This is a genomic window from Paenibacillus sp. FSL E2-0177, assembly GCF_037992975.1.
Classification (GTDB): domain Bacteria; phylum Bacillota; class Bacilli; order Paenibacillales; family Paenibacillaceae; genus Paenibacillus_AQ; species Paenibacillus_AQ odorifer.
In genome coordinates this window covers 2,364,533-2,422,203 of record NZ_CP150307.1, presented here as the reverse complement: position 1 = coordinate 2,422,203, position 57,671 = coordinate 2,364,533, and the positions used below count along the sequence as shown (strand labels likewise).

At 45.1% G+C, this 57,671-nt stretch carries 46 protein-coding genes, 1 pseudogene and 1 other annotated feature (1 of these 48 cut by a window edge); of the genes and pseudogenes, 6 read left to right on the top strand and 41 right to left on the bottom strand.

The window, feature by feature from the left end; translation table 11 throughout:
* Window positions 1-115 precede the first annotated feature (115 nt).
* Entirely contained in the window at window positions 116-1,561 is a 1,446-nt protein-coding gene (locus MHI25_RS10640) for a DEAD/DEAH box helicase (protein WP_076184329.1), read from the bottom strand.
* 86 nt (window positions 1,562-1,647) lie between these two features.
* Window positions 1,648-2,301: an HD domain-containing protein gene (locus tag MHI25_RS10635; protein WP_076276371.1), complete on the bottom strand. Its 654-nt coding sequence runs from the start codon at window positions 2,299-2,301 to the stop codon at window positions 1,648-1,650.
* Window positions 2,302-2,655: 354 nt separating this feature from the next.
* Here MHI25_RS10635 and MHI25_RS10630 point away from each other — a divergent pair, with 354 nt between their 5' ends.
* Window positions 2,656-3,933 (top strand): histidine--tRNA ligase, encoded by a 1,278-nt coding sequence (locus MHI25_RS10630; RefSeq protein ID WP_076278619.1) that lies wholly within the window; start codon window positions 2,656-2,658, stop codon window positions 3,931-3,933.
* A gap of 165 nt (window positions 3,934-4,098) precedes the next feature.
* On the opposite strand, the gene MHI25_RS10625 is transcribed toward MHI25_RS10630, so the two are convergent.
* The 35 genes from MHI25_RS10625 to MHI25_RS10455 all read right to left on the bottom strand — a co-directional run bounded on the left by MHI25_RS10625 (window position 4,099) and on the right by MHI25_RS10455 (window position 45,914).
* On the bottom strand, window positions 4,099-6,132 hold the full coding sequence (locus MHI25_RS10625) for a methyl-accepting chemotaxis protein (protein ID WP_076125037.1): 2,034 nt from the start codon (window positions 6,130-6,132) through the stop codon (window positions 4,099-4,101).
* Between the two features lie 196 nt (window positions 6,133-6,328).
* Window positions 6,329-7,375 carry a bile acid:sodium symporter family protein gene (locus MHI25_RS10620; RefSeq protein WP_076125035.1) on the bottom strand — a complete coding sequence of 349 codons (1,047 nt, stop codon included), beginning with the start codon at window positions 7,373-7,375 and terminating at the stop codon, window positions 6,329-6,331.
* A 121-nt stretch (window positions 7,376-7,496) separates the two neighbouring features.
* Window positions 7,497-8,450 carry a radical SAM protein gene (locus tag MHI25_RS10615; RefSeq protein ID WP_038569765.1) on the bottom strand — a complete coding sequence of 318 codons (954 nt, stop codon included), beginning with the start codon at window positions 8,448-8,450 and terminating at the stop codon, window positions 7,497-7,499.
* A gap of 352 nt (window positions 8,451-8,802) precedes the next feature.
* On the bottom strand, window positions 8,803-9,744 hold the full coding sequence (locus MHI25_RS10610; protein WP_340395389.1) for an AraC family transcriptional regulator: 942 nt from the start codon (window positions 9,742-9,744) through the stop codon (window positions 8,803-8,805).
* 45 nt (window positions 9,745-9,789) lie between these two features.
* The gene (locus MHI25_RS10605) at window positions 9,790-10,596 is read right to left on the bottom strand and encodes a class I SAM-dependent methyltransferase (RefSeq protein WP_340395388.1); all 807 of its coding nucleotides are present in this window, start codon (window positions 10,594-10,596) and stop codon (window positions 9,790-9,792) included.
* A 63-nt stretch (window positions 10,597-10,659) separates the two neighbouring features.
* Window positions 10,660-10,891, bottom strand: a binding site (T-box leader).
* A 62-nt stretch (window positions 10,892-10,953) separates the two neighbouring features.
* Window positions 10,954-12,174, bottom strand: coding sequence for a stalk domain-containing protein (locus MHI25_RS10600; RefSeq protein WP_280752992.1), 1,221 nt, complete (start codon window positions 12,172-12,174; stop codon window positions 10,954-10,956).
* 189 nt (window positions 12,175-12,363) lie between these two features.
* A complete protein-coding gene (locus MHI25_RS10595; protein ID WP_340395387.1) occupies window positions 12,364-13,314 on the bottom strand; it encodes a nucleoside hydrolase in 951 nt (316 codons plus the stop codon).
* 63 nt (window positions 13,315-13,377) lie between these two features.
* Window positions 13,378-13,668, bottom strand: coding sequence for a hypothetical protein (locus tag MHI25_RS10590; RefSeq protein ID WP_036679330.1), 291 nt, complete (start codon window positions 13,666-13,668; stop codon window positions 13,378-13,380).
* Between the two features lie 117 nt (window positions 13,669-13,785).
* Window positions 13,786-14,967, bottom strand: coding sequence for a MalY/PatB family protein (locus MHI25_RS10585; protein ID WP_076125027.1), 1,182 nt, complete (start codon window positions 14,965-14,967; stop codon window positions 13,786-13,788).
* A 130-nt stretch (window positions 14,968-15,097) separates the two neighbouring features.
* Window positions 15,098-16,168, bottom strand: coding sequence for a dihydrodipicolinate synthase family protein (locus MHI25_RS10580; protein ID WP_340395386.1), 1,071 nt, complete (start codon window positions 16,166-16,168; stop codon window positions 15,098-15,100).
* Complete coding sequence (locus tag MHI25_RS10575) at window positions 16,168-17,184, bottom strand: NAD-dependent epimerase/dehydratase family protein (RefSeq protein WP_076301377.1); 1,017 nt, start codon at window positions 17,182-17,184, stop codon at window positions 16,168-16,170. Before MHI25_RS10575 ends, MHI25_RS10580 begins: the two co-directional genes overlap by 1 nt.
* A gap of 318 nt (window positions 17,185-17,502) precedes the next feature.
* Window positions 17,503-19,272 (bottom strand): IlvD/Edd family dehydratase, encoded by a 1,770-nt coding sequence (locus tag MHI25_RS10570; protein ID WP_340395384.1) that lies wholly within the window; start codon window positions 19,270-19,272, stop codon window positions 17,503-17,505.
* 33 nt (window positions 19,273-19,305) lie between these two features.
* Window positions 19,306-20,145, bottom strand: a complete 840-nt coding sequence (locus tag MHI25_RS10565; RefSeq protein ID WP_340395383.1) for an amidohydrolase family protein — start codon at window positions 20,143-20,145, stop codon at window positions 19,306-19,308.
* A 12-nt stretch (window positions 20,146-20,157) separates the two neighbouring features.
* A complete protein-coding gene (locus tag MHI25_RS10560; RefSeq protein ID WP_340395382.1) occupies window positions 20,158-21,063 on the bottom strand; it encodes a fumarylacetoacetate hydrolase family protein in 906 nt (301 codons plus the stop codon).
* A gap of 20 nt (window positions 21,064-21,083) precedes the next feature.
* On the bottom strand, window positions 21,084-21,854 hold the full coding sequence (locus tag MHI25_RS10555; RefSeq protein WP_340395381.1) for a glucose 1-dehydrogenase: 771 nt from the start codon (window positions 21,852-21,854) through the stop codon (window positions 21,084-21,086).
* A gap of 16 nt (window positions 21,855-21,870) precedes the next feature.
* Entirely contained in the window at window positions 21,871-22,761 is an 891-nt protein-coding gene (locus MHI25_RS10550; RefSeq protein WP_340395380.1) for an SMP-30/gluconolactonase/LRE family protein, read from the bottom strand.
* Window positions 22,762-22,782: 21 nt separating this feature from the next.
* The gene (locus MHI25_RS10545; protein ID WP_340395379.1) at window positions 22,783-23,544 is read right to left on the bottom strand and encodes an SDR family oxidoreductase; all 762 of its coding nucleotides are present in this window, start codon (window positions 23,542-23,544) and stop codon (window positions 22,783-22,785) included.
* 23 nt (window positions 23,545-23,567) lie between these two features.
* Window positions 23,568-24,224 carry an RraA family protein gene (locus MHI25_RS10540; protein ID WP_076301253.1) on the bottom strand — a complete coding sequence of 219 codons (657 nt, stop codon included), beginning with the start codon at window positions 24,222-24,224 and terminating at the stop codon, window positions 23,568-23,570.
* A gap of 43 nt (window positions 24,225-24,267) precedes the next feature.
* Window positions 24,268-25,272: a Gfo/Idh/MocA family oxidoreductase gene (locus tag MHI25_RS10535; protein WP_340395378.1), complete on the bottom strand. Its 1,005-nt coding sequence runs from the start codon at window positions 25,270-25,272 to the stop codon at window positions 24,268-24,270.
* Complete coding sequence (locus MHI25_RS10530; RefSeq protein WP_340395377.1) at window positions 25,272-26,270, bottom strand: Gfo/Idh/MocA family oxidoreductase; 999 nt, start codon at window positions 26,268-26,270, stop codon at window positions 25,272-25,274. The genes MHI25_RS10535 and MHI25_RS10530 overlap by 1 nt, the downstream gene beginning before the upstream one ends.
* 32 nt (window positions 26,271-26,302) lie before the next feature.
* The gene (locus MHI25_RS10525) at window positions 26,303-27,208 is read right to left on the bottom strand and encodes a Gfo/Idh/MocA family oxidoreductase (protein WP_340395376.1); all 906 of its coding nucleotides are present in this window, start codon (window positions 27,206-27,208) and stop codon (window positions 26,303-26,305) included.
* 1 nt (window position 27,209) lies between these two features.
* Window positions 27,210-28,280 (bottom strand): glycosyltransferase family 4 protein, encoded by a 1,071-nt coding sequence (locus MHI25_RS10520; protein WP_340395375.1) that lies wholly within the window; start codon window positions 28,278-28,280, stop codon window positions 27,210-27,212.
* Between the two features lie 38 nt (window positions 28,281-28,318).
* Window positions 28,319-30,184 (bottom strand): WD40 repeat domain-containing protein, encoded by a 1,866-nt coding sequence (locus MHI25_RS10515; RefSeq protein ID WP_340395374.1) that lies wholly within the window; start codon window positions 30,182-30,184, stop codon window positions 28,319-28,321.
* Window positions 30,181-31,248: a zinc-binding alcohol dehydrogenase gene (locus MHI25_RS10510; protein WP_076301258.1), complete on the bottom strand. Its 1,068-nt coding sequence runs from the start codon at window positions 31,246-31,248 to the stop codon at window positions 30,181-30,183. The genes MHI25_RS10515 and MHI25_RS10510 overlap by 4 nt, the downstream gene beginning before the upstream one ends.
* 64 nt (window positions 31,249-31,312) lie before the next feature.
* Window positions 31,313-32,191, bottom strand: coding sequence for a carbohydrate ABC transporter permease (locus MHI25_RS10505; protein ID WP_076301259.1), 879 nt, complete (start codon window positions 32,189-32,191; stop codon window positions 31,313-31,315).
* Window positions 32,192-32,258: 67 nt separating this feature from the next.
* Window positions 32,259-33,224, bottom strand: a complete 966-nt coding sequence (locus tag MHI25_RS10500) for an ABC transporter permease subunit (protein WP_081383132.1) — start codon at window positions 33,222-33,224, stop codon at window positions 32,259-32,261.
* Between the two features lie 113 nt (window positions 33,225-33,337).
* Window positions 33,338-34,996, bottom strand: coding sequence for an extracellular solute-binding protein (locus MHI25_RS10495; RefSeq protein ID WP_076301260.1), 1,659 nt, complete (start codon window positions 34,994-34,996; stop codon window positions 33,338-33,340).
* A gap of 460 nt (window positions 34,997-35,456) precedes the next feature.
* Window positions 35,457-36,869, bottom strand: coding sequence for an extracellular solute-binding protein (locus MHI25_RS10490; protein ID WP_340395373.1), 1,413 nt, complete (start codon window positions 36,867-36,869; stop codon window positions 35,457-35,459).
* Between the two features lie 202 nt (window positions 36,870-37,071).
* On the bottom strand, window positions 37,072-38,319 hold the full coding sequence (locus MHI25_RS10485) for a collagen-like protein (protein ID WP_340395674.1): 1,248 nt from the start codon (window positions 38,317-38,319) through the stop codon (window positions 37,072-37,074).
* A 282-nt stretch (window positions 38,320-38,601) separates the two neighbouring features.
* Window positions 38,602-39,255 (bottom strand): deoxynucleoside kinase, encoded by a 654-nt coding sequence (locus tag MHI25_RS10480; protein WP_340395372.1) that lies wholly within the window; start codon window positions 39,253-39,255, stop codon window positions 38,602-38,604.
* Window positions 39,252-39,875 (bottom strand): deoxynucleoside kinase, encoded by a 624-nt coding sequence (locus MHI25_RS10475; RefSeq protein WP_076125021.1) that lies wholly within the window; start codon window positions 39,873-39,875, stop codon window positions 39,252-39,254. The genes MHI25_RS10480 and MHI25_RS10475 overlap by 4 nt, the downstream gene beginning before the upstream one ends.
* Window positions 39,876-40,373: 498 nt before the next feature.
* Window positions 40,374-41,510, bottom strand: a complete 1,137-nt coding sequence (gene nspC, locus MHI25_RS10470) for a carboxynorspermidine decarboxylase (RefSeq protein ID WP_076125019.1) — start codon at window positions 41,508-41,510, stop codon at window positions 40,374-40,376.
* Window positions 41,511-41,520: 10 nt separating this feature from the next.
* Complete coding sequence (locus MHI25_RS10465; protein WP_036679313.1) at window positions 41,521-42,720, bottom strand: saccharopine dehydrogenase family protein; 1,200 nt, start codon at window positions 42,718-42,720, stop codon at window positions 41,521-41,523.
* 629 nt (window positions 42,721-43,349) lie between these two features.
* On the bottom strand, window positions 43,350-44,870 hold the full coding sequence (locus tag MHI25_RS10460) for a stalk domain-containing protein (RefSeq protein WP_340395371.1): 1,521 nt from the start codon (window positions 44,868-44,870) through the stop codon (window positions 43,350-43,352).
* A gap of 42 nt (window positions 44,871-44,912) precedes the next feature.
* Window positions 44,913-45,914 carry a DUF4830 domain-containing protein gene (locus MHI25_RS10455; protein ID WP_076191265.1) on the bottom strand — a complete coding sequence of 334 codons (1,002 nt, stop codon included), beginning with the start codon at window positions 45,912-45,914 and terminating at the stop codon, window positions 44,913-44,915.
* Window positions 45,915-46,218: 304 nt separating this feature from the next.
* Between MHI25_RS10455 and MHI25_RS10450 the strand changes: the two genes are divergently transcribed.
* Entirely contained in the window at window positions 46,219-48,096 is a 1,878-nt protein-coding gene (locus MHI25_RS10450; RefSeq protein ID WP_076191263.1) for an LTA synthase family protein, read from the top strand.
* Between the two features lie 69 nt (window positions 48,097-48,165).
* Here the strand turns inward: MHI25_RS10450 and MHI25_RS10445 are convergent, their stop codons facing one another.
* Both MHI25_RS10445 and MHI25_RS10440 read right to left on the bottom strand, forming a co-directional pair.
* Window positions 48,166-51,768 carry a M14 family metallopeptidase gene (locus MHI25_RS10445; protein ID WP_340395370.1) on the bottom strand — a complete coding sequence of 1,201 codons (3,603 nt, stop codon included), beginning with the start codon at window positions 51,766-51,768 and terminating at the stop codon, window positions 48,166-48,168.
* Window positions 51,769-52,007: 239 nt separating this feature from the next.
* The gene (locus tag MHI25_RS10440; RefSeq protein WP_081383157.1) at window positions 52,008-53,756 is read right to left on the bottom strand and encodes an alpha-glucosidase; all 1,749 of its coding nucleotides are present in this window, start codon (window positions 53,754-53,756) and stop codon (window positions 52,008-52,010) included.
* 274 nt (window positions 53,757-54,030) lie between these two features.
* On the opposite strand from MHI25_RS10440, the gene MHI25_RS10435 reads away from it, so the two are divergent.
* On the top strand, window positions 54,031-55,026 hold the full coding sequence (locus MHI25_RS10435) for a LacI family DNA-binding transcriptional regulator (RefSeq protein WP_340395369.1): 996 nt from the start codon (window positions 54,031-54,033) through the stop codon (window positions 55,024-55,026).
* Window positions 55,027-55,074: 48 nt separating this feature from the next.
* Here the strand turns inward: MHI25_RS10435 and MHI25_RS10430 are convergent, their stop codons facing one another.
* On the bottom strand, window positions 55,075-55,281 hold the full coding sequence (locus MHI25_RS10430) for a hypothetical protein (protein ID WP_076125006.1): 207 nt from the start codon (window positions 55,279-55,281) through the stop codon (window positions 55,075-55,077).
* A gap of 21 nt (window positions 55,282-55,302) precedes the next feature.
* Window positions 55,303-55,884, bottom strand: a complete 582-nt coding sequence (gene clpP, locus MHI25_RS10425) for an ATP-dependent Clp endopeptidase proteolytic subunit ClpP (protein ID WP_036679301.1) — start codon at window positions 55,882-55,884, stop codon at window positions 55,303-55,305.
* Window positions 55,885-56,127: 243 nt separating this feature from the next.
* Here clpP and MHI25_RS10420 point away from each other — a divergent pair.
* From MHI25_RS10420 to MHI25_RS10410, 3 genes and pseudogenes are all read left to right on the top strand, one after another.
* Window positions 56,128-56,229: pseudogene (locus MHI25_RS10420) on the top strand (sigma factor); the annotation flags it as partial.
* Window positions 56,227-57,156 (top strand): RNA polymerase sigma factor, encoded by a 930-nt coding sequence (locus MHI25_RS10415; protein ID WP_340395673.1) that lies wholly within the window; start codon window positions 56,227-56,229, stop codon window positions 57,154-57,156. The pseudogene MHI25_RS10420 and the gene MHI25_RS10415, both read left to right, overlap by 3 nt.
* 472 nt (window positions 57,157-57,628) lie before the next feature.
* Window positions 57,629-57,671, top strand: the start of a protein-coding gene (locus MHI25_RS10410; protein WP_340395368.1) for an NAD-dependent epimerase/dehydratase family protein. Its footprint extends 845 nt past the window's final position; only the first 43 of its 888 coding nucleotides appear in the window; the start codon lies at window positions 57,629-57,631; its stop codon lies off the right edge, out of view.

The following is a 57,671-nucleotide window of genomic DNA, read 5'->3' as shown; positions in this document are numbered from 1 at the left end:
ATACAACAACAAATAAAAAAAAGAGCCGTGTTGTGAACACGACTCCCTCTTCATATAAACCGCATCAGTAGCGGCATATTTGCAAGGAGCTTAGCAATAAGCTGTCATCCTTGATTTATTTTTTCGCAATATGAACCTTCAGCTGCTTACCCTTCACGGTGGTCTCTCTCATCGCTTGCAGCACCATTGCGCCTTTACCGTTCAAAATATCCACGTAGGTCACATTGTCCTGAATCGAGATAATCCCGATATCTTCGGCGGAAATACCTTCAAGTTTTGCTATTGTGCCGACAAAATCGACGGCTCTTAGCTTCTTTTTCTTGCCGCCGTTGAAGTATAGCTTCATAATCTCTTTGTTTAAGCTTTCGCTTTTGTCCTTCTTGCGGACAGGTTGCTTATTGATCTTCTGCTCGAACGCTTCCTTTGCGTAGGCAACTGCGTCGTCCGAAGGAGCTTTCATATGCGGAATGCTGAAGCCAATATAGCTTTCAATTTCAGTTACCCACTTCTGCTCATTCGGAGTGACAAAAGTGATCGCTTTACCCGTCTTGCCTGCACGCGCGGTTCTGCCTGTACGATGCACGTAGCTTTCTTTTTCCAGTGGAATATCGTAATTAATCACATGGGTGATATTCTCGATATCAATCCCTCTAGCCGCTACATCGGTAGCGATTAAATAGCGGAATTGCCCTCTTTTAAAAGCATTCATGACCTCAAAGCGCTCATCCTGCTCCATACCTCCGTGGATCTTATCACAAGGATATTCCAGATCCGCCAATCCTCTGAATACAGCATTTACCTGCTCCTGCGTACGGCAAAAAATAATACAGCTATCCGGATTCTCCACCGTTATGATATCGCTTAGCAAAGAGAATTTGGCAGCTTGTCTCACTTCAATCAACGCATGTTCAATCGTAGCCGTCGTAATTCCACTTGCCTGAATCTCGATATCCGTTGGATCGCTCATATATTTTAGGCACAAATTCTTAATGACTTCGGGTAAGGTAGCTGAGAATAACATCGTTACTCGCTCTTTGGGCAGCTGCTTAATGATCTTCTCGATCTGCTCAATAAAGCCCATGCTCAGCATTTCGTCAGCTTCATCGATGATCAAATATTTGATTCGATTTAGCGGAAGTGTGCCTCTTTCAATATGGTCAAATACGCGTCCAGGCGTACCTACGACAACATGTGTTTTTTGCGTAAGCTCTATCTTTTGAGGGGCAAAGGGCTGCTTGCCGAAAAGAGCAACTGCTTTAATCCGTTTAAAACGTCCGATGTTCGTAATATCCTCTTTCACCTGCATCGCAAGCTCCCGAGTTGGCGTAAGAATCAAAGCCTGCGGCTTATTCTCCACCCAATCCACCAGATCGCAAAGCGGAATACCATAAGCTCCCGTCTTGCCACTGCCTGTTTGCGATTTCACAATCAGATCCTTTTGCTGCAAAGCCACAGGAATTACCTTGCTCTGTACCTCCGTAGGTGTCATAAATTTCAGAACATCCAGTGCTTTAATTATCTCTTCGTCTAACTCATAATCTCTAAATTGCAATTCACTCATCGTTCAACCTCTTCTATGCCGATTGTTCTGGTTAAAGCGGAAACTCCGCGATCCTTCCATCTTGTGCATACTTATCATTATAACAGTTATTGGCGTCCTTGATTCCATTCCTTATAGAACTGGTCCAGAAAATTCAACATGAAATCATGCCGTTCTTCCGCTAACTTGCGTCCATAAGCCGTATTCATTAAGAATTTTAGTTTCAACAGCTTCTCATAAAAATGATTCACAGCCGTCCCTTTGCTATAATCCCTGTATTCCTTCTGCAGCGACTCCTCGCGTGGAGAAACTTCCGGATCATAAGCCGGACGTCCCTTTGCGCCTGAGAAAATAAAGGTTCTGGCAATGCCAATCGCGCCAAGTGCATCTAGTCGATCTGCATCCTGCACCACTTGACCTTCCAGAGTCTGCATAGGTTCTCCTCCACCACCACTAAAAGACATCGTTTCAACGATCAGCATGATATGACGAATTTGCTCCTCCTCTGTAAGGTTTGCCGTAAGCCAAGTGTGGACTTTAAGCAGACCTGCTTCTTTTGACGGATTAAGCTTCTCGTCTGCAACATCATGCAGCAAGGCTGCCATCGTACAGATAAAAACATCCGCACGCTCGATCTCAGCAATTTCACATGCCGTGCTGCGGACCCGATGGGTGTGCCACCAGTCATGCCCCGTAGTATCTTGTCCCAGTTGTTCTTTCACAAATTCTTCCGCCCGGGCTATTATTAAAGGTTGATTCATCGTCAACAAGCTCCCCTCGCCTATGAAATATCGAAGCCCTATTATAGCTGATTGCCTGTCCATTCGCCTACTAAAAATCTTCGTTATAACAAATTCTTACTTGCACGACTCCAAATGATCCGCTATAATCGGCAGTAATCAAAATGTCGAAGGGAATTGATTCTGATGAACACCATAACAATCATGCTGAATCAACTTCATTATTATCACAAACAGCGTTAGCAACCCTGAAATTCTCAGGGAGGCTAACGCTACTCGCGTTGGCCTCCCTGCGGCATAGATCACGCGCAGGACCATGAGGTCCTGCGCGTTTTTTTATTTCTAAACTATGCCAATTCAAAGGAGCTACTAACGATGCAAAACATTAAAGGAACTTATGATTACTTCGGAAAAGAGCAGGCGCTCAGAAAGAACATTCAAAATACGCTGCAGGATTTGTTCGAACTCTATGATTTTGAATCCATGGACACCACATTATTAAATGAACTGGAGTTATTAACCTCGAAATATGCAGGTGGGGATGAAATTCTCAAGGAGATGTACCAACTCACCGATCAAGGCAACCGCAAGCTGGGCTTACGATATGATCTGACCATCCCTTTTGCCAAAGTGATCGCCTTAAATCCTGGAATAGTGTTTCCCTTCAAGCGTTATGAGATCGGAAAAGTATTCCGTGATGGTCCCGTGAAACGTGGGCGCCTGCGTGAATTTCTGCAATGCGATGTTGATGTTGTTGGTATTTCAGGACCTGAGGCGGAAGCTGAATTGATGCAGCTGGCCACAGAAGCTTTTCGTAAGCTGGACATCCCGATCATCCTAAAATGGAACAACAGACGTTTTCTCGGTGAGATCCTGGAATCGATTGGTGTACCTGCCGAGGACCAACTGTCCGTTATGCTAACCTTGGATAAATTAGAAAAAATCAACCTCGTCGGCGTGAAAAATGAATTGATCAGCAAGGAAATCGAATCTGCAACCATCGCTGCTATTCTAGAGCTTATTGAAATGGACAATCCAAGCTTTGAGCAGTTATGCGAAAAATATAGTCTTACCGGACAACCGGGAGCAATGGAGGTTCTTGTCCTGCAAAAGCTGCTCCAAGACATTCAGCTGCAGCAGACTTGCCGTTTCGATCCCTTCTTATCCCGCGGGCTTTCTTTCTACACTGGAACCGTCTACGAGATCTTTGATGCATCCGGTTCCTTTACCTCAAGCTTGGGTGGTGGAGGCAGATATGACGCTATCATCGGACAGCTAGTGGGCAGAGAGGATATTCAATATCCTACGGTTGGCTTATCTTTTGGTATGGAGTCTATCATGGCGCTCCTTGCAGAACGTCCTATCCAAGAGCGCAAGACAGCAGAGGTTATGGTCATTCCGATTGGCGAGACGCTCCCACAGGCTTTAATTGCAGCCGCCGAGCTCCGTGCCTGTTCTATCCGGACCAGTCTGGTATCCGGTAAAAGAAAACTTAAAAAGCAACTCGCCACAGCCTCATCCCAAAATATACGTTACGTTATTCTGATCGGCGAGAGTGAATCCAGTGTGGATAAGGTGCGTCTGAAGGATATGAAGGAACAAACAGAGGTTATAGTTCCATTAGATGAAGCTATCTACCTTATTACTGGCTAAACTGCTGCCTGATATCCTCCTAAAAAGATCTGCATAAAAAAAGACCCCGCCGGCGACCGGCGGGGTAAAGTCTATATATAAGGGAGGTTATACATGTACTATAACCCTGCAAGCTTAATATTTTATGAAAAAGAGATAAGGATTCCCTTAATTCATTTCAAACCCTTAGATCTTAAACTTATCTACTAACCCCTGAAGCTCTTTGGCACTTTGAGTATTTTCATCAGCCATAGTAACCTCTAGGAATGTTTTTTCCACGATATCCGCCGTTTTTACCGCGATATCCTGAATCCCTATAGCTCCCTCGTTTACTGTAGCAGCTACCTCATTAACGGCAATATTAATACTTGATATAGCCATACTCAAATGATCAGCTGCGCTCTCGAATTGTTTTAACAGCGTATTTACGGTGGCAGCATCACTGTTGTATTGCTGACTTACCTCAGTTAATCGTTCATAATCTGCTAGAACATTCTGATCAATAAAAGAAAGTAATGCCTCAGAATTCTCCTTCATGGATTCAACAGAGGAATAAACACCTGTTACCACACCTTGAATTCCGGCCGCAATCTTAGACGACTTCTCAGCCAACTTCCGAATCTCACCAGCTACAACCGCAAAACCTTTACCTGCCTCACCCGCTCTTGCCGCTTCTATAGCTGCATTCAGGGCCAGCAGATTGGTCTGACTGGCAATGGATAGAATCGTATCCGTCAGTACATTAATCTCTGCAATCGCGCTCGACTGCTCAATCGCTTTTTCCATATCCATTCGCACGGATTCATAAATTTGTTTAGCATTCGTCGTAGATTCTGTTGCCTCATCTTGGAGAGTCAGCGCCCGCTCACTAATTTGTCTAGAAACGGCAGCGCCTTCCTTCACATTATTGGTGATCCCGGATACATTGTTATCAATTTCTGTAATTGCTGCTGTCATTTCCTCTGTAGAGGCTGCGGTCTCTTCCATACCTGCCGATAGCTGCTGCGTAGTCGCCGAATTATCGTGGGCATTTTCCCGCACATCTATAGACAGCTTCTCCAGCGTTTCTGCATTTTCAAGCACTTTGGACGAGATCGTAATTAAGCTTCCAGCCATCTCACGAAGTGTAGCCCGAGTGCTGAACATCGCTTTGGCGATCGTCCCTGTCTCATCTTTGTTTTTAGTCAAATACTCATACTCTGAGTCATGCGTCAAATTCAATTCTGCCGTTTTATTAATCATGTCCGTTAGTTTAACAATCGGAGAAGAGATTTTTTTAGCAAAATAAAGAGCAATCAGCAAGGCAATAATCAAACTTCCCACACCAAGAAATAAGTTGAAATTTCTCATATCAGTGACAGGTTTCACGATTTCATCGAGGTCTGCGGTTAATACAAGCAACCAGTGCGTCTCAGGTAAAACTGTATAGGTTGATTTTTTTTCCACACCATTATATGTATTATTGAGCAGGCCATCCGCTACCTTCTCACCAGATTTCACACGCTCCATAACAGCTGCGATCTGCGTATTCTCAATAGGCTGACCAATTTGTGTTTTATCCGGATAATATAATTTATTGCCGTTCTCATCCAGTAAATAAGCGTAGGAGCTCGTCGTGTTTACCACTTTGGTATCGGCCAAATACTTAATCATACTATCTGCGGAAACAGCTGATGCAATAAATCCAATCATCTTTCCATTACTCTTTACTGGCTGTACAAAAGCCACTACATAAGCTCCTGTAGATTTTGATTTCAGCGTTTCACTGATCACAGGTTCAGCCGTCTCCATTACTCTTTTCGTATAATCTCTTTCACTAAAATCTGTCCCTATAAGCTTAGTATCACTGTCAGCCACACTAATACCTTTCATATCACTGACTAGAATGTGCTCAAGGTTTCCTGCTTCCTCCACAATGCTTTGTAGACTGGCGTTCACCTCATTCTGAAGCTTATCTCCTTTGTTAACTCCACCATTCCCAGCTTGCAGCAGTAGATCAACAATTTCCGAACGGCTCGCAATAAGCTCTGTACTTCTCTGCTCTTTTGCTATCATGGCTGATATAGTCTGAGCTTTGTTCGTATTGACCTGCTTCATAGAATTCTCAGTAAGATTCACAATCGCCTGAGTTGATTTCAAATACGTAAATATCCCCATTACAGAAATACATAAAAGGGTCACACCTATCATAACAAGTGATAACTTTAGGCGAATCTTCATATTCTTTTCATCCTTCCGACTGCTTGTTCATTTGCGAACAATGAAATTGTAAATAATACAATTACTATCGGGTGGCAAAGTTGAATAGTGAATATAAATCGCGCAAAAATAAGAAATATATCATAAAATGTCGAAATTTTTCATGTAAATGAATAAAATATCACAGCTTTTAGGTCATATATCCTTCACAAGATGTTTAACAAGGCCTGTCATCTGTCCTAGATGAACTATGTGGTTCTAGCTGAGAGACCGTATTCGCTTGCATTAATGCACCCTCACTTAACAGTCGTTTAGTTCTACTACGTAAAAATAGACCAGACATCGCAGCGAGTATTTGTTGGAACAACATCCCCGAAATTACTGGAAGCGCAACAGCAGGAGGAAAATATTTCACCGCTAATACAGCTCCCGCACTTAAATTCCGCATACCCGAATTAAACTGTACAGCCACGGAATCTTCATAACTAAAGCGGAAGCGGCGTGACACCAAAGCTCCGATCACATAGCCAAGCACAACGGTTATGAAGGTCACTCCAATAATGATCGCTAATTTGCCATCCGGATGTTTCAGATAACGGGCAATGCTGGCCCCATTAATAGAAACAACTACAAACAATCCGACTTTAACAAACGGAGCAAGCGGCGGTCCACATACCGTATTTACTTTCCCTTTTGTCCATTGATTCAGCAGCATCCCAACTACAGAAGGAATGACTACCATCCATAGCAGCCCTTTCATCATATCGCCTAGCTGAATTTCAACACTCGCTCCCATCAGCAAATATAAGGTACCCGGGACAACAATGGGCGACAAGAGCGTATCAATCAGAATAAGCGCCAATGTCAGCGCAATATTCCCTCCGTACATCGACACCCATACCACACTTACAACACCTGTAGGAATCGCGAACAACAATACATAACCAGTTACTGTATATGGATCTCCCGGAAAAAAAGCCATGGCTGCAAGCCAGCCGATCAGCGGCATTACAATATGTAAAATTACCATTAGAATAATCAGCTTCTGAGGTTTCAGGAGTACCCCCAACAGATCCTTTAGGTTGGACTTCAAGCTACCGATCAGCGTCATTACAGCAAAAATCCAGGGCACGAGACCTGTGAACGGCAGCAGTCTGCTTTCGTTAAGTACGCCGACCACGATGGCCGTGGGTGTTAATAACGGCATAATCTTTTCTAGAACAACATTAGATTTGATGAGTCCATTTCTTATATTAGCAAACACTTGGCAGTACACCTTATGTATGAAGCTCATACATCCCTTATCTTTGTTTTTTATTAAGTCTACCATAAAAAAATAGGAACCAATTCTTAAATTGGTCCCTCGAAGTAATCTATATAGAGTGTTAAACTTCTATGCCTTGTGGAAACAATGCATCCAGTGCTGGGCAGGGTTGCTTATCCAAAAACTGTGCCAATGGCGCCGGCATATTATTGTATAAATCTTTTAGTGAAGTTCCTTGATAAATGTTGCCGATAATCACCGGATGGCAAAGCTCTGAAATCAAAATGTCGCCATTTCCATGCAGATGAAGCTGCTTCTTCCCCTCAATACAGTGAGGAAAATACACACCCGGCTGCTCTTCGAACCCAAGGGCGTCCATAAAGCGGTCCATACAGGTGAAATACAGAATCGTATCTTCTTTCTTCCGTGCGATCAGCTCACTCACTGCATTCTTTAATTGTTCCCGTGCAGCTATAGACTTCCAACCTGTATGATCCATGATAATACTGTTCTGAATTTCATGTGTGCGCACGCCCATTGCGTAGACATGATCGCTGATCTCCTTCATATTATCCTGGGTTTCACTGAACAGCAGCGTCTCCAGTACGGTATCCACACTTGTTGCAGCGAATAGGGTAATATTTTCTCTTATTTTTTCATAGATGCTTGGATGAATATTATAATATTTTGAGAAAGCTTCCGCAGTAGTAAAATTGAAGGAAATATGTATAGTCGTTAATCCTGCGGAGACCAATTGGCCAATTCGTTCAGCATTTAAAAGACTGCCGTTGGAATTTAACTGTGTCTGAATCCCTCTGGATGCGCAGTAGGTTACAATTTCCACACAGTCATCGAATTTCAGCGTCACTTCTCCACCTGATAAGCGTACTCTTTTAAGGCCTGGAAGTTCGTCCAGAATGCGGATGACCTCTTTGGCTTTAATGCTTTGTCCATCATTTCTATTATATGCACAGCAATAATCGCAGCGGAAATTACAGTTCGAAGTTACCCCTATTTCTAACCCTTCCAGCTCATAAGTAAGCGGTTTGTCGAGCTCTAATGCTTTATATCTCATACTCTAATGTCCTCCTGAAAAATAATGAATTTAGTTCAAAAGTTCAACCTTAGAGATTATATAGGTTTATGGCTTAGGTTAATGTGAGTTTTATAACATTCGAGTGTACGGTTTAATTAACGAATTAGTCGGAAGCGCATGCGTAATCACTTTCAGATACGCATAGTAACCTGTAACGGACTCAGCTGACCCTAAACCTAAAATTATCCTATTTTAAGAATGCCAACGGACTCCAGAGCACCTATTGACCGGAAAAACGCCCAATATGAGCCTTTTGCCAATGAATAGCGTCATCCGAGTCCGAAAGCCTCGTGGAGTGATGGATAAACCGATACGCATTCAGGCATGTATATTACAGGTTATCTTCAAACTGGTGATGTCCACCGACACTTTTTATAGGGATATAAAGATCAACTTTTGCTTTACCTTCAGGGTCTGTATATGGATCATTCATACAAAATTCGAGCGCATACCGATCATCCGGTTCATAATCACTGTTAGGTAGCCATTGACCGTACACACTTTGATAGGCAATAGCCAATTTGTCGATCGTATCATAAAACGAATATAAGGCATAAAGACCACCAGATAAAGTTTTGAACTCTACGCCCGAATCACCCTCTTTAACAAACTCTTCTGGAATGGTTATGCAGGCATCATATCTACAAGAGTATTCGTCAGTCACGCTGGGATCATCTAAAGAAATACCAATGAAGTATTCTGTTGAAGGTAAATCATTTTTCTCAACCCACTTGCTGAGTGTTCCCCATGCCTTATACGTTTCAAGATAGCTGCCAACATGCCTTACGTATGCCACTTGATAACTTGGAAGTTCTTTTACCTCAATGTTCATTTCCCATACTCTCCTTAAAAAATTATTTATGTTGATACTCACATCATAATTTTTAGAAGGAGACAATTCTTCCTGATTATTGCTGGACATTAACTGATAATTGCTATGTTCTTGCCTTGACCTTCTCATCTCGCTTGGGGTTGTCTTAAACAGTTTCCTAAAGGATGAATTAAAACTTGAGATGGAACTAAAACCGCATAGAGTTGAGATATCTAGCATGGTTTTATGGGTTGTTTCAAGATAGGTTATCGCGTGATGTAGACGTCTTTCCGTCAGATAGGTCATTGGTGTTTTATTTGTAATTGCAGAAAAAACTCTAGAAAAATGATACTTAGAAAAATTAGAAACTTCAGCTAGCGTTTCCAGATTTATTTCTTGATCTAAGTTGTCCTCAATAAAATGAAGAACCGTCTGAATACGCACCCTGTAATCATTGTTCACTAGACCTACCTCAATCCCGTGATGATTAAATGATTTTTTTCTTATTTATTTTCTTCGCCCTATATACAACTGATGAGATGAAATCCCCAAAATGGATGGATCCTTTGCTGCATTAATGAGAAATTCTAAGAGCTCCTCATGTTCACCCCGGTCAGTCCAGTATTGTTTCTGCTCATTTGTCAGTAACGCTCCGAGGCTAGAAGAACCAATTAAATCAATGGTTTGAAATCCATTCTCCTCCATGAAAGATTTTATGTCCTCAATATTGAAGTAATAAGCTCCCGTAAACCTACCTTCATCTTTATGATTAAAAATCCCGCTATCATAAAATTCTTGTATTGAATCCATGTTGTCATTAGGCTTCCAATGTTGTGGGAACTGTAAGGATGTAAGAGTCATTCTCATCCGACTTTGAAAGGCTACAAATACGATGCCATTCTTCTTTGTCACACGAAACAATTCCTTAACTGCTAAAATCCGATCCTCTTCTTCTTGCAAATGATATAAAGGGCCTAACATCAGAGAAGCATCAAAGCTCTCGTCTGATATTCCCTCTAAACTAGTTGCATTCAGCACATGAAAACCCTTAAATTGCTCAGTTAATCCTAATTCATTAACCTTCTGCTGAGCTATTTCAACTAACTTAGGGGTAAGATCCGATAACGTTACGTTATAGCCCAGCTTCGCCAGCTCCATGGCATATTTACCGGGCCCAGCACCATTATCCAGTATAGAGTGTGCGGTAGTTAAATACTGTTTTATATAATGCAGATTAATGATGAACTCCAGCGGCTCCCTATCCAATCTTCCCCACTCATCAAATTGGGAGTAATAATCAATAATATTGCCCATTGCCAAAACACCGACCTTTAATTGTATTTTTTTCTGTAGAGAACAGAAAAAACCTATCGCCTCCAAAGAGGCGATAGGTTTAACCTTCGCGGTACCACTCTTTTTGATCGTTGCTTATTGCTTATAATAAACAACGAATCTTAGAACCCGATTACGGAGGGTTAGCCGTTAAGATCTACTGAGGTTCGATCTTACCGCTCATGGGTGAGTTGGGGAACCTACTCCGCTGTCTTGCACCAACCGGCAGCTCTCTGGGCAGTAGTTATTCCTTAATACTCCCAATCATTACGTTTATTCCGTATTGTATTTTGACCTAGTATATATTTAGTAATTATTCCCTGTCAATACAAATTCCACTTACAGCTCTACTGACTTCCCCATCTCGTTCCAGACAGGCTGTCCGATCAGACCTAAACGCCAGATCGCAATTCCTTTAAGACCATAACGTTTAGCAAGTCCTACCTTAGAATTCACTGAAGATTCGTTTTCGCTATACACAGAGATCCCGAGGATCAGCTTATCCTTACTCACTTGCTGAAGCGCAAGCCGGATGCCTTCATCAACTAAACTCATCGGCTCTGGAACTTTTTTCTCTTGTAAATAATCGTACGCCATAATGACCAAATCATCTGCAAGTGTTCCTAAAGTTTTGTAATCATAACCTTTATAAGAACTATTTAATGGATGAAGAATAACGGTAAGTTTAAGTCCTGCTGCATGTGCTTTTTGTGATAGGTTTTTCACAAAAGCATTGTAATCTGCTTGCACCTTCGCCTTATCACCGGTTAGACCTAGGCCCTCCAGATCCAGGGTAATGCCTTGGAATCCTTTTTGCGTTGCAAGATCTACGATTCCAGTAATCGTCTGTTCTTGAAGCTGCTTATCTTCCAGGTTCTTAGTTAACTCTGATGCGGTGTCTCCAGAGAAGACCATCAGATAAGGAGCAGTTCCACCTGCCGCTGCATTCGTGACAATCGATTCTGGTGTTACGTCACCAGCCGCCTGAGGCCATTTGAAATCAGTCCCCGTTGTGGTGAATTGCCCGCTTTTATCAATCCCACTCCAACCGAAGGCCATAGCATCAAAATTAGGAAGTAAGGAAATCTCACTATAAGAACTCAGAGCATAGAAACCAAGAGTGTACAGCTCAGTCTTCGGCGAAGTAATAGATACGGTCTTCGTAGATTGATTCCAAGCTACACCCGCACCAAACTGCTGGCCGAAGAAGCTAAGGGGAATCATCGTTGTATCCCGGATCGTCTGCGGAGCAACTCCTAACTTCACAACCGCGCCGTTAACACCTGCATTTTTGCTGCCAAGGGTCAGGGTTACCACTTTAGTCCCTGCAGTATCTGTTTTGGTAGCCGTAATTTTCTTCTGCGCTTGATTCCACTCGACATTAATTCCCAAAGCTTCAGATATAGCTCGGAATGGCACCATCGTTGTTCCGCTCATCACAACAGGTTCTACTGGAAATGGTAGTGGATAACCATCCAGCACAATGCTAACTCCACCAGCTGTGGCTGCCTGTGTGGTATTTTGGAATAACGCCGTGGTGCCTCCTAGCGAAATAGCCATACATAATACTAATTTACCGATTCGCTTATTCATGAATGTTAAGTCTCCCTCTTCTATGATATGCAGTCTAATCTTGTAAACTCTTATATGTCCTCTACCATTTTACCAAAGATTATCCAATTGTAAAATTAATAGATTGTCATTTATGAGCTGCGAAATTATTTGTCATATTAGAAGAGGTCGGCAAAATTACATAAACACGCTCAAAAAGGTTCCCACTGCTCGTTCAACATCTACATCCACTGCAACTTGTATGGGTTTACCCACTTTTGGCTGAGCCCGCAAGTCCGCTACGACCATTCCCGATGTAAACTCACCTTTGTGCTCCACTCGAACATTCATCTCTTTGTAGGTTACCAGATCTGGTTGCAGCGCAACCATAAGTGCGAGTGGATCATGCAGCGGTGCGCTGTTGATCAAAAAGTTCGCTTCACGATAGAAATTAAAATAATGAGTAAGCGATTGTTCCATAAACGAAATGATCGCTTTATTTTCTTCACGTCCAAAACGTTTTAATAAATCGATATGCTCTTGTGTAATCCGCGTCTTAAGCGTAACGTCTAGACCCACCATCATAACAGGAAGCCCAGATGTAAATACATGATCAGCAGCTTCCGGATCCCCAGCAATATTCGCTTCCGCAACCGGTGTTCTATTGCCGGGATTGAAGATCGTACCGCCCATCACCACTACTTTTTTCAAAGTATTCTTAATACCAGGGTCCATATCAAGCGCCATAGAAAGGTTGGTTAGATGTGCCAGTGTGACTAATACAATCTCTCCGGGATTCTCATTAGCCATCCGAACAATAAACTCAGATGCAGTTTCGCTAATGGGACGCTGGCTGGATGGAGCAATTTCCACATTGCCAATACCGTTCTCACCATGCACATGAGTGGCGTAGCCTGAGTGTTCACGAACAAGCGCCTTGGATGCTCCGATCGCTACAGGAATCTCATAACCGGGCTTAGCAAGCTCAATTAGCCGCAGTGAATTGTCCGCCGCCTTTTCGACCTCAATATTTCCAAAAACGGTTGTAATTCCTTCTACAATTACGTTTGGAGCACGTAAGGCATATAGAATCGCCAGTGCATCGTCAATACCTGTATCTGCATCAATAATAATTCGTGTTTTGCTCATTTATGTTCTCTCCCATTATGTTTTTTTCATAAAAGCTATCATATCACGGCCAACGAGGGTCGCTCAATTTTTATTCAATTCCTGTTCTTTAAAGGCTTCAATAAACCGCTCAGGATCGCACTCTATCAAATAAGCATACACGCCCTTACTCGTGTGGAGATAGAACATGCCGCCCATATCCCCCATTGAGCGATAAGACATATCGAAAATATCTTTTAGCGGGAATTCCCGATGGCGTGTTACAATTCTATCTTGATACAGATACATTAGCCGATTGGAAGCAACACTTCGTTGTTCTCCATCCCTAATTTCTCGTTGTATCTTATAATACGGAAGCTGAGCTACCCATTTCATTTGCAGTCCTCCTGCTTTTCGTAATGGACTCTATTTTATTATTCTTTTTACCCTATTGCAAAATAAAGAAGCTTAACGATCCCATTAGCGGAATCATCAAGCTTCAGTAATCACCGTTTATTTCGTTGTATAAGCTGCGGCTGCCTTGCAAAAGCGTTCCAATGCCTCAACTAATGTGGATCTCGGACAAGCCAGATTAATCCGCAGATGGCCTTTGCCTTCTGTTCCAAAAACAGAACCTTCATTAAAAGCCACTTTAGCCTCTTTGTACATCAGCTGCTTCAGACCGTCTATTTCCAAGTTCAGTTCGCGGCAATCCACCCAGAGCAGGTAGGTTCCTTGCGGCTGCATCACATGAACCTGTGGTAAATGCTCCGCCAAATAGCTGACCGTATAATCCACATTATCTGATACATATTGTAACAGCTCATCCAGCCATTCTTCTCCGTCATTGTAAGCGGCTTGTACCGCTCCTTGCGCGAAGAAACTAGCCATATGTAAGCTCAAGGCTTTCATTTTTTGATCAAATTTACGTTTCAATTCCGGATTCGAGGACACGATAAAAGAGGATTGAAGCCCCGGAAGATTGAAGGTTTTGGTAGCGGCAAGGGTGGTTAACGTAATATTGGCAATTTCCTCAGACAAGGATGCAAAAGGAATATGCTCATAACCTGGAAGCGCCAAATCACAATGGATCTCATCAGAGATAACTGTCACTCCGTGACGCAAGCACAGTTCACCGAGCTTCAACAGCTCTTCTCTTTCCCATACTCTACCGCCTGGATTATGCGGACTGCATAACAGCAGCAGCTTCGCTCCACCCAACATCAACCCTTCCAATTGCTCATAATCCATCTCAAAGCGCCCATTACGGACGATAAGCGGATTCTTGGCAACCTTCCGGTCATTCATCTGGATGACATCATAAAAGGGATAATAAACTGGCGATTGTAAAATAACCTCGTCCCCAGGCTCAGTAAACAGTTCAACAGAGAGGCTTAAGGAAGTTACAATTCCGGGAGAATCTGAAATCCACTCCGGTTTGATCTGCCAATCATGCCGTCTTTTAAACCATGACGTGATGGCTTCTTTATAAGTATCACTAGGTACACTGTAACCGTAAACTCCTTGTTCTGCGCGGCGCAGAATGGCTTCCTTCACTGCGGGAGGACTTTCAAAATCCATGTCTGCCACCCAAAGCGGCATAATATCCTTCTCACCAAACAACTTCTCGGATTGGTCCCATTTGTAAGAGCTAGTATTACGGCGGTCAATTACGCGATCGAAATCATACTTCAACTAAAGTCACCTCATCCTTATAAACTTATCTTTTATTGTATCATGAGGAAACCGATATGGCATACTGCACAAAAAAAGAACGCACTCGTGAAAGCACGCTCTCCATAACTCAATCAGGTACAACCTCGAATTATTGCAGCCATTCATCCAAATGAGCAGCGACAAATTCATCATCCACCAGATGGGGATAATCCTTGTAGACTCTGTTGATCTCCTCCATTTGACCCGGTGACAATTGTTCTTCCGGATTCAGACACCATAAGCCTTCAAGCAATCCCTGTCGGCGAAGCACTTCGTGTATACCAGGAATACAGCCATGAAAATGATGGGCCGGATCAAATAACGCTGCATTACTGTCTGTCACCTCAGCCCCAAAGGTTAACCAGCTTGCTGCTAACGAGGGTTCACTGCGGATCTTTTTAATCTCATTCAGCATTTGCACAGCTTTGCTCGTCCATACCGCCCAGTGACCCAGCAGGCCACCAACTATTTTTTTCTCAACCGGCTTGCCGTTCACCATGAATCGGAAAGTTGTGAGTAGATCGCTGACAATATTATCATCATTTCCGGTATAGAGGGCAATTTCTTCACTACGACTGGAGTCAAGTACGGCTCTGACTACGTCCAGCGTCTGATAACGATTGAATGGTGCCATCTTTATGGCGATCACGCCTTCTATTTCAGCGAATGCCTTCCAAAAATCAAAGCTTAAGATCCGCCCGCCCACAGATGGCTGCAGGTAGAAACCAAATACAGGAATCACTTCCGCTACTCTGCGCGCCCGTTCCAGGAGCTCTTCCTCACTTAAGGCTTGCAGACCTCCCATGCTGAGCAGTCCGGCTTCATAACCAAAGCTTACAGCAAGTCGAGCTTCGAGGACCGCCTGCTCCGTCCCACCGCAGATGCCTGCCACTTTCAAGAATGGCCGATTTAGCTGGGCACGCTCCACCTCTTCCGCAGCGAGACGTAACACGGGCTCTAGCAGCCCTATTTCCGGATTCCTGATCTCGAATTGAGTGGAATGCACTGCGACCGCGATTCCTCCCGCCCCAGAAGCGAGATAATAGCGAGTCAGCGCTCGTTGACGACGTTCATCCAGCTTTCGTTCCTTAGTTAGAGCAAGCGGATGCGCGGGAATAGCCAATCCATCATGAAGTGCGGCATTTAAAGCTGTAGTCAGAGGTTTTCTTTTCAGCGTCATCAATATTTGCCCTCCCGCTCCTGAAAATGCGTGGGTTTGTTCCAGGTTTCTCCGCCTCGTCCTACCCAATCGCCAATCCAATCGATCATTTCGGCTAACGATACCTGCGGATAGCCGAAAGTGGCAGCAGCCTTCGCCGCGTTGCTTAGCAGTGCAGTGGGTGCTTCCTGCCCTGTAAAGATCGGTTCAACGCCCAGTTTTCGGCCAAATTCATTAGCGGCCCAGCGGAGAGACAACGTCTCCGGTCCGGTAATGTTCATCACATTTGGCGGGGAACTGCAACGAAGCAGCGCTCGCAAGGCGATTTCATTAGCATCGCCCTGCCAAATCACATTGGCATGACCCATTGTTATATCAATGGACCGGCCTTCCTTAACCGACCGAGCCAGCTCCAGCAACACGCCATATCGCAGATCAATAGCATAGTTCAACCGATATATAAACATCGGTGTTCCATTTTTATGTGAGAAATGCTCAAATATCCGCTCCCGGCCCAAACAGGATTGCCCATACTCCCCATTTGCGTTCGGAGAAGTTCTTTCCGTTGCTCCCCCTTGACCAACCGGAGTGAACGGATAAACGTTACCTGTCGAGAACACCACAATCCGGGAATTACGAAAATGTTCTGCTACGCGTCCCGGCAAATAGGCGTTCATCATCCAAGTAAAATGCTCATTGCCTGTGGTGCCGAATTTATTCCCGGCCATATAGAGAATGTTTTGCGTTTCAGGGAGTGCCTGCAATGCTTTATCGTCTGATAAATCAGCGGAGATAATTTCAACCCCAGCCGCTTCCAGCTCGCGGCTAAGCACCTTGTTCGAAAAGCGTGAAACGCCGATGACTTTCTTGTCCAGCCCTGCTTGGCGAATCGCGTTAACGGCTAACCTTGCTAAGCTGGGACCCATTTTGCCCCCCACACCCAGCAGCATAATATCCCCATCAAGCTGGCTCAATTCATCAATCAGTGCTGCGGACGGACGGGCTAAGCGGTCTTCCAGCTCTTGAACGGTTTGCATCATTGAACTCTCCCCTCTGTTGGCTGTTAACAAGCTACGTTTATATGATGAAAGATGGATTAGACAGTTGGTTAACTGTAGCGTTCTATGGCAGCCACATTAGTGATTTCGCAATTTAGTTGTATTTCATACAATTAAAACGCCTCGCAAATCCATAGATGATTATTTAGTTGTATTTTCTGCAATTAATAGTTCAGCATGAGGCTACAAATGATAGTTTGCTAAGATTTAACTGCATAAAATACAGTTAAAATTCAAAAAGGGCATTTCGGCAGGCTATAGTTGTATAAAGTACAATTATTACGCGCATGTATTAGATTATTTCGAGTGAAGCGAACTCGCAGCGCCCAGCAGTTCTTCCCTAAGCTCAACAGGCAGAAGAAAGTCAAAGTCACAACCAAGGTTCGCCTGAAGCACCCGCTCGTGAAACAGCAAGCCATAGCCCCTGTCATAGTGCGGCTTAGGCGCATGCCATAAGAGCCGCCGACGGGCCAGCTCCTCATCCGCCACCTTCAGCTCCAGGCGCCTTGCGGAAATATCCAACTCAATTTCGTCGCCATCCTGCACAAGTGCTAACGTTCCGCCAATGGCCGCCTCCGGTGCCGCATGTACAATCAATGCGCCATAAGAGGTCCCACTAATCCTAGCATCAGAGATACGGACCATATCGCGGATGCCCTGCTTCAGCAGTTTTTGCGGGATCGGAATTTGCCCGATCTCCGGCATGGCAGGCGCGCCCTTAGGCCCTGTGTTCTTAAGCACCAGCACGCTGTTCTTATCCACGACCAAATCAGGGTCATCGATCCGCTCGTTTAGATCAGCCGGACTCTCAAAGACTACTGCGCGTCCTATATGCTTTTTGAGATGCGCCGATACAGCGGTTTGCTTGATCAGCGCCCCATCCGGCGCTAGATTTCCGCGCAATACAGCAATTCCACCTTGGCTGTCGAGCGGCTCCTCCAAGGTACGTATCACATCCCTGTCCAGTGTGGCTGCCTGAACCAGATTCTCTTTAATCGTTCTACCTGTGACAGTAATGCAATCCCCATGCAGCAGCGGCTCCAGCTCCTTCATTAAGGCTGGCACTCCACCCGCCTCAAAATACTCCTCCATCTGATACTTGCCGGAAGGCCGCAGATTCAAGATGAACGGTGTCTGGCTGCTGATGCGGTCAAAGGTCTCCAGCGGGAGCTTCATCCCAAGGCGCTGGGAGATCGCCACGAGATGGATAATCGCGTTCGTCGAGCCGCCGCTGGCCATCGTAACCGTGATCGCGTTCTCTATCGCCGCCGCAGTCATGATGTCACGTGGACGGATATCGCGGCGTACCAACTCGACGATCTGCTTGCCGGTGCGCTCAGACATATGTCGGCGTCTGCTGTCCGGAGCCGGAATAGCTGCGCAGCCTGGTAAAGCCATGCCGAGGGCCTCCGCAATCGAGGCCATAGTGCTGGCTGTGCCCATTACCATACAGTGACCGTCACTGCGGCAGATTGCATTCTCTGCAATAGCCAGTTCCTCGTCACTGATATTTCCTGCTTTGTGTTCCAGTGTAAAACCGTAACAATCCGTACACGCTCCGAGACTGCGGCCACCCAACCGCCCGTTGAGCATGGGTCCACCTGTCAGCACAATGGCTGGAATGTTGGCGCTAGCTGCTGCCATCAACTGTGCGGGCACCGTTTTATCGCACCCCCCAAGCAGCACTACCCCGTCAATGGGATGCCCCTTCATCATTTCTTCCGTATCCATCGCCATTAAATTTCGCAGCAGCATCGTCGTTGGCTTCACATAAGGCTCACCGATAGAGATGGTCGGGAATTCCATCGGCACTCCCCCAGCCTGCCAAACGCCGCGCTTCACATAATCCACTAATTCATTAAAATGTGAATGGCATTTATTCAGCTCACTGAACGTATTGCAAATGCCAATCACCGGTTTGTGGATATCTTCTTCGGTGTATCCCATCGACTTCGTAAAGGAACGGTGGATGAATCCCCACAGATCCTTTTCCTGAAAATAAGCTTCACTCTTCAACTTACCACCGAATCTAGCTGCACTCTCCTCGCTGTCTCTACACTCCGCCATGACCCCATCTCCTTTAGCAACCACAGTTGTTGACTAAACCAGCCCGAGAATTTCCGGTGTAGCGCGATGAATAATGCCTTCAATGAATTCCTGCGGAATTTGCGGCAGCTTTGTTCCCTCCGCCAGATCATTAATATGGTAAAGCGCTTCTAGCATTTTCTGTGTCCCAAAAAACGGATAATCTGACCCAAACAATAGTTTGTCTTGAACCCCATATTCCATAGCAGATACGAGCGCATTGTAGAATTGCCAAGGTCTGCTACCTAACGCAGATACATCCATGTACATGTTGGGATGCTTACGTACCAGCGAAATACATTCGTCAACCCACGGATGGCCCATATGCGCCACAATCATCTTCAGCTTTGGAAAAGCACGGGCAATGGGATCCAGCATCGCCGGTCTGGAGGCATCCAGATATCCTTCTGGCACAAATGAGGTGCCTTGGTGCCAAAGTATAGGCACATTCAGCTGTTCAGCTTTGGCATAGAGAGCAAAATGTTTGGGGTCATCAGGGTAAAAGTTCTGATAAATAGGGGCAAGCTTCAGCCCTTTTAGCCCCATTTCCCGGATCGCAGTCTCAAATTCAGCAACACAATCCAGATGGTTAGGATCTACGCTGGCAAAACCAAATAGCCGGTTTGGATCAGTGCGGCAGTAGTCAGCGACATAAGCATTTGGCACGACAAGTCCCGTTGCATGCGCAGCCATAGCAAGTACAATAGCACCGGAGAAACCTTCCAAATTACGGCGGTGCTGCTCAGGGGTTGCTTCGATATTCATATCCGGCCCCCAAGCTCGTTTGATCGCTTCATCCGTAGGTCCTGAAACCATGCCCGGCCCAAACAAATGGGTATGACAATCGAAGATCATCCCTGTTTCCTCCTATTCGCTGACCATCGTATTAGTAAGGGCGCCAAGCTTCTCAATCTGCACCGTCACCACATCACCAGTCTTCAGGTAAACCTGATTCTCTGGAGGGTAGCCCATCACGACTCCTTCCGGTGTTCCGGTCAGAATAATGTCACCCGGAGAAAGTGTCATGCACTGAGAAATATAACTAACAATCTGCTTGCAGTTAAAAATCATATCCGAAGTGTTCGAGCTCTGACGCAGTTCCCCATTCACCGTGCATTGAATATCGAGCTGATTGGGATCACCCACCTCATCCGCAGATACAAGATAGGGTCCAATCGGTGAAAATTTGTCACAGGACTTTCCAGCTAACCATTGACTCGTCCGCAGCTGCAAATCACGCGCTGACAGATCATTAGCAGAACAGTATCCAAATACATAATCTAAGGCATCTTCCTCGGCAACATATTTCGTACTCCGTCCAATTACGATGCCTAACTCTGCTTCATAATCCACTTTGTGAGCGGTCCTCGGCAACGGAACCTCCGAGCCATGTCCGGTTAATGTATTGTTGAATTTATTGAACAAGATCGGATATTCCGGAATTGCCATTCCTGTCTCTTCTGCATGCCTGCGGTAATTTAGGCCGATACAGATGATTTTGCCAGGATCGGTAACACAGGGACCGAAGGTCAAGTCTTCCACCTGCTTCAGCCAGGCTGGATTTTCTTCTTCCATAGGCAGCTCATTCACAAAATTCCTCAGTTGATTCAGCGCCTCCGTGCCGCCGTCAAGCAGTTGCTTAACTGATACAGGAACCGGAGCCTCCAGCCGTGTGGATAAGGCAGTCTGTGCAGCCTCAATATCCACCACTCCACGGTCGGTTAGCACACCCATATGATTATCCTCTTTTTGCAAAAATGTAATTAGCTTCATATCAAAAACACCCCTTCACTTTATGCATTTTTGCCGAAGACAAGGCCGCCATCCACATAAAACGGCGAACCCATCACAAACTCCGACTCGTCCGAAGCTAGAAATAATGCAGCTCGCGCCACATCCTTGGGCTTACCCAGCTCACCACTAAGCTGTCTACGCTTGATTGCCGCAACCGAAGCCTCTGGATCCGGTGACTCCTTTAAATATTCTTCTACGAACGGAGTCATAATGGTACCAGGCAGCAGAGCATTTACACGAATGCCGTATGGCGCATAATCGACTTGCATGGTCTTGGTTAAGGACAAGACTGCCCCCTTAGAAGCACTATAGGAAGCTCGCTGTGCCACACCAATCTCGGCAATACTTGAGGACATATTAATGATCGAACCCGTCTTACTGTTCATCATATAAGGTAAAACTGCCTTGCAGGTTAAGAACACGCCTGTTACATTCACCCGCATAACCCGCTCCCATACTTCCTCGGCAACCTCGTGTACAGGCCCCACGCCACTGATCCCTGCATTATTAAAGAGCACATCGATTCGCCCAAAAGCATTAACGACCTGATCAGCCATTACCCTTGTACTGGCAGCATCGGTAACATCACAAGGGATGAACAACGCCTTCCCACCCGCCGCCTCTATTTCAGCGACTGCGGCTTTTCCTGAATCCACCTGAACATCCGCAATAACTACCGTCGCTCCTTCTGAAGCGAATAATACGGCTGTGCTTTTCCCAATCCCTGAGCCTGCTCCGGTTATAACGACGATCTTATCTTTGAGTCGCATTGAGCTTCCTCCTCTATTACTCCTTAGCCCGATAGTTGCTAGGCAGCAAACCACTTACACCAGGCTTAGCCATAAATAATCCGCCTGCATGCGGATATCGACGCAGCTCTTCTTCGTTCATCCCTGTCTTCGCAGTCGTAATGTAAAGTTCTGTTAGATCACTGCCGCCAAAGGTGCAGGAGGTAACCAAAGGCGCCGGAACTCGGATCCGTCCAATCTGCTCACCCGTATCCGGGTTCCAACGGGAGACACAACCGCCGCCCCAATGAGCAACCCAAAGCATTCCTTCGCCATCTATCGTCATTCCGTCTGGACTTCCTTCCGTGGCAGGAATCCGAAACGCTATTTTACGATTGTCTATATTTCCAGAATCTTCATCGTAATCAAATACATCCACCTGTCCCGTAGGCGTATCAATGTAATACATTCTGCTTCGTGCATAATCCCAAGCCAGCCCATTCGAAATCCCGATGCCAGATAACACTTGGCGACAGGTACCACCAGGCTCAAGGACATATAATCCTCCAGCTTTTGGCTCATTATCCATGCTCATCGTTCCCAGCCACAGCCGGCCATGTCGGTCACATTTGGCATCATTCGTTCTATTGCGCGGAAGATCAGCTTCTATCGAAGTCAGCAGAACCGGGGATCCGTCAGTTTGAGCGAGATAGACTCCATCCTCCATTGCCAGAAGAAGTTCACCCTCAGCGGTTGGAATAACCGCGCTAATCATAAGATCAAAAGAGCGCACTTCTTCACTTTTTGTAATCTGGTCGTATATTCTAAGCTTCCTGCCCATAATATCCACCCAGTACAACTGATTGGATTCAGCGTCCCAATGTGGTCCTTCCCCTAGCTCAGCCTGAGCATCAATCATCAATTCTGCCTGAATTTCTGTAATTTTCAAAACCTTCACTCCTTCTTATTTTTACAGTTCACTGCCATTAGCCAGATGTCCACCATCCACCCGAATCGTCTCTCCTGTAACATAAGAAGCTTCGTCAGATGCTAGAAATAGAAATACATTAGCGGCTTCCTGAATGGTTGCCGCCCGCCGCATGGGCGTATGCTCCGAATACGCCGGGAGCTTCGAAACCTCCCTTAATTTACGGTCAAGTGGAGTATCCACGAATCCCGGTGCAACTGCGTTTACCCGGATACCATAAGGTGCCAGCTCCACGGCCATAGATTCAGTGAGCAAAATAACGGCAGCTTTGGAAGCATTGTAATGCGCAAGCTCGGAGCTTGCCGCCAGACCATTTTTGGAGCTCATATTAATAATGACCCCACCGCCACCTTGGGAAATCATTTGTCTTGCTGCTAGCTGGCCAATGAAGAAAACCGCCTTTACATTAATATCAAAAACCGCGTTCCAGTGCTCAGCAGAAATATCGAGAAAATGTTCGCGGAAGGCGATGCCCGCATTGTTCACTACAATATCTATCCCTCCGAATCTTGCAAAAGCGCGGGAAACGGCTTGCTCTAACTGTGACACGTCACGCAGATCACATATTTCCATGTCGGCTTTTTCACCATACACCTTCAAGGTTTCCAGCGCAGTGAGGAGCTCCGCCTCATTTCGATCTAACAGCACCACTTGAGCGCCTTCTTCCAGAAATCGGTGAGCGATCCCCAGTCCTATCCCTCTTGCTGCACCTGTGACCAGTGCTTTTTTGCCAGCCAGCCTCATGTTCATCACTCCTCTGGCTCAGCTTAGAGCACCCCGTATTTATCGTAGACCTGCCGCAACGTATATCCTTCCAGCAATTCATCCCGAGTGTGATTCTCCCGAGTCACTTTATCCATTGCCAGCTGAAATACTTCATCGATGATAGCTCCCGGGATTACAACGATCCCGTCACGATCACCAAAGATAACATCTCCGGGATGAACCATCACACCCCCGCACAGCACCGGAATATCATAATCGATGACAATTCCACGTCCCTGAGAATCAACGGGTTTAGTCCCGGTAGCGAAAACAGGAAAGCCGAGCTCTAGAATTTTGGCAGTATCGCGGATTAATCCATCCACAATCGCTCCGCGGCCGCCTCTCATTTTGGAAGCGGTGGACAGCAGCTCTCCCCACAGTCCATTCTGCCGTGATTCATTTGTGCAGCCGATGACAATTTCTCCGGGTTTGACGCTGTCCACTGCCTCAATCTCCTTAGTGTACGGATCATCCGGCAGGTGATGAATATCCACAGACAGAATGGTTTTTGCTCGTCCGGCGATGATCCAGGTCGGATCTATCGGATTGATATTTTCACGCATCACCTGATTTCGATAACCCAATTGATCCAATGTATCAGAGATTACCGCAGAATAGAGCGTTTCGCACATGCTGTCGAACAATTCTTGATCCTTCATAAGCGGTCCCACCCTCCTCAAGATTGTGTGTACACAACTTACCTCATTTACTTAACCGTACCGGGTGACCAGCATGCACAGACTGATATGCGGTAAGCGCGACCTCCGTGGATCGGAGTCCGTCTACTCCTGAAACTGGCACCTCCGTCTCTTCCAAAAGCGCCTGGACAAAAGCCTTTAGCATCAGCTCGTTCATATCGTCCCCCCAGAAGGACCAATTTCCTTTGCCAGATGCTCTTCCATATATATTATTTTTCTGATTAAATGCATCAATAGAAATAACACCTTTAGTGCCAATGATTTCAAGCGTCACATCCCCCCATGTCGGGAAGCCTGGATTACGTGACCAGCTCGGATCCAGCACTCCGAATACACCATTCTCAAAAATGACATGAACCATGCCAGAATCATCAATTGTCCGCTTGAGTTCTGGATCAAACAGCGTATCCGCATAGGCATAAACCTGATCTACCGGAGAATTAGCGAACCAGTTCATCAGATCCATCACATGCACAGTATGATCCAGAACAGCGCCACCTCCTGAGAGAGCTTCGTCAGCGAACCATTTGGGCCCCGGAAAGGAACCCCGGTTCGTTCCCTTGAACGCGATAATTTCTCCAATATCCCCACGATCTAGCGCTTCCTTAGCCCGCACAACCGAGGTCAAGAAACGACAAGGAAAGGCTGTCATTAATTGGACTTTTTCCTCGGCGCAGACCGATATCATTTGCTGCATTTCTTCCACTGAAAGACCTAGCGGCTTCTCGCACAGCACATGTTTGCCTGCCCGAGCTGAATCTATTGTTAGCTTGGCGTGAAACACATTTTCCGAGCAAATAATTACGGCATCAATCTTCGGATCAGCCAGAAGCTCCTTATAATTGGCATAATAGGGAATGGAATGTTTCTCCGCTAAGGCCCGCGTTCGCGCAGGCACCTCATCGGCAATTCCACCGACTATCACTTCTGAGAAACGCAGCAGATTCTCCAAATAATCAAAAGCATGAGCATGCGCGAAACTAATCATCCCAATATTCAGCTGGCTCATTAAATCCCCTCCATTCCATCAAGCCTCACTGGCTGTCCTGTTGCTCCCGATTTCTGAGCAGCTGCTGCCCAGCGCACAGCCTCCAGTGCATCCTGCGCAGTAACTATAGGCTCTTCCCCACTTCTCAAACAGGCGAGAAAATGCTCCAGTTCCTCATAATATGGGTCCTTAAGCAGCACGCTCGAAGGGGTCTCCACAGCTCCCGAAGCGGAGCTGCTTTCCACCGATCTGCGGATATGAAAGCTTTCGTCATCATTAGTTGCCCCTGAGATAATTCCCTCTGCATCGGCATACTCAAAGGAAGCATGAAACGATCCGGGGTAACCCCAAAATGCTTCAAGCTGAGCAAGAGTACCCTTCTTAAAGCGAAAGGTAGCTGAGGCATAATTTATGGCTTCCGACTGATGCTGGAAGGCATACACCTCCAGCGCTTCTCCGAAGGCTCCACGGATGTAATCAATATCATGAATCATTAAATCCATAATGACGCCGCCACTAAGCTGCGGGTCTCGAAACCATGCTTTCACGTTTCCGGGATACGAACCCGCACGTTTAGCATGATATATCCCGCCTTGAGCGCTGCCGAGCTGCTTTATTCCCTCTGCGAGCTGTCTGTAGGACCGGAAAAAGCGGACAACATGGCCTACAAATAATCTCACGCCACGCTCCTCACAATAACGGATAGCTTCCTCCGCTTCCTGCGAAGTTAATGCAAGTGGTTTCTCACAGATCACATGTACGCCATGATCAGCCGCTAGCCGAACCAGTGGAACATGCATGAAGGTAGGCACAGCAATACTGACCACCTCCGGTTTCACTTGTTCAAGCATTTCCACGGCGGATATATAATAGCGAACTCCCACTAAATTCCCGAGTACCTCCGCAGCCTTCTCATCGATATCACATACGGCGACAAGCTCTGCTTCGGGCATAGACTTGTAACGATCTGCATGGATACTCCCCATGCCCCCGCATCCGATTACTGCTGTCCTGATCACTTCTCTTCACTCCTTTCAGGCTGTACTTTCCTTTATAAAAGAACGGTAGCTCCACTTACCCTGCTTTCGTTAGCCGCTTCAAGGAAGCGTATCAGCTCCAGCGTTAGAGAAGGTTGTATCGGCGGTTTTCCCCCTCGTGCCATAGCTATAAAGCGCTTCAGCAGTTGCTGATGCCCTGCGTTATAATGCACTCCAAGCGCATTTACTCCACCACTGCCACGTTGACGGTGCAGTACGGTATAGAAATCAGATCCACCCGTACGGTTACCTCGAACCGTCCCAATCCGCCCGTCTTTCCACTGTCCGACCACCCATTCCTGCCTATCGTGACGGATCGCCCGTACCGATAGGCAGCCTTCCCCCAGTGCTGCATAGAGCATCTCGACAGTGTGTATGCCGTACCAGAACAACCCCGGCTGTGTCGGCTGCAGTTCGAGCGGCCCACTGCAATCTGCACCTAGAATAGCGCCTGCGGTATTATCCTTCAAAAGTGCTGTTAGTGGTTTCCCAAATCGAACCATGGAGCTGGAGAAAAATGGGGTTCCATATTTCTCCGCCAATCGCACCATTGCTTTTGCTTCTTCAGAGGTAACAGCAAACGGCTTATCCACGAATATTGGCTTTCCGTAAGGAGCCAGTATTGCAAACTGTTCCTTGTGCACTCTCCCATCTACAGAGGTCAACAAGATAGCATCAGAGTTTTCTGCAACCTCCACGATAGAATGGAGCAGTTCAACACCATAACTCATCTGTAACTCACTGCTAATCATTTTCACACGTGAATAACTCAACTCAAAATCTGGAGATCCACCTGGATAACCGCACTGCAGTCTACCGCCCGGAACATGCAAAGGGTGTGATTTATCATTCAGCAGCGCAGCAAAGATTCTGCTATGTGAGGTGTCCATTCCTACCATACCAATCTGCAGTTCTTTCATATCAACACTTGTTCGAAATTAAACGTTCTTCTTTACAACGCTCTAGGAGTTCCATATATTCTCTTCCCACTTGTTCGATGCTGTAAGTAGTTCTTGCTTTCTGTTCTCCCAATGACTTCAAATCTTCCCTCAAGGTATTCCGCTCCAACAATGTAATTAATCTGTCCACACATTCTGCTTCATTACCTGACTCATACAAGGAAACGTTCAGCGGTCCATCCAATAATTCCGGAAGCGCTCCGACACTCGGAACCACCACCGGACACCTACAAGCCATCGCCTCCAGTACGGTCATTCCAAAGGATTCATTGATTGTGGTACTCACATATATTCCACCACTCTGTGCAACAGAGGAATAGTAGCTATGCATCTCATCGTAATCTACTTTAGAAATCCACTTAAAATGTTTGATCCCTTGCTGCTCCACCTTAACCATAAGCTGATTTTTGATCTCATCGGGAGCAGTGTATCCCCCAACAAGCATAAATTGCAGCTCTGGCATCCTGGCATTCAGCTTACCCGCTATGTTCAAATAGGACGACCAGTTCTTATGATCATCCAGTTTGCCAACCCACAAAATAGTGGCAGGCCTCTGCTCCGTATCCGCTTCATACTGGAACAAATCTGTATCCAGGCAATTATTAATATGAAAAGCACCCACTATGCCAATGCTGTGCAAATAACCCTTCATATAAGCGGATGGAGTGATCACATAGTGAAAGGGCAAGCTATCTTTAGAATGAGCCAACTTCTGCAAGGGTTCAGAATAGGTGGTATGCACTTCATGAATAATAACCTTGCCTTCTTCAACAGGCCCAAGTGCTTCGTAAAGTTCATAAGTATCGATAGAAATAATGACGTCGAAATTATAGGCTGCAATATAACTCTTAATTTCTTCTACAGTCCCGAGAATACGGACATGCTCATATCCTTCAAAAGCGCTCGCCCCGCCATAATCCTCCAGAAAGGCAAAGTGCACTTCCGAGTGATGCCGCAAAAACTTAAGTCGATTGGCAAGTTGAGTCGTTACTCCGCCCAGAACACAGAACTTATAAAAATATAGAATTTTCAAACTCTCTCCACCCTTCTCCAAGGATAGTGCTGCCTCTTCTATTGCATGCGATACAATACCGTTGTTCTTGCAAAATACAGGTCACCCTTACGATCCATCGTCAGCAATCTTGCCTCATCATCCAGTACTTCAAGCTCTTCCCGCTTCACATCAAACTTGAACAATCGATTCATCGACACGCCATATAACATGCCATCCTTGTATAGCAGTTCATTGCCACTACGCCAAAAATGAGTCACAACCGTCCAATCCATCGAAAATAAAGAGTAGGTCTGCACGGTACACTTCAGCTGTGGATCGAACCGAAACAGAAGTCCCGCCGTCAAGCCCCACAGATTACCTTCATCATCTAGTACCAAAGCAGATATTGCCCGTTCCCCTTGCACTGGAACCCCTTCCCATACCTTGCAACGATGCTGCAAATCCCAGATCAACAAAGATGCATCCTCTCGCTGCGGCGCAATTCCAAGCCCACCCCATACGGACCCTCCAGCGAACAGCAGCTGATCCCGGCTAGTTAAGGACACTATACTCTGCAGCGGCAAAAGATTTTTGAACACTTCTCGCGCACCGCTCGCAGGATGATAGAAAGTAAGTGCACCTCCATGTCGACCGTAGGCAGGAACCGTTCCGATTGCCAATTGATCGCCCGCCCAAGTCCACGCAAAAGGACGATCCTGCTCTTCTTCCTGAAGGGAGAACAATAGCTCTGGATTGTCACCCGGCTTCCATTCTCGACTCAGATCATATTTGTAAATATTTGCCCTAGGGTATACTCCTAAATAAAGACAGTCGTCCCCAGCAAGCATGCCTTCTGTCTGCCCAATCCCCCGATAAGAGATTAACTCAGCACTAGACGTATCAAATCTGGCTAACCCGCCTGCAAAATAACCTCCAATATATAACGCATCGTCAGGGCCGCGGGTCATGGATTGCAGATGAACCGGCTGACCCTGTAGCCCGAAATCCATAACCCTATGTTGATCAGTATCCGGGTCGTAGATCCAGCAGCTTCCATCCCTATACACACCGATTAAACATCGGCCCTTGGAATTTAGCGGATGATTATGGAGCCAACCATAATCTCCCGCAGGCTCCGACATAGCTAACGAGGTAACAAATAAACTCCCTGTCTGAAGATCAAATCGCTGTAAATAGTCATCTTTAATAAAGTACACATTTCCTTGCTCATCCGGGGGTGAAACACTTAGTCCACTTACACACTCCAGAACGTCGCCCCACTCCTGCTGTTCCAGATCATAAATGTACAATCGTGCAGACGGTGTGACTCGGGCAAACAACTTGCCATGAATGATATTTAAGTCATAGACCAGCTGTTCACCACAGCATTCATCAGGCAGCCCAATTTCTGAGCGGCTCCCCGTCTCTGTATCCAGCACAACAATATGTGGGGACTGGGTACCCACACCCACATAGAGCTTACCGTTCCACACCTCCATCGAGCGAGCATATTGCTCCCCGCTCACCATAACACCGTAATCCCTGAAGATTCCTGTTACTGGATCATACTGAAATACTTTGCCACCAGGATAACAACCTCCATAGATCCTGCCTTGCTCATCTGCCGCCAGCCGCCAGGTATAGAATTCGCCGGGAATCATCTCCCCAAGATTCTCCACACCCCTATCATGGGTGTATCTGTACAAGATGCCACTTCCCCCGATGTATACCCCGCTTGCCGTTGACACTACGCCCCAGCAATGATCGGATCCTTCAAGCGCATATCGTCCAGTGGTCTTCTCACCGCTGGGGTCCAGGACAAATAAAATACAGGGGCTTCCAGAAGAAACCGCGTAAACCCACTCTGTTCCTTGCCATGAACCGTAAGCTGAAGCCCATACCGCCAAACCATGAAGTGGCTCACCGATCCGAAATGCCTTCATCGGCTCCCGCCTTTTTCCGTCAGTTGTTGTTCCTTGCCAACTATTTCTGGTATAGAAACTGCCGCAGGATAAGCTAACACCGCTCCCAGCAAATCCACTGGATCCTCGGCATAACGCCGAAAGGCCTCTTCGCATCGCTCAACCGGGAACACTGCACTAATCAATGGTTTCACCTGAATGTCCCCTTCGGAGATTAACCGAATATATTCTGCCATATTACGACCTTCTGTCCATCGAACGTAGCCGTAAGGGTAGTCCACCCCCTGTTGCTCATAAACAGGATCATATCTTCCAGGGCCGCCAGCCCTAGAAATTAGAACTTGAGCTTCCTTGCCGAACATCAGCTCACGCGAGAAATCCGGTTTAATATCGCCAACTAGCAATACCTTGCCGCGATCCCGTACCCACTTCAGCGCTTGATCGATCAGTTCTCCAGTCTTTCCACCCGCGCATACGATGACTGCATCAGCACCCATATCCGCTGTCAGGTTAACGAGATGCTCTTCCACCTGCGCGGGGCTAGTTGCGATATGCCTAATTCCTAGGCTCTCAGCCACCTCGCAGCGTTCCGCAAGCAGATCATAAACGATCACCCGGCATCCTGCGGCTCTGGCAATCTGCGCAATCAACTGCCCAAGAATTCCGGCACCGATCAACACAAGCGTCTCCCCAAACTGCAAGAGAACCTGCCTTAATGCATGTATTGCAATAGCTCCAAGCCCTACAGTCGATGCCTCCTCTGAACTGATATGATCAGGAATAGGCACCATCAGATGCTGAGGCATCAGCAGCCATTCCGCATGTTTTGCATAGGGTCCACCGTAGCAAGCTACCCGAAGTCCTTCGGGCCAATGTTCCATTCCTTTTCCCCGCGTTCGAATTACACCTGCCGCACTGTATCCAAGAACAATCTGATGGGTTCGCTGCAGGCCATTCATCATCATTTCCGTTCCGGGGCTAATTGCCGAATATTCAGTCTCCACCAGTACAAATCCATCTTCTATAACAGGTGTCCGAACATCCGTCATACGAATCTGTCCTTCTTGAGATACTACCGCCTTCATACGTTTTCTCCTCCCGGCTGCTTTAGAAACGATACTGTCACAAGCAGCATCTTCTCTCTGGCTGTTACTCTTTCAGAGCACCGATCATGACACCTTTAACGAAATACTTTTGCAGAAATGGATAGATCATCAGAATCGGAACGGTAGCAATGATAATCGTAGCGAATTTAATAGATTCACTGATACGAAATACCTCATCCTGAGTGACGCCTGCAAGCATATTTTGAGCAGAGGATTGAATCAGAATCTCTCTCAAAATCAGCTGAAGCGGGAATAAATTTCTATCCTGTAAATAAATCATGGCTGAGAACCAGCTGTTCCAGTGGCCAACCGCATAAAAGAGAGTCATCACAGCCAGAACCGGCATTGAGAGCGGAAGCACGATCCGCAGCAGGATTCTGAAATCATGGGCACCGTCTATTTTGGCAGACTCGATCAGGCTATCTGGGATAGACTGAAAAAAGGTCCGCATCACGATCAAATTGAAGGCACTAACCGCACCCGGCAACAGGAGTGCCCATCTCGTGTCATACAGCCCAAGCTCTCGAACATTCAGATACGCCGGAATTAGTCCACCACTGAAAAACATCGTAAACACAATGAACGCCATAATAATATTTCTGCCTTCCAGATTTTTTCTGGACAGCGGATAAGCACCAAGTGTCGTTAATACCAGATTAATCAGTGTTCCAACAAGAACATAAAAGAAAGTATTGCCGTAAGCTGTCCAGACCCGCTCATCCTCAAATACCAGCTTGTAAGCATCCAGATTGAAACCAATCGGAAGGAAACTTACCTTCCCCGCAGCAATAGCATGCGCGTCACTGAATGAAGAGACTAGCACGTACCACATCGGGTACAAAAACAGAAATGAACACAAGATCAGAAACAGCATATTGCAGCTGTCAAATATGATTTCACCAAGACTGCGTTTCACAACCATTGTCTACCCTCCTAAAGCTATACTGCGTTAATCCAGCTTCAGCATATCTCGCTTTGAATACAGGTTATTACCATAGGCTACTTTCGGTTGTTTTACGGCTGATCCGATTCGCTATGACTAATAATGTAAAGTTAATCACGGAATTAAATAATCCAACCGCCGCAGAAAAGCTATAATCCGCCTCCATTACACCTCGTCTATAAACAAATGTCGAAATAACATCCGCGGTCACGTACGTTCCGGGATTGTAAAGCAATATTATTTTGTCCCAGCCCACATTCAGCAAGGTACCCACATTCAAAATTAAGAGAATTAGCACCGTTGGCAGAATTCCCGGCAGCGTAATATGAATAAGCTGTTTCCAGCGTCCCGCCCCATCGACAACTGCAGCCTCATACAAGCTCGGATTAATGCCGGATAATGCCGCTAAGTAAATGATCGAATTCCAGCCGAGGCTCTGCCACATGCCAGAACCCACATAAATCGTCCGAAACCATTCCGGCAAAATCAGGAACTGAATAGGTTCAGAAATGATGCCGATGCCTAGCAGCAGGCTGTTAATAATCCCACCAGGCTTAGTGAAATCAATAATCATCCCGCAGATTACGATCAGTGAAATAAAATGCGGCAGATAAGACACGGTCTGAAGAAAGGACTTGAGTTTCTTAAGGCGCAGCTCATTGAGCAGCAAAGCAAAAGCTAGCGAAGCAGGAAAAATGAAGATCAGTGAGAAGAAACTCATTAGGAAGGTATTTTTAAGTAGTCTGAGAAAATAATAGCTTTCAAAAAACTTCTCGAAATTCTTGAAACCCACCCAAGGGCTATCCGCGATTCCCAAATAAGGATTGAAATTCTTAAAAGCAATGATCGCACCATACATTGGCTTATATTCAAAGATCAGAAAATACAAAACGGTAGGGAGCAGCATGAGGTACAGGTAGCGATTAGAGGCTATTCGTTTCCAGGAAATCGAGCTCATCTTGCCCAGAGGTTTCCCGCTTTTAACTTTGGCGACTTTTACAGGTACAGCCATAAAGTTCTCCTCTCCCGGACACTGGCGTTAGTCATAGCTGTCCTGTGGCGAGCGGTCACCTAAATTACTCAGAGCCGCTCGACACGACAACCTCTCACAAGCTGAGTTATTAGTTATTTACCTTTAAATCTCTCGTAGGCCGTCTGATATTCTTTCAGCACATCGTTAATCCCCATTTTCTCCAGCTGCTTAATTACTTTGTCGTAGTCTTCGATCTTTTGGCGCCCCATGATCAAGGCATTGGCCGTTTCTGCAACATAGGTCTGGATATCAGCCATCAATGGAACAACAACGTCATTTTCTTCGGTCGTGAATTGTACTGGAGGCAATTTGCTATCAAAATCAATATAGTCGCTATAAAGCTCTAATGGATTCTCCGTCTGTCCGTTCGCTTCCCGGATTTGTTGAGCATATCTGGTATCGGCTACCGTAGCCCAGCTTCCGCCGCCGATGGTATGGTTCAACAATTCTTGTGTATTCGTCAACCCATTAGTGGGGTGAGTTACTTCTTTTTTATAGATAGGCTCTCCGTTCACCAGATCGTAGGACTTGCCTTCAACCCCAAAGTTGTTGAGCAGAATCCCTTCCTCTGAGTATTGATAGTCCAGCCATTTGATCACTTCTTCAGGATGCTCAGTTCTTGAGGAGACGGCCAAACCGTGTGCTGCTGCCTGCCAGCGGAAAGAGACATGACGTTGATCACCATTGGGTCCTTTAGGAGGAATTGCGGGTGCTATTTTGAAGGTTGGATGTTTCCCTTCCATCAGGGTTGTAAAGTTCCCCATATAGGAGCCAGACCAGCCAAACCAGGCGCCAGCTACATCCGTGGTCACTTTCTCCGTCAGTGTCTGGAATGTGGTATCTACCAAATAGTTCGGGTCGAGTAATTGTTCATCGTATAGACGATGCAGGTAAGTTACGACATCCTTAAATCGTGGATCATTTGGGCCATATTTTACTTGCCCATCCTCAACGAAGAAGCCGTAATCAACGCCAAATGCAGGAGCAAATAACATCATGATATTCTCCAGATTGACCGTAACAAGAGGGATTTCATCCTTAGCACCATTTCCGTTGGCATCCTGCTCCCTGAACGCCTTAAGCATGTTGTACCAATCGTCTGTGGTTTCCGGCATAGACAGACCCAGCTTATCGATCCAGTCTTTCCGCACTTGCGGGAACATTTGAGTGAGATCTTGTGAATCAAGAACGAGATTAGGCAGGTAAAAAATGTGGCCTTCAGGCGAGGTGATTTGTCCCCGAATATCCGGGTTGTCGTCGAGGATTTTTTTAAAGTTTGGCGCATGCTTTTCAATCAGATCTTCGAGTGGAAGAAGCGCGCCTTGTGTGCCATATTTTCCGGAATCCGTGCCCCACAAGTCATTGTAGATAATGTCCGGCAACTTCCCCGATGACATTAACAGACTGAAGGCTTCCGCACTGGCTTCCGTACTATGTTGAAAGTCGATATGAATGTTTGTGTTCTCTTCCATTTGCTGAAAGGATAATTTCTCATTAAAATTAGTTCCCCTGAAATTACCACCGCTAGGCGACCAGAGAGACAGATCCAATTTGTCTGAAACAATCGGGAGCTGCAGACCCCCTACTGTTGTGCCTTCCTTAGCGGGCGCTGGCGTAGATTTCTGAGCATCCGCAGTAGGGTTTGCGCTATTGCCTGCATTACTGTTCGAACTGCCGCAAGCAGATACGAGTATGACCAGTACTAAGAGGACAGGAAACAGCAGAACTAACTTCCTTTTAGCAACATTCATAATTCAACCCCCTATTAATAACTAAAAATAAGATAATCATTATGATATATTCACTAACATCAAGAAGAAGGAATCAACGATACATCAAAAAATTTTTAAATGAATAATCCTACTGTAAATAACCTTTAATAGGGTATATCCTCCTTTCATTGGCCCCTTTTCTACTTAGAATAGACAAAAACAAGCACACTGACTTCTTTTTGATTTACAAATCAGAGTTTCAGACTTCTTTTGCATTTAATCTGATATACATCTGATGTATTTTATTATATTTTCCAGCCTGCATGCTGTCAATATAATAATAAGAAATATCTCTAATATGTGTAATCTTATATGACATGTACCTGTCGTAAAATGCAGAAATCCATCAAATTTAATAGAAAACGCTTACAAAAAACATTTAAAAAAATGCGTAATCATGGCATAGTAGTACCATAATCACGCCATAACATTTATTCACTTATGAATCCCTTTCGGCCGTACTATCCCGCTCAGATATCAATACACTTAGTTCCTCATGAAGCGTAGCCTCATCTATCATCTTTGACCAATAAGCATTTAACAATTTACGAAAGCTTTTAAGAACGGCTATGGGAAGCCCTAAATCCTTGAGATATGAAAAGGTTGGAAATAGCTCTCTGTACATCAGATATCTCGAAGGTCGATTCAAATGATCCGTAATGCTCATCTCAGCAATCCGCTTTCGAGCCGGAATACTAACTGTTCGCTCCCGGATGATTTTCTGAGCTTCTGCTGAAGCAAGGAAATTGACGAATTGGCGAGCCGCTTCCTTTTGTCTTGAATTCCCAACCACTGCTGCCCCGATCGTCACTAATAGCGTCTTCTGGGGATCTTTTGTTTTCAGCCTAGGTAATGGTGCGAGATCGTAATCCAGCGTTAAATCTTTGAAATCATTTAAATTAAAAAATGTCGTTAGAATCATCGAAACCTGTTCTTGAACGAACAAAGATATCGTTTCATCTTCATGATTGCCGGCAAGATATTTCGGGAAAATCTGATGGTTGTTCACCAACCGACTATACACACTTAGACTATTAGCCGTCTCCGGGCTAAGTGTACGATGCTCGGCTCCGTCTGCCACAGTTTGAATCCCGCTCTGCAGCAGGAATACAGAATAACGGTTCTCGGAAGCGGGCACAAAATAAATGGCATGGCGTCCACGTTTCTCAGCCAACTGACGAGCCGCATCAATCAAGTCATCCCAGGTCCAGTAGCTATCCGGTTCCGGCAGATCAGCTTCCCGAAAATGTGCCTTATTGTAGCAAAGCACCACGGGGGAGAAAGAAATCGGATAAGCATACAATTGTTCTCCATGATAAAAAGCTTCCGTCGCAATTGGATACAATTCGGGATCCGGATCAAGCGTTTCCAACAATTCCGCCGATCCACTTTCGGCCATTTCCTGAAACTGTGTACTATTCAGTGATACGGCATCGAGCATTCCATTATTAATCATTTCCACAGCAGAATTCACATGATCAAAATCATTCAGGGCCAGTGGAAGAATATGAATGCCGGGATGCAGCCGATGAAATTCGCCAATTAGATCATCCAACAGAAAGTCTTTGGTCAGCGACGCACTGCAGCCAAAATGGATACGGATTCTTTCCTGCACAGATTCCATAACCATACTGCCTACACGATCAATTTTAACAATTAGGCCTTCCTGTACAAGCACATTCAGCCCTCTTCTAACCGATTTATTACTTAGTTCAAATTGCTTCGCTAATGTACTCTCAGCTGGCAGATAAGCACCTGGCTGTAGAATTCCACTCAGAATATCCGTACGAAGCTTTCCAATCATATGATCCAGTCGCTCTCGGAAGGATTGACGACCTGATTTATTATTCATGTACAATTCTCCCTAAAAAAATCAAATTTACATCATCTCCCTTTTATTTTGCGTCAACTCTGATTTGAAGTCAAATAAAAATACCAGTAGACGCCAAGTAAGGGCAGGTAGCTTGTACATCCTTCCTTTAATTAAACTCATAAGAAAAGCCACCTAATTAGAGGTGGCAAACTTCCAAATTATCTTTAGGTCAGAGCTTTCATTACGCTAATTGTGTAATAACGAGATGTGCTGAAACAGATCTTGTTCCTCCAGCGAGAGGAGTAATAGTAAGTGCAGTAGAGTTACCAGCAGGATTGCGAACGGTCAGGATGGTGTTAATGACCGTTGTTTGCACTATAGCCATTTCTACGATTTGCGATGTACCTGTTGCGCGTCCAACTACGGTATAAGCGAGATCTGCGCCATTAAGAGTCAAGATGAGTTGTCCCGCTTCGGTTACACTAACCTGAAACAACACCTGATAAGTCCCTATTGCCGCTAAATTAAAAGAACTAGGACCTGTTCGTGCAATTGTTGTCCCGCTAGTAGGTCCGTTTTGAGGAAAACTTACGTCTGTGCCCGGTGCTACAGTTGCTGCATTATCAGGAGGCATTAGGGCAAAAAAATCAGCAAAACCTAATACGCCTCCTGTTGCCCCGGTTGCGCCCGTTGCTCCTGCTGCTCCCGGTGCTCCGGTTGCTCCCGCGGCTCCTGCTGCCCCCGGTGCTCCTGCTGCTCCCGGCGCCCCGGTTGCTCCCGTTGCTCCTGCTGCTCCCGGTGCTCCTGCTGCTCCCGGTGCTCCGGCCGCTCCCGGTGCTCCTGTTGCTCCAGCTACTCCCGGCGCTCCCGGTGCTCCTGTTGCTCCAGCTACTCCCGGCGCTCCCGGCGCTCCCGGCGCTCCCGGCGCTCCCGGTGCTCCTGTTGCTCCGGTTGCTCCCGGTGCTCCTGGTGCTCCCGGCGCTCCCGGCGCTCCGGTTGCTCCTACAAAACCTTGTGGTCCTATAGCTCCTGCAGGACCCGGTAAACCTTGCGATCCCTGAGGACCTACAACTCCTTGGGCACCCGGAACGCCTTGCGCACCCTGAGGACCAACGGGGCCCGCTACACCCTGAGGACCAATCGCTCCCGCTGGCCCGGGTTCACCTTGAGGTCCTTGGGGTCCCGGAGGTCCGCCGGCAGGTCCTTGAGGTCCTTCAGCTCCTTGGAATCCTCGTGCTCCTTGAGCTCCGGGAATGCCTTGGGCCCCTTGTATTCCTTGGAGTCCTTGTGCTCCTTGCGGCCCTTGCGGTCCTGTAGCACCAACAACTGTCGGAGTAGTAACATTCACTTCTGGTGGAGGACAGGTTACTTTTACAATCTTCTTAATAACCTTTCGGCGATGTTCTTTTCTTTTTCTTTTCGAAGGAAATACAGTGGCGACTTTTTTCTTATGACACTTTTTATCGTCTGGACAACTCAATGCGTACACCTCCCTATAAAGATAGTTCAGTGTACGCATCTTATTAATTTTAGACATGGACCAATAACTAGTTTCTATTAGACTGGAACCTATTTTTATAAAAAAGGGCTAATAAAATAGGAGGTGGCCCTTAAGCACATTACAATGTCCACACCATTTTAATTTACTTTTCGTATTTTATGATTAGGACAACTGACACTTCCCTATTAGGCCCAAATCATAGATTTGGGTCTTTTTTTGAGCACATAAAAAAACAACCCCCAAACCACGGGAGCTGCTAATCATCAACTATTATATTGTATCAACAGGCTTACGAATGGTGTTGCCTACCTTCGTAAGAATATCCGCCATTGATGCCGAATCATTCACGTCATAATCATCAATGTTCAGTCGGAGCACTGGGCAAGCTGTAAACTCATTGATCCATTTCGAATATCTGCCATGCATATGTTCCCAGTAGGACACGTCCGTTTGAATTTCCATTTCACGGCCACGTTCATTAATTCGCGCTAAAATAGAAGGAAGACTGCCTTCAATATAAATCAGTACATCAGGGTGCGGGAAATAGGGTGTCATAACCATAGCTTCATACAAGCTTGTATAGGTTTCATAGTCAATCTTAGACATCGTGCCTTGATCCGCATGCATTTTAGCAAAAATACCAGTGTCCTCATAAATCGAGCGATCTTGAACAAAACCACCGCCCATTTCGAACATTTTCTTCTGTTCTTTAAAACGTTCGGCTAGGAAATAGATCTGTAGATGAAAACTCCATCTCTCAAAATCATGATAGAATTTTTCAAGATAAGGATTATGATCAACTTGCTCCAGCGAGGTTTGAAAATTCAACCTTTTAGCCAAAGCACCTGTTAAAGTGGATTTCCCCACCCCCACGGTTCCTGCCACTGTAATTATGGCGTTATCTGGGATGTTATATGGATTCATTTCATTAGCTCCTTTAGGTGAGAGGCAATTTCGACGAAGTGTTCTGGGTTCTCCACGAAATCGACTGCATTTCCATCTATGGTAATAATAACGGTAGACGGCTCTTGAATCGCTAGAGAGGCCATCGCATCATCATAATCTTCTATCAATTGCTGCAAATACGCAGTATCCATCCCCCCCTCAAAAGGGCGTCCGCGTTTGGCAATTCTTTTTAACAAGGTATCGAGATCCGCTTTTATATAGAGAATAATATTTGGCTTCGGCAGGTCATCCGTCAGCACATGATAGATTTGTCGATACTTTTCTCGTTTCGTTCCCTTCAGCGTTCGTTCCCCAAAGATAAGGTTCTTATAAATATGATAATCCGAGATCACCGGTTTACCTTTATCTATGTATTGAGTTACTGTATCTTCAAGCTGCTTGTACCGATTACAGAGAAAAAACATCTCCAGTTGAAAGCTCCAGTCATCCATGTTCTGATAAAATTTAGCCAGAAACGGATTTTCATCAACAATCTCCTTAATAATCGGTAATTTTAATTCCTCTGCAAGCATCGAAGCTAATGTTGTTTTTCCAGCCCCGATCGGGCCTTCCACTGCAATAAACGGTGCATGTTTCATTGATGCTGACTTCCTCCTCAGATACGGACCCTTCAATAACTATTTTAAAAACAGACTAAATTATTGTATCACATGAGACCTTACTTGTGAGCGGCTAATTATGAAGAAACTTTTCCAGTAATACAAGCATACAACTGTAAGCTAGACCCAATAACAAGAGAAGGATCCCTATGAAAAAACGGTTCGATATCTATCTTCTCCCCATCCCCACGAACATGAATCGGACCGAGGAGACTCTATTTCCGAAAAATCGGCTGTATCAGCATACAATCGGACTCAGTTGCAGCTATTCTACCAAATGCGCCCTAAAAACAGTCACTATCCGGCCAATAAGAGCCATACTGTCCATAACCTTAGCTAAATAAGCTAATAAATACCAATAGCTGCTATACGGTCCTTAGCATCACTTCTCTTTTTCTAGATGTAATCGCGCATTCAAAGGACTGGAACCATAGCAAAAAAGGTGTCCCTGAAGGGACACCTTTTTAGATCATTCTATTAAGATAAACGTCCGCTGAAATCTTCGAAAGCGAACTGTTTGATTACTTTAATTCCCTCTTCGTCATTGTAGCTGACGATAGCTGGCAGATTCACGCCGTTAAACATATGGTTCTTCACCATAGAATAATGCGCCATATCTAGGAATACGAGTCTATCGCCGTATTTCAAAGGCTCCTTGAAGGAATAATCTCCAATAACATCTCCGGCTAGGCAAGTCATTCCACCTAATCTGTACGTATAAGGATATTCCCCAGGTTGTCCAGCATCGATAATGTTCGGACGGTATGGCATAGCCAGTACATCTGGCATGTGGCATTCAGCCGAAGTATCAAGAATCGCAATGTCCATACCGTTATGCATAACATCCAGAACGGTAGCTACCAAATATCCAGTATTAAGCGCAACGGCCTCACCTGGCTCCAGATAGATTTCCACACCGTAAGTCTCTTTCATATGCAAAATGCAGCGGACAAGGGTCTCCAGATCATAATCGGGACGTGTAATATGATGACCGCCACCAAAATTAAGCCATTTCATCCCTTTGAGATAAGGTCCGAACTTCTCTTCGACTACCTTGAGCGTACGCTCCAGTGTGTCAGAATTTTGTTCGCACATGGTATGGAAGTGTAATCCATCAATCCCCTCAAGCTCTTCAGGTCTAAAGTTAGGGAGAGTTACTCCCATTCTGGAATAATTGTAGCATGGATCATACAGCGGAACTTCGATCTCGGAATACTCCGGATTCACTCGAATGCCGCAGCTGATGTGCTTCGGTGCATTTTTCACACGATCCTTGAATCGATTCCACTGGTCAAAAGAATTGAACACAATGTGATCGGAGTATTCAAGAAGCTCATCGAATTCACTGTCCACATAAGCTGGTGCGTAGACATGAACCTCTTTGCCCATTTTTTCATAGCCAAGTCTGGCTTCGAATAAGGAGCTGGAAGTTACGCCATGCAAGTACTTGCCAACTAGCGGATACAAGGAGTGCATAGAGAAGCCTTTTTGCGCGAGCAAAATCTTAGCTCCTGTACGTTCTTGTACAGAATTCATAATCTCAAGATTGCGGGTAAGCAATCTTTCATCTACAAGGTAACATGGTGACGGGACAACGCTGATATCAATATCCATCAATCGCGCCTTAGTCTAGCAGCGTTGGCGAGAAATCTTCTTGCCAAGGCAGACCATGTTTATTCAAAGCTTCCATGAATGGATCTGGATCGAACTCTTCTACGTTGTACACGCCTGGTTTCTTCCAGATTCCTTTTATAATTAACATTGCTCCGATCATTGCAGGAACGCCTGTAGTATAGGAAATGGCTTGGGAGCCAACCTCTGCATAACATTCTTCATGATCGCAAACGTTGTATACATAATAAGTTTTTGGCTTACCGTCTTTAGTACCTTGGATGATACATCCAATGTTAGTTTTACCTTTTGTTCTTGGTCCCAGGGAAGCTGGGTCAGGCAGCATTGCCTTCAAGAATTGCAAAGGAACGATCTCTTTACCTTCGTACATGATAGGCTCGATAGAAGTCATACCCACATTCTCAAGCACTTTCAAGTGAGTCAGGTAGTTCTGTGAGAAAGTCATCCAGAAACGGATCTTTTTCACGCCCTTGATGTTAACAGCCAAGGATTCCAGCTCTTCATGGTACAAAAGATAAATATCTTTAGGTCCAATTTCCGGAAGATCGTAAACTTTCTTCTCAGAAAGTGGTGCAGTTTCAATCCACTCGCCATTCTCGAAATAACGGCCATTAGCTGTAATTTCACGAATATTGATTTCAGGATTAAAGTTTGTAGCGAATGGATATCCATGATCGCCAGCGTTGGCGTCTACAATATCAATGGTATGGATCTCGTCAAAATAGTGCTTTTGCGCATAAGCCGTGAATACGCCAGTTACACCTGGGTCAAATCCACTGCCGAGCAAAGCGGTAAGGCCAGCTTTCTCAAATCTTTCTTTGTAAGCCCACTGCCAGGAATATTCGAATTTCGCTGTATCTTGTGGTTCATAATTGGCAGTATCCACATAGTGCACTCCTGTTGCCAGGCACGCATCCATGATCGTCAGGTCCTGATATGGGAGAGCGACATTAATAACGACATCCGGCTCAAAGCTCTTGATCAGTTCAATGACTTCGTCCGTGTTATCTGCATCGAGCTGAGCAGTAGAAATCTTCGTGCGGCCTCCGGCTAATTTATCTTTCAGAGCGTCACATTTCGCGACAGTTCTGCTAGCAATGCAGATCTCTTCAAATACATCCGGGTTCTGGCAGCATTTATGAACAACAACACTTGCTACGCCGCCAGCGCCAATAATTAACGCTTTTCCCAAAATAAAAACCTCCTAAAATTCCATTTGCAAAATCAACAAGGCTGATTATACATAATATTTTTGAATAAATCAATAAAAACCGACAAAAAATGATGTGTTTTGTGTAAAATCTCTAAGAAATCTTGTTAATACTCTTAAATGCTCATATTTCCTCGATTATCCACGTGTATAGATCAAGTGTTTTGCTGGAACAGAGTGGATTTTCAGAAACTAGGGCAACTAGATTATTCTATCACAAGAGGGTTATACTTCATACGATTTATTTTAAAATCAATGAAAAATCTCACCACCCTTTCAACTCCGCCTAAAGAAGTTCGGTTTCCACACATTCCAATCAACAGCACTGCAGCAAATACAAAGAGGCCGTAATATATACTCTTACCCGTTTTTGTCCCAATATTAATCGTTGTTGCTATGCCCATCCGTTTCGCGCCCATAATTGAACGATCATTGGGATAATTATAAGTTGTCCCATTTTTCCAATATTCATCATCATCCGTATAAAGAATCCTCGAAAAGATTCCCGCACACATTCTTCAAAATCGCGTACGCTTTGTTTACGGTCATTGCATATCCCCCTAAATCTTCTGCCTTCCACGCAAAAAAGCTGAGCTCCCCTGAAGGAGAGTTCAGCCTAAAGCTTCTAATATATAGTCAACTTTTTTATTGGAATTTATTCGAACGGCATAAGCACCTGCATCCCATTCTACCTGCGCCCCCAACATTTCACTTATCAATCTGAGGGGTACATAAACGCTATCATTAATGAAGACCGGTTTTTGATCTGTTGCGATAATCTTTCCATTAACAGTCGTTTGTCCAGTTACCGAATTCAAGATCAGCGTTGTAGATCCCTTCACAGCAACCACAGCTCTCGATGGAACATCCCAACGAACATTAACTCCCATCTGCTCGAAGACTCCTCTTAAAGGAACATATGTCGAATTATTGATTAGTAACGGCGGCATAGTCAGTTCCATTTCATTCCCATTCAACAACACTTGAATAGATTTTTTCACCAGCTGAGGCGTACTCACCTCGATCTCTCTGACCCCCAGACCCGTCTGTCCAAATTCATTTGCCCCCCAGGCAAGGACATGACCATCTTTTAAGAGTACATAATGATTTCTGCTCCCTTTAGAAACGGAAACTGCATTCTGGATGCCTTTAGACTGTGTAACATTAATCTTGTTCTTATCGCCAACCGTCCACTGCCACACGGTCCCATTCGCCTTCACTGCGGAATCTGTTGTCAGCGAAATGACGTCTGTAAGTCCTGGAACCTGAACAGGCTTTAGAGCTTCTCCCAGATATGGATCTATGTAATTATTCCAAATCCATACTGTGCCATCCCATCTCAATGCCGCCCCATAAAGTCCATAGGCTCCATCCATATCAACCGCTCTATATTCTCCGCTTCCTTTAATAAGCGTAGGCTTTAAGATTACGCCCTTCTGAGTTCCCAGCGGTTGCTGTGATCCCCACACCCATACCTCTCCGCCGTTACCAAGAGCCACTGAATTATTCGATCCCGCTGCTATAGACAGGACGGTGGGTAGTCCCTTCACCTGCACCGGGGTTAGCTTGTTTTTCCGCGAATCGTCACCGAGTTCTCCTTGTTCATTGCCTCCCCACGCCCAGACCGTTCCATCTTTAAGAAGAGCTAAGCTAAAGGTGCCCCCCGCAGAAACAGCTTTCACATCTGTTAGCCCTTGCACTTGAACAGGCTCTACAAGAATCTTAGAAGACTGTGTTCCAATGCCAAGTTGTCCATGCTCGTTCCCCCCTACCGCCCACACTGTACCATCGTCCTTCAACATCAAGTTATGGCGATAACCACCTGAGATTTGCTTTACATGATCGATATGCATTTTGACGGGAGTATACGCTGGTGTGGTCGCCCCATTACCAATAGAGCCATACCCACCACCCCACGCCCAGGCTGTTCCATCCGCAGTGACGGCATACGCACTTCTGTCACCAGCGTCCAGTTGGGTGATGCCAGACAATAATTTCTTTTCTTCAAGTGAATTCACATTATCTGCTGCTGCCACTAAAGGTGAGACCATAGTCAGGCAAAGAACAGTCCCGACAACAACTCTACAAATCCGACTTACCTGCACTTTTGACATCAAACTTTGTTTAAACACTTGAGATCACTCCTTTTATTAAAAAATAGATAACGCAACAACTCACGGTCCCGTTCCAAAACCTCCAATCTTCCAGCCGTTAGCGTGTTTGGTCAACACTGCGAAGCGAGTCTCCCGGCCATCTGGGGTATTGAAGACGGGATTTAGTGATTTCATATACAGATCGACCACAATATTTAACGTTGTGCGGTCACCGATGTCTTTAATTTCTGAGCCAGTATCATAATCCATCACTTTATAAGAGGTAGGCTTAGCCTCAACAATACTTTCACTGAGAGCATTTTCACCACCAAAATCCGGGTTATAGAGTTGATGCGTTTGACGGTTAACCGTCAATGCAGTGAGTAAGGCATTAGGATTCAAACATGCGCGGGCACGGGTATGATTACCATCCTGAATAGCCTGAAAGAAAGCATCCAGAAGTTCGAAATGGCCTAATGAGGCTAAGTCACCATTCTCACCTTCCTCAGCAAACAAACCTTCTCTCTCCGTCCACTCCTCAAATGTAAGTCCTGTAATGTCAGTCAAGCTACGCTTCTTAATAGACGGGCCGATACTTTGAATATTAAATTCCAGCCACGCACCAACGGTATTCCCTGATTGCACAAGCAAAACGAGGTTGGAGGGATAAGAAAATTCTTTTTGTTCGCCAGAACCAGGTAAACCATCGACTAAGGAATACCGCTGCACCTCTACCGTGGTCCCCTTCAGCAGTGTCAAATCCAATCCTGCATCTTTAGAAAACTCATTCGCTAATTGCCAGTAAAGTCCCACTGGATACTCCCCCAGCTTAACCTCCCAGTTCTGCGGTACCTCAACTGCAAATACCTCCGGATGGCTCTGAACTTTATAATCCAGTGTTTGCAAAAAGTCTTCGGGAATCATAGTTACTTGAGCAGATGTCGACGTTACCTGTGGTACAGACGTTGAAGCTATAGAGGCAGCAGGTTCCACACCTATGGAGTTCTCCCCTTGATTACATCCAGAGTTTAAGAGTACAAAAAAACAAATCGTTACCACCGTTACAAACTGCCGCTTAGTCATCTGATTCCCGCCTCTCTAATCACTCCTCTATATTTAGACTGAGGAATATTATACAAAGTTGCGGGATACTGGAAATTATTAAAATCATTTTATACGCATAGGACCCTGTAGTTTGGGATTGGCGTTGATTTTACCTGCTTATGCGGCATAAATCGCCTGTTGCTTCGCTCTAGGGCTCCCGTCCACCTTTTGACACTTGTTAACTTCGAGAGCATAATAAGCTTCGGCATATTGCAACGGATTTCCATGAAATACAGGTATATGCAGGACCTTGGTGTAATTGCATCAGAGAGGATGATAACGAGTGAAAAAAGATTTTGATATAAAAAATAAACCCTTCCTAATCTTTAGCTTCGTCCTGCTGCTAAAATGCGCAGTGGCCTGGTTCGTAGTTTTTAGCGACGGTCCTAACTGGAGCATGCTGCTGACAGAGATCCCATTTTTCTTTATCGTATTTGGACTCATAGAATGGATGGCTTCCAAACGAAAGTTTCTGTATTACATGATAGCCAACCTATTGATTTCAGTCATATATTTTGCCGTGCTAATGTATTACAAATATTACGGTGTAATTGCTACTTATCATGCCTTAGAACAAGCAGATAAAGTAACTAAGGTGGGAGAAAGCACATACTCATTGCTGGACCCTTACTACTTGTTCATTTTTGTGGATATTGTAGTTTTCATGTTTTTTATGTTCCGTCCGAAATATATTGCGATCTGGAAAGAAAGAGGTATGAACCGCCGCATGAACCGGACTGCTTTGTTTGGAATCATCAGTGTTTCTTTGGCGGTCTGTGTCTTTAATGTTTGGCCAAATCATGCCAGTATGAACGAGAACAAAAAAGCGGAGAGTATGGGGATTCTTAATTACGAGGTCTATACTATTTTTGCCGATACAAGGGAAACAGAAGAAATAATCGACAGCAAAGAAATCACGCAACCATCCATTAACGAGACCAAAGGGATTACAGAACCTGTCTCACCGAAGTACTGGGCGGCAGCTCAAGGTAAGAATCTAATCGTGGTACAAATGGAATCTTTTCAGAACTTTTTGCTGGGCCTGAGCATTGACGGGCAGGAAGTAACACCCAATCTAAATAAGCTTTTGAAAAGCGAACATTATTTCAATAACTTCTATACTAATGCCGGGCAAGGAACAACTTCGGATGCTGAATTTGTAGTGAATACTTCGTTGTACGTTCCTCACCACGAAGTAGCCACTTCATCCAATTATATGGATAAGGCGCTTCCGAGCCTGCCTAAGTTAATGAAAGCTAATGGATATAACACAGCAACCTTTCACACCAATAGCGTAGAATTCTGGAACCGCAAAACCCTATACAAAGTTCTAGACTTTGATAAGTATTATGATCAAGCGTTCTATGGGGATGATGATCATATCGCATTCGGTGCTTCAGATGAGGTACTCTATGCCAAGACTGTTCCAGAATTAGTCAAAATGGATGCTAAAGATGATCCTTTTTACGCGATGGTCATTTCTATGAGTGCTCATCACCCTTATAAAATGCCAGAGTTAAAAAATAAAATGACACTGCCTAAACGGTATGAAGGCACCCTAGTTGGCAACTATATTCTAGCTCAAAATTACGCAGATTATGCAATGGGACAATTCCTGGATCAATTAAAGTCCAGTGGTCTATGGGATGATAGCGTCATTGTCTTTTACGGTGACCATCAGGGTGTATCGCTATATTCCCTTGATGGCAACGAGAAATCGTTAATGGAAGAAATGGTCGGCCACGAATATGGTTATACCGATATGTTCAATGTTCCTTTCATCGTTCATGCCCCTGGTGTAGGTGAACCTGCCGTGTACAGCCAAACTGGCGGCCAAATCGACATTATGCCAACTGTAGCTAACCTGTTAGGGATTTCAATGAAAGACCAGCTCCACTTCGGAGAAGACCTGATGAACCAACAGACCAACATGCTGCCTGTCAGACACTTTTTGCCTACCGGCTCTTTCATTAATGACACAAGCATGTATTTAACTGGTGTCGATTACGACGATGGAGACAACTTTAATCTAATCGATGGCTCTGAAACAGAGGGCGGTTCGACAAAAGAACAATTTGACGCCGTTCAGCGGCTTCTAAATATGTCAAACAGCTACATTCAACAACTGCCGGATTTACCTTCTACGGATGATGCAAAGTAACTATAAAAAGAATGCCCCTCAGCCAAATAGCTGAGGGGCATTTTTGTTTTTTTTATAAGAATCTAAAACTTAATTAAGCTTCAACATCCTATCGATAATCACTGCTGCTTGAGCACGGTTGGCAATGTTTTTAGGACCGAAGGTATCCGCAGTCAGACCTTGCACAATACCTTCCTGAGTTAGTAATGCCACCGCTTCTTTACCGTAAGCAGCGATTGTTGCCTGATCTTTAAAGTTAGCCAAAGCGGCATTTGTATCACTTACCGACTTGCCTTTAAATTTCTCAAGTGCATTGGATACAATGATTGCCATTTCCTCGCGTGTAATCGCACGGTTAGGATCAAACTTTCCATTGCCTACACCGTTAATCAATCCGTTCTTGACCCCGGATGCAATGTATCCGTAAGACCAGTCAGAAGCTTTCACGTCACTGAAGGCAGCGGATGATTTCACATCAAGCAGATCAAAAGCTCGCACGATCATGGTAATAAACTCGGCACGCGTCACCTCTTTAAGCGGAGCAAAGGTATTATCGCTCACCCCTTGCAGAATCCCTTTTGCCGCCAGCTCTTTAATCGCCGATGCTGCCCACGCCACCTTACCTAGATCCGTGAAGTTAGAACCTATTGGGGCTGGTGTCGCAGACGGCTGCACAGTTGGAGTTGGAGCTGGCGTTGGTGTTGCAGACGGCTGCACGGTCGGTGCAGGTGTTGATGTTACAGATGGCTGCCACGGTGTCGAAGGTATTGTTGGCTCTTGTTCATTCACCCCGTTATCCATACCATCCTCTTCAGTCGCCGCTGGAGCGGCAGCATAGATTGAATTGGCAAGCAATCTGAATTGATTTTGCGGATGATATTTATTCATCAGATCATTCGCAAATAACGTCACATGAATGTTGTCTGTATTGTAAGTAAGCGCCAATACTTGGTCTTGTGCAGCCTCGTTATTCGGCCACCAGCCTGCTTTGAAAAAGTCAGCGCCTGATCCGTATTTCGCCAAGATCTCTGCGCCTTCAGGCACTTTTGTAATATAAGCCGCGGAAACCGTGTAGAGGTATTCGCTATCGGCATAAGGCGCTGTAATTACATTGTCCTGAGAGACCTCAACCTTAAACAATCCCTCATGAGCATCTTCTTTGCCATCCTTATTGACCGGAGTTGAATAGTCCAGTCCAGGGAGGACCTTAAGCCCTTTAACAGTTTTCAGCATCGTTCTTCCATAACCGATAAATGGTTTACCTGTAGCAATCAGATTCGTTCCCGAATTGATTAGAACATCTGCTGCCACTGTATCCGTAGTTACGTTAAATCCAAGATCCTTCAGCATAAATGCAGTCGCTCCTGCAATAGCTACCTTAGGAGCCTTAAGCAATTTACCCGTTCTGTTCTCTGAAGCACTAAACGGCACAATATCCAGCAGATATTTAGACGATACCGTTCTAAGGTTGGATCTGGAAACAAGGAAACTTCCCTTCTCGTAACCCGTCCCCCCATTCTCCAGCAGTGTCACTGCCTTATGGTTGGCTAGCAGCTCATTCACAGCTTTTATCGCATCATTGTTGCTGTTTTTAATCACATAATTTTGCTCGAACGGAGATTGATCCAGATTCGTACTAGGGATCGTTACACTGCTAACCTGTTCTGTTTTCCCAGTGAATGCTCCAACAGAACGGCTAATATATCGGTCAAAACCACGCATAGCCGAGAAATTCTGTACCGTATCTGAATACATCTCATTAAAATCCGAGACATCTAGTCCATCATACAAGACAAGATTCGCATAACCTCTTTTGGCTTGATGCATATTCACCACATAGGTTCCAGCCGGATAGACTACAGAATCTACAGTTACACTGGCTGTTGTCCGTTCTACTTTCACATTGTTACGCAGTAGGTACTGAACCATTTTGTAGGTTTCCAGATCATTTTTTTGCAAATCTTTTGCAACCGGAAGAATGTAATACTCAGGGAAGAAATTCGTATTCTCATCTACCCCTGGACGTCCAATGGACTCATTCTGTGCATTGATTAGATAATCTTTAACAGCAGCATTAGTATTCTCATTTTGGATACCCCGTTTGAAGATTTCCAATTGATTCAGGAACAGTTCCTGCTTGTTGTTGATCACATAATCGGTTGCCCCCAAAGCCGCATAATAAAAGGCATCCAGTGAATCTTCATTCAATTCAGGCACTTCAATCGTATGCCCAAGTGCTCCTTGATGCATGGCATATACAGCTGTGTAGGCCGGTGAAGCATCATCCCAACCTGTTGCATTCGTTCCTTTATAGTTCGGATCCTGCTGTGTTTTTTCGTATTCTTCATAAGGGATATGGTAGGAATCATATTTAGTATTAGCAATTCCCGCCTTCCCCATGGCATTTGCTTGCTCAAGCATACTTGGCATTACAAGATCATATTCAATGTTAGGATCATGAGGTGGTGTGCAAGGCTCAATCAAGAAGCCACTTACAAATCCATGCATGTCCAAAAAGGTAAGCGGCGTCCACTTAGCAATTTGTGCAGTTACCGCTTGTGTCTCAGGCTGGGTCTGGTAAGAGTTGTCCCGATTTGGATCAAGCAGTGTTGAAGTTTGACGCGTGTTTAACGCGCGACCGTCAGGATTCTCTACATAATCAAGCAGGAAAATCACATGGTCAAGCGCTTCGTCGATGTTCAGAACTACCTTTTTCGGATTTCCATTCTCATCAGTGGTATCATAGGTGACAATTTGCTGTGTCATCAGCGTATCCAAAAACTTAATGATTACATCGACACCATTGGCTTCATCGGCATGAATGTTGTTCAACCAGATAGGTACCTTATAATCCTGCAGATCCCCGTCGTTAATTTTCTTTTGCAGGGCTTCAGGATCATTCATCATAAGCGGTAAGGTCTCGTTCAAATATTGATCTACTGAAGACTTATCCTTAGCAACAATAGAGAAATGAATGGCACGACCTTGAGTTGAGGTCCCAATTTGCTGATACTCTACATATCGATCATATTTATTATTGCTTTCAGCAGTAATCCTATCGATCGCCGGTTTAATCTCATCATATGTATGATAGGTTTCATATGGATTTAGTTTGACTTGCTGCTCTACCAGCACATCTCCAGCAGGTAATGTCCCGATTAGATTATAAATTCCCACTCGTTTAACGTACTCTGCACGTATACCCGTTAGTGAGAGATTCTCTCCGTACAGCAAATCAAAATGAATTAAAGCTTTTACTTTTGAACCTGAGATCGGCTCATAGGTCACTGTTACGAAAGGATTACCTGAATAATCTTTCGCATCTTTATTCCATTTCTTCCACTCTGCCAGCGGCTTCATCTCTTCCGCCGTTCTGCCAAAATTCCAGATGATATCTTGAGGCGATGCCCCATCAGGAAGATCTAAAGTCAATTCTAATGTTCTAGCTTCCGTCATAGAAGCTTTGTATACTTCTGTGGAAACTGTCGCCGCTATTTGTTCATAGACAGCAGTCGCTACCGTAGTTTGTTCTGAAGAAAGCACCGCTGGATCAGCTGTGTTCTCCGTAGAAACCGGAGCAACAACCGCCTGCGGGTTAATTTCGGTTGCAACTTCACCTGCATATGCAGCTGGAAGCAGACCCGACATCATAAGTGTAAAAGCTAGTAATAAAGATAGTATTCTCTTGGACATTTTTTACCTCCTATAATTTTGTCTACTTTCACCCCGAATTGAATGAATATACACTTATATGAATCTGTATTCATAACATAATATAGTATTCTATTAATTTTGGGAACAAAAATAATAGAAAAAATAATATTTTTATACGACTCGCCTAAGTAAGCGCATTCATTTTGTGCAAGAGCCCTACACTACCGCAACAAAAAAAGCGCCCGGATAACCGGACGCTTTGAATTACAATGAATATATTAAACGGTTTCTGGAAAAGAAGCTTCACTTACCTCTTGTACAGGTACAAGTTCACTGCTACCCTCTTGCTCTACAGGTGCGTTAACCAGCATATACACACGGGACTCGTAAGGCCGTAATGCGACAGTCTCAATCGGCTCCGCAGGATCAACCTCATAGTTATGCAAGAGCAATTCACTAGTATCAAACTCCAAATCAAATGGAAGGTCAAACAGTGCTTCCTCTGCTGTCAGGTTAGACATGACCAGCAGTTTTTTATTTCCAAGCGTCCGCGTATAAGCATAAATACGTTCATCTTCAGGCAAAATGAGATCATATGTCCCGTAAACAGTAACGGGATTAGCAGCCCGAAGAGCGATAAGCTTTTTGTAATGATGATAGATGGAATAAGGGTCCTGCTTCGCCCGCTCCACATTGATTTCCGTATAATTCGGATTCACCTTCATCCATGGCTTGCCGCTGCTGAAACCAGCGTTTTCAGAGTCGCTCCATTGCATTGGTGTTCTAGAGTTGTCCCGACCGTTCTTCCAGATTACCTCCATGACTTCTTCATGTGATTTACCGGCTTCAGTCTCCAAACGATACAAGTTCTTCATCGCCACATCATCGTAATCATCCATTGATTCAAATCTTACATTGGTCATCCCAATTTCTTGACCTTGATAAATAAATGGTGTTCCCTGCATCAGGAAATACATCGTAGCCAACGATTTAGCTGACTCTTTCCAATACTGGCCATCATTTCCCCAAGTAGAAACTGAACGCGGCTGGTCGTGATTTTCGATGAACAATGCGTTCCAGCCTCTGCCCTCAAGACCTTTTTGCCAACGGGAGAGCGCTGATTTTAACTGCAGAACATCCAATCCACCTGTCACACTCTTATTCCAAAGAGCTAAATGCTCGAATTGAAAAATCATATTAAATTTGCCTTGCTCTTCACCCACCCACGACTCCGCCTGATCAACATTTACACCACTCGCTTCGCCAACTGTCATGATGTCATATCGGTCAAACGTCTCCTGCTTGAGCTCCTGCAAGAAATCGTGAATCCCTTCACGGTTCATGTGCCCATCGCCAGACGGAACATACGGAAGATTCTGTGGATTCGGCAGATCGGGATGTCCGGTGATTTTTTTAATATGTGAAATGGCATCCACCCGGAAGCCGTCGATTCCTTTGTCCAGCCACCAGTTGACCATGCTATACAATTCACGGCGCACCTCAGGATTCTCCCAGTTGAGGTCTGGCTGTCTTTTGGAAAATACATGCATAAAATATTGCTCTGTGGCGGGATCAAGCTCCCAAATCGAACCGCTGAAAATACTCTCCCAGTTATTCGGCTCCTTCCCGTCCTTGGGATCACTCCAAATATAATAATCCCGCTTCGGATTATCCTTGCTTGAACGTGCTTCAACAAACCATGGATGTTCGTCCGAAGTATGATTAATCACTAGATCCAGAATCAGCTTCATGCCTCGTGCATGAACCTCGTGCAGCAGCTGATCAAAGTCGGCCATGCTGCCGAACTCCGCCATAATATCCTGATAATCCGAAATATCATAACCATTATCATCATTTGGGGATTTATAAATAGGACAGATCCAAATGACATTGATGCCAAGCTCCTGCAAATAATCAAGTTTAGAAATGACTCCCTGCAGATCGCCTACACCATCACCATTGCTGTCCATAAAGCTCCGTGGGTAAATTTGATACGCTGTGGCTTCTTTCCACCATGTTCTGTTCAATGCATGCAGCTCCTTCGTATTCATATACCCTTCACAGGAAAATATTTTCCCGAAATTCATTAGAATTAATAATTCAGTTATTGTTTTTAGCAAAAATTCAACTTTATCGTGCAAAACAAGCTTTTTTCAAGGAAATAATTTTCCTTCAGCGATCATTATAGGACCTTTTATTTCCTAGGTCAACAACAATCTTTTGGATTCTTGAAGCTATCCGTGATATGCTTGCGAGAGTTGAAACACCAAGTGAATCATATGGAAAGTTATGGTGATCTTCTTGAAGGTAAAGATAAAAGATATAGCCCAATTGGCAAACGTTTCGATCTCTACGGTGTCCAGGGTAATCAATAACAGCAAACCAGTTAACGATGATGTCCGTAAACGAGTACTGGAAGCTATTAAACAAACCAACTACCGTTCGAATGTCATCGGCCTTGAAACGGACAAAGCTAATACACAGCTGATCGGTGTGATCATTCCGCAGAATAGCAACACTGTACTGGATGACTTCAATGTTGGCATTCGCGATCTCGCGGATTTGTATGGATACGACATTATGGTCGGATTAACGGACGGCAGTGCAGAAAGTGAACAACATTATTTGAAGATGTTCCAGCGGATGGGGACAGAAGGAAATATATTTGTGGGTTCTATTCCAAACCATGAACATTTGGAGATCATCCGCAACTCAAATACACCTTGCGTGCTTGTCGGGCAACAATCGCAGGTGGATACGATTCCTTCCGTTCATCTGGACAATATAACTGCCTCTTATGAAGCTGTTACTTATCTGATTCAAAAAGGTCATCGCAAAATCGCTATGATTCGTGGCTCGGGAGATAATGCAGTGGGCGGGGATCGGTATAAAGGCTATCTACAAGCCCTTATGGATGCAGGCATAACCTTAAGGAAAGAATGGGTAGTAGAAAGTGCGATGGCCGTCGAAGATGGGAGCGACGCCATGCGCCGACTTATGGATAGCGGGGAGTTACCTACTGCGGTGTTTTGCTCTACAGATTGGATGGCAGTTGGAGCCATGAATCATTTAATCGATAACGGTCTACGGGTGCCAGCTGATGTTGCCGTGTTCGGATTTGATAACAGCTTCATTGCCTCTATCGTTCGACCTAAGCTTTCCTCGGTTGAATACTCAGGAACGGAGATTGGGATGACCGCCACTCGAACCTTAATCAAGCTGATTAAAGGGGAGACCGTTGTGCCGCATCATGCAAATGTGGCTCATTATTTGGCTATTCGGGAAAGTACGGGTTAGGAGCTGAGGAGCTCCTAGCCCATTTTTATACAGATGATGTTATTGATGTTATTGTGTGAATCCTACTTTGGCTCGTTCACGCGTTTTGGTATCTAGAGAGATAGAACAGATCGAGCTGATTGGAATATAAAACTCTTCAAAATCCGTCCGATATTTGACGAACTTTTCACTTACCGTTTCCAGCACTCCTTTTGTAGCGTTGGAGCCATCCACAAAATAGATTGTTACCTCTTTTCCCTGCAAAACCTCCAGCATAGCCTTCTTCACTCCTTCGTCTTAGAGATTTGTGATGACCTTATCGATAATTCCGTATTCAACCGCCTCATCGGCTGACATGAAATAATCTCGATCCATATCTTGCAGTACCTTCTCTACCGTCTGCCCAGTTCGGTCCGCTGTAATTTGCACAAGCACTTCCCTTGCCTTCAAAATACGTTTGGCACTGATCGCAATGTCACTAGCTTGCCCCTGCGCCCCACCATGCGGCTGATGAATCATAATCTCGCTATTCGGCAAGGCATAACGTTTCCCTTTGGCCCCAGCCAATAACAACAAAGAACCAAAAGAAGCCGCCATTCCTGTACAAATGGTATTCACCGGCGGTTTAATAAGCTGCATCGTGTCATAAATACTGAAGCCTGCGGTGATAGAGCCACCTGGACAATTAATATACATGTGTATATCTTTATCCGGATCTTCTGCTGATAAAAACAATAACTGGGCAACAATACTGTTAGCCAGCTGATCCTCAATTTCCGCACCTACGAACACTATCCGGTCCTTCAACAGCCGCGAATAAATATCGTAAGATCTTTCACCTTGATTCGTTTGTTCGACTACATAAGGAACGTACGCCATCCGTATTCGACCTCCATGTGTTTTAGAGTTTTGAAATCTACCCTGTAAACGGATTAGTATGGGGATAGGATACTTTAGGCGTGAGAATTTTTATTTTTTAAAATTGCGTATCTTAATTTCCTGCTCATTCGTTTATTATTAGAAGTAATCGAAATCACCTTACTGGAAAAGGAGTTATGCAGAGTGATCATCCTTGAGAAGCTTAGCACCGGAGATGCGCCGGATGAAAGTAACACCAGGTCTTTGCAGATAGCTCTGAAGCGATATTGTCTTGCATTGACACAATCCCCGTGGGATGCCGATGATTTAGCTCAGGATACATGGGTCAAGGCTCTAGGTTATATGAAGACTTCGAACCCAACGAGCGCAAATAATGGGAACAGTCCAATGAATGAAGTTAAACAAAATAAAGAAACCATTGAAAATGATAAAGCTAATGAAGCTAATAGAGCTAATCAAAAACTTGAAACTAATCAAACTAATCAAACTAATCAAATGAACTATATGGTTTCTACGGCTGCAACGTCTGCTAATACTGCAACGTCTGCTAATACTGCAACGTCTGCTAAGGCTGTAACGCGATCTAAGACTGCAACGTCTGCAAAGGCTGTAACGCCATCTAAGACTGCACCGTCTACAAAATCTGCAATGCATTCTACGATTCCTGCAAATTCTACTCATCATACAAGTTCTACAAATCACCCAAATCCTGAGGCATTGCTTTTTCGGATTGCCCGAAACACATGGATTGATATCATGCGGCGAAAAGCCACCTTGTCACGAGTGTTGGAGCTGGATCAGTCCCCCACTGAGGCCTCTGCGGAGTATGGTTCATTTGAGATTGAAGCTGCTTTTCAAGCACTACAGGAGCATTTGTCTCCGCTGCAGCAGGCGGTGTTCCTGCTTCGAGATGTATTGGGACACTCTGCAATGGAAGCTGCCGACATTCTCGATACCACAGAAGGGGCAATAAAAGCCGCTCTGCACCGAGCCCGGCAAGCCCTCCCTCTCGTAAGACAAGAGCTTCTTCAGGCCGATGGTCCTTCCTTACCACAGGACACAGCCATGCAGATCGTCTTGAGCCGCCTTGCAGCCGCGTATGAACATGGGGAAATTGCCGAGCTGATCGAGCTTGTATTTGCGGACGAAAGTCAGGAACCTGTAATGGCGGTATCAAGCCAAAGCTTGCAAGGCTTCCAGACCTTCCAAACTGGTGGAATCAGTTCAAACAGCTGGAACTATACCACGCCAGGAATGTGTATGGTGGCGTAGTTTTTCGTTAAGCTGGATTTCGGGCAGCTAAGTGTCTCATTACGTTAAAAACGAACAGATATGATTGTGATTAGTGCGCTTAATGTGTAATTAACATTTGGGCGGTTTGTGGTAACTAGCTACAAACGTTGCATATTGTGCAACAGAATCCGCCGTCCTGGCCGCAAAAATTGAATCTGCTGCACTCTCTGCAATAGATTCTGGTGAAAAGTTAGTTTAATGTCACTTGCTCATCCATTGATTGTATAGAGTGCAACAGGATCAAATTTTCTCCACTCTAATACGAATTCTATTGCACGAGGTACAATCAAACTAACTCTTTCCCTTTAGTCCAATTTGTATCACTCAAAACTCAATACATTGCTGCTGATCTGGCTGATCCCGCTGCTTATCTACAATGAGTCAGAAGCTTTATATAAACCAATAAACAGTCGTTTTAATAACCATTAATAGCAATCAAGGAGTGAGGTTGATGAGGAAGATTCTTATTTTAGGCGGCACACGCTTTTTTGGAA

Coding starts and splice junctions, on each gene's coding strand:
- MHI25_RS10640 (WP_076184329.1), bottom strand. CDS start 1,561: ATGAGTGAATTGCAATTTAGAGATTATGAGTTAGACGAAGAGATAATT.
- MHI25_RS10635 (WP_076276371.1), bottom strand. CDS start 2,301: ATGAATCAACCTTTAATAATAGCCCGGGCGGAAGAATTTGTGAAAGAA.
- MHI25_RS10630 (WP_076278619.1), top strand. CDS start 2,656: ATGCAAAACATTAAAGGAACTTATGATTACTTCGGAAAAGAGCAGGCG.
- MHI25_RS10625 (WP_076125037.1), bottom strand. CDS start 6,132: ATGAAGATTCGCCTAAAGTTATCACTTGTTATGATAGGTGTGACCCTT.
- MHI25_RS10615 (WP_038569765.1), bottom strand. CDS start 8,450: ATGAGATATAAAGCATTAGAGCTCGACAAACCGCTTACTTATGAGCTG.
- MHI25_RS10605 (WP_340395388.1), bottom strand. CDS start 10,596: ATGGGCAATATTATTGATTATTACTCCCAATTTGATGAGTGGGGAAGA.
- MHI25_RS10600 (WP_280752992.1), bottom strand. CDS start 12,174: ATGGCTATTTCGCTAGGAGGCACCACGGCGTTATTCCAAAATACCACA.
- MHI25_RS10595 (WP_340395387.1), bottom strand. CDS start 13,314: ATGAGCAAAACACGAATTATTATTGATGCAGATACAGGTATTGACGAT.
- MHI25_RS10590 (WP_036679330.1), bottom strand. CDS start 13,668: ATGAAATGGGTAGCTCAGCTTCCGTATTATAAGATACAACGAGAAATT.
- MHI25_RS10580 (WP_340395386.1), bottom strand. CDS start 16,168: ATGACGCTGAAAAGAAAACCTCTGACTACAGCTTTAAATGCCGCACTT.
- MHI25_RS10575 (WP_076301377.1), bottom strand. CDS start 17,184: ATGCAAACCGTTCAAGAGCTGGAAGACCGCTTAGCCCGTCCGTCCGCA.
- MHI25_RS10570 (WP_340395384.1), bottom strand. CDS start 19,272: ATGGCGGAGTGTAGAGACAGCGAGGAGAGTGCAGCTAGATTCGGTGGT.
- MHI25_RS10565 (WP_340395383.1), bottom strand. CDS start 20,145: ATGATCTTCGATTGTCATACCCATTTGTTTGGGCCGGGCATGGTTTCA.
- MHI25_RS10560 (WP_340395382.1), bottom strand. CDS start 21,063: ATGAAGCTAATTACATTTTTGCAAAAAGAGGATAATCATATGGGTGTG.
- MHI25_RS10555 (WP_340395381.1), bottom strand. CDS start 21,854: ATGCGACTCAAAGATAAGATCGTCGTTATAACCGGAGCAGGCTCAGGG.
- MHI25_RS10545 (WP_340395379.1), bottom strand. CDS start 23,544: ATGAGGCTGGCTGGCAAAAAAGCACTGGTCACAGGTGCAGCAAGAGGG.
- MHI25_RS10540 (WP_076301253.1), bottom strand. CDS start 24,224: ATGAAGGATCAAGAATTGTTCGACAGCATGTGCGAAACGCTCTATTCT.
- MHI25_RS10535 (WP_340395378.1), bottom strand. CDS start 25,272: ATGAGCCAGCTGAATATTGGGATGATTAGTTTCGCGCATGCTCATGCT.
- MHI25_RS10525 (WP_340395376.1), bottom strand. CDS start 27,208: ATGAAAGAACTGCAGATTGGTATGGTAGGAATGGACACCTCACATAGC.
- MHI25_RS10515 (WP_340395374.1), bottom strand. CDS start 30,184: ATGAAGGCATTTCGGATCGGTGAGCCACTTCATGGTTTGGCGGTATGG.
- MHI25_RS10510 (WP_076301258.1), bottom strand. CDS start 31,248: ATGAAGGCGGTAGTATCTCAAGAAGGACAGATTCGTATGACGGATGTT.
- MHI25_RS10505 (WP_076301259.1), bottom strand. CDS start 32,191: ATGGTTGTGAAACGCAGTCTTGGTGAAATCATATTTGACAGCTGCAAT.
- MHI25_RS10500 (WP_081383132.1), bottom strand. CDS start 33,224: ATGGCTGTACCTGTAAAAGTCGCCAAAGTTAAAAGCGGGAAACCTCTG.
- MHI25_RS10495 (WP_076301260.1), bottom strand. CDS start 34,996: ATGAATGTTGCTAAAAGGAAGTTAGTTCTGCTGTTTCCTGTCCTCTTA.
- MHI25_RS10490 (WP_340395373.1), bottom strand. CDS start 36,869: ATGAATAATAAATCAGGTCGTCAATCCTTCCGAGAGCGACTGGATCAT.
- MHI25_RS10480 (WP_340395372.1), bottom strand. CDS start 39,255: ATGAATCCATATAACATCCCAGATAACGCCATAATTACAGTGGCAGGA.
- MHI25_RS10475 (WP_076125021.1), bottom strand. CDS start 39,875: ATGAAACATGCACCGTTTATTGCAGTGGAAGGCCCGATCGGGGCTGGA.
- nspC (WP_076125019.1), bottom strand. CDS start 41,510: ATGGATATTGATATCAGCGTTGTCCCGTCACCATGTTACCTTGTAGAT.
- MHI25_RS10455 (WP_076191265.1), bottom strand. CDS start 45,914: ATGACTAAGCGGCAGTTTGTAACGGTGGTAACGATTTGTTTTTTTGTA.
- MHI25_RS10445 (WP_340395370.1), bottom strand. CDS start 51,768: ATGTCCAAGAGAATACTATCTTTATTACTAGCTTTTACACTTATGATG.
- MHI25_RS10430 (WP_076125006.1), bottom strand. CDS start 55,281: ATGCTGGAGGTTTTGCAGGGAAAAGAGGTAACAATCTATTTTGTGGAT.
- clpP (WP_036679301.1), bottom strand. CDS start 55,884: ATGGCGTACGTTCCTTATGTAGTCGAACAAACGAATCAAGGTGAAAGA.
- MHI25_RS10415 (WP_340395673.1), top strand. CDS start 56,227: ATGAAGACTTCGAACCCAACGAGCGCAAATAATGGGAACAGTCCAATG.